Source organism: Methyloversatilis discipulorum, from assembly GCF_018780585.1.
GTDB classification, from domain to species: Bacteria; Pseudomonadota; Gammaproteobacteria; order Burkholderiales; family Rhodocyclaceae; genus Methyloversatilis; species Methyloversatilis discipulorum_B.
Window position 1 is genome coordinate 1 of sequence record NZ_JADMJL010000019.1, and the last position, 56,926, is coordinate 56,926.

The 56,926-nt window shown below is 66.1% G+C and carries 49 protein-coding genes (1 of these 49 cut by a window edge); 22 read left to right on the forward strand and 27 right to left on the reverse strand.

Annotated elements, in window-relative coordinates:
• Positions 1–81: 81 nt before the first annotated feature.
• From IV112_RS09320 to IV112_RS09340, 5 genes are all read right to left on the reverse strand, one after another.
• Positions 82–708: an SAM-dependent methyltransferase gene (locus IV112_RS09320; protein ID WP_304003142.1), complete on the reverse strand. Its 627-nt coding sequence runs from the start codon at positions 706–708 to the stop codon at positions 82–84.
• Entirely contained in the window at positions 708–1,391 is a 684-nt protein-coding gene (gene ribA, locus IV112_RS09325; RefSeq protein WP_304003144.1) for a GTP cyclohydrolase II, read from the reverse strand. Before ribA ends, IV112_RS09320 begins: the two co-directional genes overlap by 1 nt.
• 88 nt (positions 1,392–1,479) lie before the next feature.
• The gene (locus IV112_RS09330; RefSeq protein WP_304003147.1) at positions 1,480–2,199 is read right to left on the reverse strand and encodes an LrgB family protein; all 720 of its coding nucleotides are present in this window, start codon (positions 2,197–2,199) and stop codon (positions 1,480–1,482) included.
• Positions 2,196–2,534, reverse strand: coding sequence for a CidA/LrgA family protein (locus IV112_RS09335; RefSeq protein ID WP_304003148.1), 339 nt, complete (start codon positions 2,532–2,534; stop codon positions 2,196–2,198). The genes IV112_RS09330 and IV112_RS09335 overlap by 4 nt, the downstream gene beginning before the upstream one ends.
• Positions 2,535–2,643: 109 nt before the next feature.
• On the reverse strand, positions 2,644–3,672 hold the full coding sequence (locus IV112_RS09340; protein ID WP_304003150.1) for a Fe(3+) ABC transporter substrate-binding protein: 1,029 nt from the start codon (positions 3,670–3,672) through the stop codon (positions 2,644–2,646).
• Positions 3,673–3,785: 113 nt separating this feature from the next.
• On the opposite strand from IV112_RS09340, the gene IV112_RS09345 reads away from it, so the two are divergent.
• The gene (locus tag IV112_RS09345; protein WP_296812111.1) at positions 3,786–4,136 is read left to right on the forward strand and encodes a DUF2325 domain-containing protein; all 351 of its coding nucleotides are present in this window, start codon (positions 3,786–3,788) and stop codon (positions 4,134–4,136) included.
• A gap of 16 nt (positions 4,137–4,152) precedes the next feature.
• On the opposite strand, the gene IV112_RS09350 is transcribed toward IV112_RS09345, so the two are convergent.
• Complete coding sequence (locus IV112_RS09350; protein WP_304003394.1) at positions 4,153–4,707, reverse strand: C40 family peptidase; 555 nt, start codon at positions 4,705–4,707, stop codon at positions 4,153–4,155.
• A gap of 149 nt (positions 4,708–4,856) precedes the next feature.
• Between IV112_RS09350 and IV112_RS09355 the strand changes: the two genes are divergently transcribed.
• A complete protein-coding gene (locus tag IV112_RS09355) occupies positions 4,857–6,041 on the forward strand; it encodes a GGDEF domain-containing response regulator (protein ID WP_043363884.1) in 1,185 nt (394 codons plus the stop codon).
• A 71-nt stretch (positions 6,042–6,112) separates the two neighbouring features.
• Positions 6,113–8,002, forward strand: coding sequence for a propionate--CoA ligase (locus IV112_RS09360; protein WP_304003154.1), 1,890 nt, complete (start codon positions 6,113–6,115; stop codon positions 8,000–8,002).
• Positions 8,003–8,071: 69 nt separating this feature from the next.
• On the opposite strand, the gene IV112_RS09365 is transcribed toward IV112_RS09360, so the two are convergent.
• A complete protein-coding gene (locus tag IV112_RS09365; RefSeq protein WP_304003157.1) occupies positions 8,072–8,929 on the reverse strand; it encodes a D-hexose-6-phosphate mutarotase in 858 nt (285 codons plus the stop codon).
• Positions 8,930–8,979: 50 nt separating this feature from the next.
• Positions 8,980–9,411 carry a DUF1841 family protein gene (locus IV112_RS09370; protein ID WP_019917889.1) on the reverse strand — a complete coding sequence of 144 codons (432 nt, stop codon included), beginning with the start codon at positions 9,409–9,411 and terminating at the stop codon, positions 8,980–8,982.
• A gap of 245 nt (positions 9,412–9,656) precedes the next feature.
• On the opposite strand from IV112_RS09370, the gene IV112_RS09375 reads away from it, so the two are divergent.
• Complete coding sequence (locus IV112_RS09375; protein ID WP_304003395.1) at positions 9,657–10,646, forward strand: glycosyltransferase; 990 nt, start codon at positions 9,657–9,659, stop codon at positions 10,644–10,646.
• Here IV112_RS09375 and ppsR read toward each other — a convergent pair.
• Positions 10,640–11,455 carry a posphoenolpyruvate synthetase regulatory kinase/phosphorylase PpsR gene (ppsR, locus tag IV112_RS09380; RefSeq protein WP_425761789.1) on the reverse strand — a complete coding sequence of 272 codons (816 nt, stop codon included), beginning with the start codon at positions 11,453–11,455 and terminating at the stop codon, positions 10,640–10,642. The two genes, IV112_RS09375 and ppsR, sit on opposite strands and share 7 nt — an antisense overlap.
• Positions 11,456–11,625: 170 nt before the next feature.
• On the opposite strand from ppsR, the gene ppsA reads away from it, so the two are divergent.
• Positions 11,626–13,995: a phosphoenolpyruvate synthase gene (gene ppsA / locus IV112_RS09385; RefSeq protein ID WP_304003163.1), complete on the forward strand. Its 2,370-nt coding sequence runs from the start codon at positions 11,626–11,628 to the stop codon at positions 13,993–13,995.
• A 153-nt stretch (positions 13,996–14,148) separates the two neighbouring features.
• Here ppsA and IV112_RS09390 read toward each other — a convergent pair whose 3' ends face one another.
• Complete coding sequence (locus tag IV112_RS09390; RefSeq protein ID WP_019917894.1) at positions 14,149–14,352, reverse strand: cold-shock protein; 204 nt, start codon at positions 14,350–14,352, stop codon at positions 14,149–14,151.
• Between the two features lie 360 nt (positions 14,353–14,712).
• Here IV112_RS09390 and IV112_RS09395 point away from each other — a divergent pair, with 360 nt between their 5' ends.
• Together IV112_RS09395 and IV112_RS09400 are read left to right on the forward strand one after the other, a co-directional pair.
• Entirely contained in the window at positions 14,713–15,648 is a 936-nt protein-coding gene (locus IV112_RS09395; protein ID WP_304003164.1) for a phosphate/phosphite/phosphonate ABC transporter substrate-binding protein, read from the forward strand.
• Positions 15,645–19,283, forward strand: coding sequence for an EAL domain-containing protein (locus tag IV112_RS09400; protein WP_304003165.1), 3,639 nt, complete (start codon positions 15,645–15,647; stop codon positions 19,281–19,283). The genes IV112_RS09395 and IV112_RS09400 overlap by 4 nt, the downstream gene beginning before the upstream one ends.
• Before the next feature lie 18 nt (positions 19,284–19,301).
• Here IV112_RS09400 and cysN read toward each other — a convergent pair whose 3' ends face one another.
• Positions 19,302–21,212: a sulfate adenylyltransferase subunit CysN gene (gene cysN / locus IV112_RS09405; RefSeq protein ID WP_304003166.1), complete on the reverse strand. Its 1,911-nt coding sequence runs from the start codon at positions 21,210–21,212 to the stop codon at positions 19,302–19,304.
• The gene (gene cysD / locus IV112_RS09410) at positions 21,213–22,142 is read right to left on the reverse strand and encodes a sulfate adenylyltransferase subunit CysD (protein ID WP_051091718.1); all 930 of its coding nucleotides are present in this window, start codon (positions 22,140–22,142) and stop codon (positions 21,213–21,215) included.
• A gap of 969 nt (positions 22,143–23,111) precedes the next feature.
• Here cysD and cysQ point away from each other — a divergent pair.
• Positions 23,112–23,888, forward strand: a complete 777-nt coding sequence (gene cysQ / locus IV112_RS09415; protein ID WP_304003168.1) for a 3'(2'),5'-bisphosphate nucleotidase CysQ — start codon at positions 23,112–23,114, stop codon at positions 23,886–23,888.
• A 10-nt stretch (positions 23,889–23,898) separates the two neighbouring features.
• Positions 23,899–25,629, forward strand: a complete 1,731-nt coding sequence (locus IV112_RS09420) for an SLC13 family permease (protein WP_304003170.1) — start codon at positions 23,899–23,901, stop codon at positions 25,627–25,629.
• Positions 25,630–25,645: 16 nt separating this feature from the next.
• Here IV112_RS09420 and IV112_RS09425 read toward each other — a convergent pair whose 3' ends face one another.
• Positions 25,646–26,836: an NAD(P)/FAD-dependent oxidoreductase gene (locus tag IV112_RS09425; RefSeq protein WP_304003171.1), complete on the reverse strand. Its 1,191-nt coding sequence runs from the start codon at positions 26,834–26,836 to the stop codon at positions 25,646–25,648.
• 80 nt (positions 26,837–26,916) lie between these two features.
• On the opposite strand from IV112_RS09425, the gene IV112_RS09430 reads away from it, so the two are divergent.
• A complete protein-coding gene (locus IV112_RS09430) occupies positions 26,917–28,929 on the forward strand; it encodes a cache domain-containing protein (RefSeq protein ID WP_304003173.1) in 2,013 nt (670 codons plus the stop codon).
• A 212-nt stretch (positions 28,930–29,141) separates the two neighbouring features.
• On the opposite strand, the gene IV112_RS09435 is transcribed toward IV112_RS09430, so the two are convergent.
• Both IV112_RS09435 and IV112_RS09440 read right to left on the reverse strand, forming a co-directional pair.
• Positions 29,142–30,338 (reverse strand): phospholipase A, encoded by a 1,197-nt coding sequence (locus IV112_RS09435; RefSeq protein WP_304003174.1) that lies wholly within the window; start codon positions 30,336–30,338, stop codon positions 29,142–29,144.
• Between the two features lie 101 nt (positions 30,339–30,439).
• Positions 30,440–31,642 carry an ammonium transporter gene (locus tag IV112_RS09440; protein WP_304003175.1) on the reverse strand — a complete coding sequence of 401 codons (1,203 nt, stop codon included), beginning with the start codon at positions 31,640–31,642 and terminating at the stop codon, positions 30,440–30,442.
• Between the two features lie 271 nt (positions 31,643–31,913).
• Between IV112_RS09440 and gdhA the strand changes: the two genes are divergently transcribed.
• Positions 31,914–33,257, forward strand: coding sequence for an NADP-specific glutamate dehydrogenase (gdhA, locus tag IV112_RS09445; protein WP_304003176.1), 1,344 nt, complete (start codon positions 31,914–31,916; stop codon positions 33,255–33,257).
• Positions 33,258–33,402: 145 nt separating this feature from the next.
• Here the strand turns inward: gdhA and IV112_RS09450 are convergent, their stop codons facing one another.
• Positions 33,403–34,608, reverse strand: a complete 1,206-nt coding sequence (locus IV112_RS09450; protein WP_304003178.1) for an aromatic amino acid transaminase — start codon at positions 34,606–34,608, stop codon at positions 33,403–33,405.
• A 170-nt stretch (positions 34,609–34,778) separates the two neighbouring features.
• Between IV112_RS09450 and uvrB the strand changes: the two genes are divergently transcribed.
• The gene (gene uvrB / locus IV112_RS09455) at positions 34,779–36,821 is read left to right on the forward strand and encodes an excinuclease ABC subunit UvrB (protein WP_304003180.1); all 2,043 of its coding nucleotides are present in this window, start codon (positions 34,779–34,781) and stop codon (positions 36,819–36,821) included.
• 12 nt (positions 36,822–36,833) lie between these two features.
• Here uvrB and IV112_RS09460 read toward each other — a convergent pair whose 3' ends face one another.
• On the reverse strand, positions 36,834–39,485 hold the full coding sequence (locus IV112_RS09460; RefSeq protein WP_304003183.1) for a chemotaxis protein CheW: 2,652 nt from the start codon (positions 39,483–39,485) through the stop codon (positions 36,834–36,836).
• A 295-nt stretch (positions 39,486–39,780) separates the two neighbouring features.
• On the opposite strand from IV112_RS09460, the gene IV112_RS09465 reads away from it, so the two are divergent.
• On the forward strand, positions 39,781–41,877 hold the full coding sequence (locus IV112_RS09465) for a protein-disulfide reductase DsbD family protein (RefSeq protein ID WP_304003186.1): 2,097 nt from the start codon (positions 39,781–39,783) through the stop codon (positions 41,875–41,877).
• Between the two features lie 28 nt (positions 41,878–41,905).
• Complete coding sequence (locus IV112_RS09470) at positions 41,906–42,502, forward strand: redoxin domain-containing protein (RefSeq protein WP_438362233.1); 597 nt, start codon at positions 41,906–41,908, stop codon at positions 42,500–42,502.
• Positions 42,503–42,556: 54 nt separating this feature from the next.
• On the opposite strand, the gene IV112_RS09475 is transcribed toward IV112_RS09470, so the two are convergent.
• The gene (locus IV112_RS09475) at positions 42,557–43,474 is read right to left on the reverse strand and encodes a crotonase/enoyl-CoA hydratase family protein (protein WP_304003189.1); all 918 of its coding nucleotides are present in this window, start codon (positions 43,472–43,474) and stop codon (positions 42,557–42,559) included.
• Between the two features lie 537 nt (positions 43,475–44,011).
• Here IV112_RS09475 and IV112_RS09480 point away from each other — a divergent pair.
• Complete coding sequence (locus IV112_RS09480) at positions 44,012–45,802, forward strand: GspE/PulE family protein (RefSeq protein WP_304003190.1); 1,791 nt, start codon at positions 44,012–44,014, stop codon at positions 45,800–45,802.
• Between the two features lie 14 nt (positions 45,803–45,816).
• Here IV112_RS09480 and IV112_RS09485 read toward each other — a convergent pair whose 3' ends face one another.
• The 6 genes from IV112_RS09485 to IV112_RS09510 all read right to left on the reverse strand — a co-directional run bounded on the left by IV112_RS09485 (position 45,817) and on the right by IV112_RS09510 (position 50,681).
• Positions 45,817–46,479: a hypothetical protein gene (locus IV112_RS09485; RefSeq protein WP_304003191.1), complete on the reverse strand. Its 663-nt coding sequence runs from the start codon at positions 46,477–46,479 to the stop codon at positions 45,817–45,819.
• Between the two features lie 58 nt (positions 46,480–46,537).
• A complete protein-coding gene (locus IV112_RS09490) occupies positions 46,538–47,020 on the reverse strand; it encodes an MOSC domain-containing protein (protein ID WP_304003192.1) in 483 nt (160 codons plus the stop codon).
• Positions 47,021–47,064: 44 nt separating this feature from the next.
• Positions 47,065–48,519: a Y-family DNA polymerase gene (locus IV112_RS09495; protein WP_304003193.1), complete on the reverse strand. Its 1,455-nt coding sequence runs from the start codon at positions 48,517–48,519 to the stop codon at positions 47,065–47,067.
• A gap of 29 nt (positions 48,520–48,548) precedes the next feature.
• Complete coding sequence (gene imuA / locus IV112_RS09500; protein WP_304003194.1) at positions 48,549–49,235, reverse strand: translesion DNA synthesis-associated protein ImuA; 687 nt, start codon at positions 49,233–49,235, stop codon at positions 48,549–48,551.
• A 4-nt stretch (positions 49,236–49,239) separates the two neighbouring features.
• Positions 49,240–49,848, reverse strand: a complete 609-nt coding sequence (gene lexA / locus IV112_RS09505) for a transcriptional repressor LexA (protein ID WP_024300392.1) — start codon at positions 49,846–49,848, stop codon at positions 49,240–49,242.
• Positions 49,849–50,192: 344 nt separating this feature from the next.
• Positions 50,193–50,681 (reverse strand): FxDxF family PEP-CTERM protein, encoded by a 489-nt coding sequence (locus tag IV112_RS09510; RefSeq protein WP_304003195.1) that lies wholly within the window; start codon positions 50,679–50,681, stop codon positions 50,193–50,195.
• 416 nt (positions 50,682–51,097) lie between these two features.
• Here IV112_RS09510 and IV112_RS09515 point away from each other — a divergent pair, with 416 nt between their 5' ends.
• From IV112_RS09515 to IV112_RS09545, 7 genes are all read left to right on the forward strand, one after another.
• Positions 51,098–51,613, forward strand: a complete 516-nt coding sequence (locus IV112_RS09515; protein WP_019917924.1) for a peroxiredoxin — start codon at positions 51,098–51,100, stop codon at positions 51,611–51,613.
• Positions 51,579–52,058: an FKBP-type peptidyl-prolyl cis-trans isomerase gene (locus tag IV112_RS09520; protein ID WP_019917925.1), complete on the forward strand. Its 480-nt coding sequence runs from the start codon at positions 51,579–51,581 to the stop codon at positions 52,056–52,058. The genes IV112_RS09515 and IV112_RS09520 overlap by 35 nt, the downstream gene beginning before the upstream one ends.
• A gap of 87 nt (positions 52,059–52,145) precedes the next feature.
• Entirely contained in the window at positions 52,146–53,162 is a 1,017-nt protein-coding gene (galE, locus tag IV112_RS09525) for a UDP-glucose 4-epimerase GalE (protein WP_304003197.1), read from the forward strand.
• A gap of 115 nt (positions 53,163–53,277) precedes the next feature.
• On the forward strand, positions 53,278–53,520 hold the full coding sequence (locus tag IV112_RS09530; RefSeq protein WP_019917927.1) for a hypothetical protein: 243 nt from the start codon (positions 53,278–53,280) through the stop codon (positions 53,518–53,520).
• Positions 53,521–53,567: 47 nt separating this feature from the next.
• Positions 53,568–54,053, forward strand: coding sequence for a type II secretion system protein (locus IV112_RS09535; protein ID WP_304003200.1), 486 nt, complete (start codon positions 53,568–53,570; stop codon positions 54,051–54,053).
• The gene (locus IV112_RS09540; protein WP_304003202.1) at positions 54,053–54,439 is read left to right on the forward strand and encodes a type II secretion system protein; all 387 of its coding nucleotides are present in this window, start codon (positions 54,053–54,055) and stop codon (positions 54,437–54,439) included. The genes IV112_RS09535 and IV112_RS09540 overlap by 1 nt, the downstream gene beginning before the upstream one ends.
• Before the next feature lie 4 nt (positions 54,440–54,443).
• Entirely contained in the window at positions 54,444–55,175 is a 732-nt protein-coding gene (locus IV112_RS09545; RefSeq protein ID WP_304003204.1) for a hypothetical protein, read from the forward strand.
• Between the two features lie 8 nt (positions 55,176–55,183).
• Here IV112_RS09545 and IV112_RS09550 read toward each other — a convergent pair whose 3' ends face one another.
• The 3 genes in view from IV112_RS09550 to IV112_RS09560 are tightly spaced (at most 5 nt apart) and all read right to left on the reverse strand, a layout consistent with a single transcriptional unit that may run on beyond the window.
• Positions 55,184–55,663, reverse strand: a complete 480-nt coding sequence (locus IV112_RS09550) for a DUF456 domain-containing protein (protein WP_304003205.1) — start codon at positions 55,661–55,663, stop codon at positions 55,184–55,186.
• Between the two features lie 5 nt (positions 55,664–55,668).
• On the reverse strand, positions 55,669–56,787 hold the full coding sequence (locus tag IV112_RS09555; protein WP_019917933.1) for a YbdK family carboxylate-amine ligase: 1,119 nt from the start codon (positions 56,785–56,787) through the stop codon (positions 55,669–55,671).
• A protein-coding gene (locus IV112_RS09560) for a cation:proton antiporter (protein ID WP_304003209.1) crosses the window boundary here: on the reverse strand, positions 56,787–56,926 show its 3' end. Its footprint extends 1,054 nt past the window's final position; only the last 140 of its 1,194 coding nucleotides appear in the window; the start codon falls outside the window, past its right edge; it ends in the stop codon at positions 56,787–56,789. Before IV112_RS09560 ends, IV112_RS09555 begins: the two co-directional genes overlap by 1 nt.

Here is a 56,926-nt window from a genome sequence, read left to right on the forward strand (position 1 = left end):
TGGTAGACGCACTGGATTTAGGTTCCAGCGCCGCAAGGCGTGGAGGTTCGAGTCCTCTCCTGGGCACCAGCCTGCGCTTGTTCAGCCAGGCTTTCTCGCCACCATCCCCACGAGTGCCGACTGTCCGCGATGCGCGGAGCCTTCGTCGAGCACGTCCTCGTACTCGTCCAGCCGTTCGATGTCGAAGTCGCCGAAGGCTTCGCGCAGCATTGCGGCGGTGTACAGGTTCTCGATGGCCGACGGCCCGCCGGTGCGGTAATCGAGCTGCTTCGGCGTATAGCCCTGCAGCACGATGCGACCGCCCGGGCGCAGCGTGCGCTTCAGATTCTCGAACAGCCGGGCGCGTTCGTCAGGTGCCGCGAACTGGATGAAGATGGCCACCACCAGGTCGAAGGCTTCGTCCGGATAGATCCAGTTCAGCGCATCGACGAGGGCAAAGTCGATCTGTACGCCGCGCGTGGCGGCGAGCGCTTCGGCTTTTTCCAGCGCGACCGGCGACAGTTCGGTCGCCGTCACGTCCAGCCCCTGTTCGGCCAGCCAGACCGCGTTGCGGCCTTCGCCGTCGGCCACGCTGAGCGCGCGCTGTCCTACGCGGAGCAGGCCGGCCTGTGCAGCGAGGAAGCGGTTCGGCGCGGTGCCGAACAGATAGGCCTCGCCGACGGCGCGGTACTTGTCGGACCAGAAGTCCTGCGCGTCGGCGTGGCTCATCAGTCCTGGATGTGGCCCATGCGCTGGGCCTTGGTCGCCAGGTAGCGGTGATTCATCGGGTTGGCACCGGCGTGCAGCGGAATGCGCTCGACCACTTCGACGCCCTCGCTCTCCAGCGCCCGCACCTTCAGCGGATTGTTGGTGAGCAGGCGGGCCTGACGGATGCCGAGGCTGCGCACGATGTGCGCGGCGTAGCGATAGTCGCGCGCGTCGTCCTCGAAACCCAGCATGCGGTTGGCGTCCACCGTGTCGGCGCCGCTGTCCTGCAGCGCGTAGGCGCGGATCTTGTTGATCAGGCCGATGCCGCGCCCCTCCTGTCGCAGATAGACCAGGGCTCCGCGGCCTTCGGCAGCAATCGCGCGCAGCGACGCTTCGAGCTGCGGGCCGCAATCGCAGCGCAGGCTGAACAGCGTGTCGCCGGTCAGGCACTCGGAATGCAGGCGCAGCATGACCGGCGCGCCGTCGCTGAAGTCGCCCAGCGTCAGCGCAACGTGTTCGAGCCCGGTCTTCGGGTCGGCGTAGCCGTGCAGCGTGAAGTCGGCCCAACGGGTGGGCAGCCGGCAGACGATGTCCGACGGAGCGGTCGCGTGCGCGGTGGCGTCGGCCGGGTGGCGGCCGGCGTTGTCGCCTTCCGGCAGGTGGCCGATGGCGCGGTACTTCTTTTCACTGGAGTGCGTGCTCATGTGCTGCTTTGTGTTGGGGCCTGAAGCGGAGTGCGGGAGCAGGCCAAGGGGCGTAAGTATGGCCCATGTTGTGCTCGGGGCGGCACGGTCAGCTTAACCAGCGGGCGATCAGCGGCACGACAATCGCCGTGACGACACCATTCAATCCCATTGCAAGCGCGGAGAAGGCGCCGGCCGTCTCGCCGAGCTGAAAGGCGCGCGCGGTGCCGATGCCATGGGCGCTCATGCCGATGGCGAAGCCGGTTACCGCCGGGTCACGGGTGCCGGTGGCCTTGAGCAGCGCGGGGCCGATGACGGCACCGACGATGCCGGTCAGGATGACCAGAATGGCGGTCAGTGAAGGCAGGCCGCCGATCTTTTCCGAAATGCCCATGGCGATCGGCGTGGTGACCGATTTCGGCGCCAGCGACAGCAGCGTACGCGGCTCGGCGCCGAGCGCCTGCGCGATCCACCATACGGACAGCACCGACACCACCGACCCGGCCAGCAGCGCCAGCATGGACGGGCCGAACAGCTGCTTCAGCCTGGGTAGCTGCGCGTAAAGCGGAACAGCCAGGGCGACCGTGGCCGGGCCGAGCAGGAAATGGACGAACTGGGCGCCGTCGAAATAGACGGCGTAGGGCGTGCCGGTCAGCGTGAGCAGGGCGACGATGAGGGCGACCGCCAGGGCGACCGGATTGGCCAGCGGGTGCGACCCGAGCTTGAGGTAGAGCGCATGCGCCGCCTGGTAGGCCAGCAGCGTCAGCGTGAGGCCGAGCAGCGGGCTGGCCGCCAGATAGACCCAAAGCTCGCGGATTTCGCCCGTCATCGACCACGCGCTCCGAGGCGCAGCACGGCAGCGGTGAGCAGCAGCGTGATCGCGCAGCTCAGCACGACGGCGGTCAATGTTGGCAGCCATTCGCGGGCGAGCAGACTGGCGTGCACCATGATGCCGGCGCCGGCCGGTACGAACAGCAGCGACAGGTGCTGCAGCAGGGTGTTTGCCGTTTCGCGCAGCGGTGCCGGGGTGTCGCGGCGGATCATCAGGGCGGCGAACAGCAGCGCCATGCCGACCACCGGGCCCGGCACCGGCAGCCCCAGCCACTGGACCAGCACTTCCCCGATCAGCTGCAGCACCAGCAGCAGGGTGAGCGACGCGAGCATGACGACCTCCGGCCTTGATACATGACCGGATTCTACGGCGTCCGCGGATGTGAAAAGGCCCCGGTCCTTGCGGTACCGGGGCCTTCGCTGACGGGTTTCGATCGCCGGATCAGCGATAGCCGGCGCGGTCGAACACCTTCTGCGCCTGGGCCGTCGTGCGGGCCAGTTCGCCCACGTTCAGCGTGTCGGCCTTGAAGTTGCCGAGCGACTTCAGTTCCGGGTTCGCCACCACGGCCGACTTCACCACCGGCCACTCGTTGTTGCCGTTGGCGAAATAGGCCTGCGCCTCGTCCGAGGCGAGGTATTCCAGGAACTTGACTGCGGCGTCCTTGTTCGGCGCCGTCTTCAGCACGCCGCCGCCGGAAATGTTGATGTGGGTGCCGAAGCTGGACTGGTTGGGCCACACGACGCCGACCTTTTCCATCATCGAGCGGTCTTCCGCTTTGCCCGAGCGCAGCAGGCGCACCAGGTAGTAGGTGTTCGACACCGCCACGTCGCACTCGCCGGCCGCCACCGCCTTGATCTGGTCGGTGTCGCCGCCCTTCGGGGCGCGTGCGAAGTTGGCGACCACGCCGCGTGCCCACTCTTCGGTCTTCGCCTCGCCCCAGTGCTGGATCAGCGCCGCGCCGAGCGACACGTTGTATGGGTGGGCGCCGGAGCGCGAACAGAGCTTGCCCTTCAGCGCCGGCTTGGCCAGGTCTTCGTAGTTGGCGACGTCGGCCGACTTCAGCTTCATCTTGTTGTAGATGATGACGCGGGCGCGGGTCGAGAACGCGAACCAGTTGTTCTCGGGGTCACGCAGGTGGGCGGGAATGCGCTCTTCGAGCACGGCGGACTTTACCGGGGCGAACAGGCCGAGCGCGTCGGCCTGGGCCAGGCGCGAGGCGTCGACGGTGATGAACACGTCGGCCGGGCTGTTGGCGCCTTCGTTGCGGATGCGCTCGACCAGTTCGTCTTCCTTGCCTTCGATGCGGTTGATCTTGATGCCGGTCTGGCGCGTGAAGTTCGAGTACAGCGCTTCGTCCGTCTGATAGTGACGAGCTGAGTAGAGGTTCAGCACCTTTTCCTGCGCAAGCGCCGGGGTCAGCGCGAAGGCGGCGGTCAGCGCCGTTGCGAGGCGGATGAGTCGGGATTTCATGGTCGCTCCAGGAGATACGGTCGCAAGGTTCGTGCGCGAATCAGTGCGTCACGATGCGGCCGGAAATTAGCAGAAGCAATTCGCAATTGCAAAGCATTCGCAATTGCGCTACCGTGAATGCGAATCGTTCTCAAAAGGATGTTCGCATGGACGCTGTTCTGGTCGGGGCCGATCGCCTCGGCAACATTCCCGAGGTGCTGGCCGAATTCGGCCTGAAGATCCGTCATCACATCACCGGTCGCGATCCCAAGCACCAGCGGCAGGCGCAGCGCCTGCCCGGCGGGACCGACGTGGTGATCCTGTTTACCGACTTTCTCGGCCACAACGTGATGAAAGCCTATCGCGACGCGGCACGCGACAGCGGCGTGCCGGTGGTGGCCTGCCGTCGTTCGGTGTGCGCGTTGAAAACAGCGCTGGAGGGGTGCGGCGCGGTCAAGTGCGCGGCGTGTCCCCGCGCGAAGTGAAGCCGGCCGGAAGGAATCAGCGCAGCGAAATGCTGGTGCCCTGATCGACGTCGATCCGGCGCGCGCCATTGAAGCGCTTGGCCCAGTAGCGGCCGGTCATGTCGTCGACGCGCACGCCGCCGCCGCGCGAATTGGCGTGCATGAACTTGTTGTCGCCAAGGTAGATGCCGACGTGCGAGAAGGAGCGGCGCAGCGTGTTGAAGAACACCAGGTCGCCCGGCTGCAGTTCGTCCTTCGGAATCGTTTCGCCGACCCGTGCCATTTCGACCGCGGTGCGCGGCAGCAGCACGCCCAGCGCATCGGAAAACACGTGGCGCACGAAACCGCTGCAGTCGAAACCGCTCTGCGGCGTGTTGCCGCCGAAGCGGTAGCGAATGCCGAGCAGGGACAGGCCGTTGTCGATCAGGTCGGTCACCGCATCGGCTGCGGCGTTGGCGTGCTCGATCACGCGCTCGCCGGAGAACGGACCGTAGAGCGTCGTGAATACGCCGCTTTCCGGTGCCGCAGCGGGCTCGGCCCGAACGGCGGGGGAGGCGAGAAGTGCGCAGGCAGAAGCGGCGCACAACCACATCCGGAGAAGGGATATTCGGAGCATGGGGCCGGAATATACCGACGCAACCCCCATCTGCCAAGTTTTCCGACACCGCCAACATGTTGCGCGACAGCGCGCCGGCTTCCCCTACAATCGCGGGTCCGACCATCCCAGCCGACGCGCGGCCCATGAGTGATTCCCCGCCCAGCGATGATGTGATGCACGCCAAGGTGCTCGTCGTAGACGACTCGCGCATGGTGCGCGCGTCCATCATCAAACGCATCCGCGACCGCTTCGAGTGTCGCGAGGAGGCCGACGGCGAAGCCGGCTGGGCGACGTTGCTGGTCGATGATTCGATCCAGGTCGTGCTGTCCGATCTGAGCATGCCGCACCTCGATGGCTACGGCCTGCTCGAACGCATCCGCGCCTCGCACATCCAGCGCATCGCCGACATTCCGGTGATCATGATTTCCGGCGACGAGGATGACGCGGCACGCGAGCGTGCGCGGGCACTCGGCGCCACCGACTTCATCACCAAGGGCATCGGCACGGTCGAGCTGCTGTCGCGCATCGAATCCGCCAGCCGGCTCAGCAAGACCTCCCGCGAACTCGCCGACAGCCGCGAGGCGCTGGCCGCCGCCTCGCCGATCGACCCGGATTCGGGCATGGCGACGCCGCAGTACATGGAAATCCACGGCGCGCAGCTGATGTCTGCGGCGGCGCGCTACCACGGTCAGGTCAGCGTACTGATCGTCGGCATCGACAACTTCGGCGAGATCACCCGCAACTTCGGTCGCCACGTGACCGACCTGATCATGCGCAAGCTGGCCAAGGTGCTGGCCACCAAGGTGCGCAAGGAAGACACCTTCTCGCAGATCGGCGACGGCCAGTTCGCCATCATCACGCCCGACATCAGCCTGCAGAGCGCGGAACAGTTCGCCAACCGGATGCGCAGCGTGATCGGTGCGACGGCGATGCAGTATCGCGGCCAGACGCTGCGCATCAGCCTGAACATCGGCGTCGCGAACAGTCTGGCCGACCAGGCCGAATCGGTGTCGCAGATGCTGGGCCTGGCGGTGGCGCGTGCCGATCTGGCGCACCGCGAGGGCGGCAACGCGGTGCGCAGCACTGGCGGCGAGCCGCAGAAATTCGCGTGGACGGCCGGCATCGTCAGCATCGAGCGCGCGCTGCTGCTGATCAAATCGGGCGCGCAGGCCGAAATCGAGCCGCAACTGCCGGCGCTGATCTACCGGCTGCTGCCGCTGCTCGAATTGATCGGAGTCAAGTACGACTGCAACATTCCGCTCGACTGCTTGCGCGAGCACGCAGCCGAAGCCGATACTTCGCTCCTCGGCAAGCAGCAGCCTGGCTAGGTCGGCAAGCAGAAACACAATAACAAGATCAATCAGGTCAATTCACAGTGGTGCGGGGTTGGAGGAGTTGAATGTCAGCAAGCAAGGAATTCCGTGCCCGCTCTATCGCCAAACGCGATGAGTTCTGGGCCGAGCAGGCCGGTCTGATCGACTGGCAGACGCCGCCGCAGCAGATCTGCGATTTTTCCCGTCCGCCTTTTGCCAAGTGGTTCGTCGGCGGTACGACCAATCTGTGTCACAACGCGGTCGACCGTCATGCCGCGCAGCGTCCGGACGCGCCGGCGCTGATTTTCGTGTCGACCGAGACCGACACCGAGAAGACCTACACCTTCGCCGAACTGCAGCGCGAGGTCGAGCGCACGGCGGCCATCCTGCAGTCGCTCGGCGTGGGCCGCGGCGACCGCGTGCTGATCTACATGCCGATGATTGCCGAGGCCGCTTTCGCGATGCTGGCGTGTGCGCGCATCGGCGCCATCCACTCGGTGGTGTTCGGCGGCTTCGCCTCCGGTTCGCTGGCCACGCGCATCGATGACGCCCGACCCAAGGTGATCGTGTCGGCCGAGGCCGGCATGCGCGGCGGCAAGGTCGTGCCCTACAAGCATCTGCTGGACGAGGCCTGCTCGCTGGCCGAGCACCCGCCGGAGAAGGTGCTCATGGTCGATCGCGGGCTGGAGAAGGACTTCCCGCGCACCGCCGGCCGCGACGTCGATTACGCGACGCTGCGCGCGCAGCACATGGATGCCCGCGTGCCCTGCGTTTGGCTGGAGTCGAGCGAGCCCTCCTACATCCTGTACACCTCGGGCACCACCGGCAAGCCGAAGGGCGTGCAGCGCGACACCGGCGGCTACGCGGTCGCGCTGGCCGCGTCGATGAAGCACATCTACTGCGGCAACCCGGGCGAAACGATGTTCACGACCTCGGACATCGGCTGGGTCGTCGGTCACTCCTACATCATCTATGGCCCGCTGATTGCCGGCATGGCGACACTGATGTACGAAGGCACGCCGCTGCGCCCCGATCCCGGCATCTGGTGGAGCCTGGTCGAGAAGTACAAGGTGACGGTCATGTTCTCGGCACCGACCGCCGCGCGCGTGCTGAAAAAGCAGGATCCCGCCTACCTGAAGAAGCACGACCTGTCGTCGCTGCGCCATATCTTCCTGGCTGGCGAACCGCTGGACGAGCCGACGCACGAATGGCTGATGACGGCGCTCGACAAGCCGGTCATCGACAACTACTGGCAGACCGAAACCGGCTGGCCCATCCTGTGCGAACTGCCGGGCGTCGAGAAGACGCCGATCCAGCTCGGTTCGCCGGGTGCGCCGGTGTATGGCTACGACCTGCGCATCTTCCGCGAGGACGGCAGCGAATGCGGCCCGAACGAGAAGGGCATTGTCGGCATCGTGCCGCCGCTGCCGCCAGGCTGCCTGTCCACCGTCTGGGGCGACGACGACCGTTTCGTCCGCACCTATTTCTCGCTGTTCAAGTCGCCGCTGGTCTATTCGTCCTTCGACTGGGGCATCCGTGACGAGGCCGGGTATCACAAGATCCTCGGTCGCACCGACGACGTGATCAACGTGGCCGGGCACCGCCTGGGCACGCGCGAGATCGAGGAGGCCATCCAGGCGCATTCGGCGATTGCCGAGGTTGCCGTGGTCGGCGTCGCCGATGCGCTGAAGGGTCAGATGCCGCTGGCTTTTGCGGTGGTGAAGGACCCGGCCCGGACCGCAACTGCGGAAGACCGCGCCAAGCTGGAGAAGGAAGTGATGCAGACCGTGGACGGCCTGCTCGGTGCGATCGCTCGCCCGGGCCGGGTCGTGTTCGTGAATGGTCTGCCCAAGACCCGTTCCGGCAAGATGCTACGCCGTTCCATCCAGGCGATTGCGGAAGGGCGCGACCCGGGTGATCTGACCACGCTGGACGATCCGACGACGCTGGATCAGGTGCGCCAGGCGCTGGCCTGATTTCGCTTGCGCACCAGGAAAGGGCACCTGCGGGTGCCCTTTTTTTCTTCCTCTTTCCCGGTTCTCTCGTCAGGCGGCGACGATGGTGTGGCGACCGCTCCAGTGTTCGCCGGCGGCCAGCGTCTGCGGGCGCTCGGCGATCGCCGGTTCGATGCAGATCATGCGGCGGAAATCGAGGTCAGGCATGTCGCTCAGCGCCCGGCACTTGTGTTCCCACGGATTCCACACGACCAGATCAGGGAATCCTTCGCTCTGGAAACCGAAGGCCCGCCCGCCATCGTGCAGCACCACGGTATCCGGCGCCCGGCGGTAGAGGCGATCGACCTCGTCCTCGACGATGAGGGCGTCCAGTTTGTCGTCCTTCGCCTTGTCTGCGTCGGTGGCATCGAGGTAACGCGTATTGCGCAGGCCTTCGAGGCGGCAGTTCTCGACCTCGGCGACGCGCAGATAGCTGTGCAACGCAGCGGCAAAGTCGAAGGCGGTGGCGCCGGTGTTGTCGACCGAAAGCTCGAGGTCGAGCCGGTTGCCACCGATCACCACGGTCAGCTCCAGCGCAAAGGCGTGCGGCCAGACCGCGCGCGTTGTGTCGTCGTCGGTCAGGCGCAGCGTCGCGATAGCGAAGTCCTTCGATACGCGGGTCTGATCGACCTGCCACACGCGGGTGCGCGCAAAACCGTGGCGCGGGCCGCTGCCGCGCGCGGCGAACTGCGGGAAGATGACCGGAATGCCGCCGCGCAGCGCGCTCTGGCCGTCGAAGCGCGCCTGCGGCGACAGATACAGCCTCTCCTTGCCGCCGGTCGGCACCCAGGACAGCACCTGCGCACCGAACAGGCTGACCACGCAGGTGGCGCCGTCGGGTGAGCGCAGTTCGAGCGCAGGCTGACCGTGAAAGTCTATGGTGTTAACAGAAGCGTCGGTCGAGGTCATTGCGGGCGGCGACAGGAAAAGAGGGCGCACATGTTAGCGCCTACGGTGCTTCAGTCGTCCAGTCCGGCCCTTACACAGGCCACATAGGCGGCGCCGTCCGGCGGCTGGCGATCGCGCTGCGCGCGCCAGATGGTCTCGCCGAGGCAGTCCAGCACGCGGTGCAGCGCCTCGTGCTCGTCGCCCAGCCTGGCGCGCTGGGCCTCGAAGGCCGCACGTATGCCCGGCGGCTGGTCGATTGCCAGCTGTTCCTCGATCGCCAGGTGCAGCGACAGGTGCAGAAAAGGGTTGGTTTCGCCCAGTTCCGGCGGGTATTCACGGGTCAGCGCGCGTTCGCCCTGGTCGAGCAGTGCGTGGTACTCCGGATGGCGGCCCATCAGGGTCAGTGCCAGCGTTTCCATCTGCGTCAGCGGCTGGTTACCGCCGCGCTTGGCCCAGGTATCGATGAAGAACTGGCGGGCCTGGTCGCGGGAGGGGTTGAACATGGTGCGAAAAGCAGTCTGATGCGGACAGCTATTGCACCACAGCCAGGGATTTACCGCCGGATTAGTACATTTGCATTATTCTTCGGCTTCATCGTCCCGTGTAGCGTCGCTGTTTCCGGCGGCGCGTCGGCATGGGGTCGGCGCGAGGCAGACTGAAGGAGGCTGGCATGGCCCGAGTGTGCTCATCAGTATTCTTTCCCCGTGTGTCCGAGGGTTCTCCGCGGCGCGAATTCCGCTTGCTGGTCGTGCAGCGTGCGGCACGCGGGCGGTTCAGTCCGCTCATCCCGCACTGGGCGCAGCTGCCCGGCTGGCAGGTGCGGTCCGCCGCAAATCCCGGGTCGATGCGTCTGCCGACGGCGGCGATGCGTCCGCACGCGGTGCTGGTGGATACCGATCCCGGAACGGCGGCGCGCGTGCTGCGCGACTTTCCCGAGGCGCATCAGGTCCTTCATGTCGATGAGCGGACCGATCCGGCCGACGCGGCCGGCTTTGACGCCGTCGTCTGCTCGAGCTGGTGGCAGCGCGATCGTCATCCGGAGGTGCTGCGTTCGCGCATCGATGTCATCCACGAAGGCATTGCCAGCGCCCAGCCCCACGCCGTCGGCAAGGTGCTCAGCCGGGACGGACGGCCGCTGTTTCGCGGCGGGCCGGTGCTCAGCGTGCTGATGGACGATTGGGCCGACCCGGACGATGCGCAGGCGCTTGCCGGCGCGCTCGAACAGGTGCTGCGCGCCCGCACCGATTGTCGGGTGCTGGTCATCGGGCGCCCGCTTCCATCGGTCAGCGGCAGCGCGGCCGACATCGCCCGTATCGATCTCGTCGATGACCCGGGAGAGGCGCGTAGGGGTGCGCTGCTGGCCTTGTCCAGGGTGCACCTGCACCCGGGCCGGAGCTCGCAATCGGCACTCGAAGCGATGGCGAGCGGGTGCGCGGTGGTTGCGCCAGAGCACGCGCCGGCGCGCGAAGTGCTGCGTGACGGCGTGAGCGGATGCCTGGTGGAGGTGGCGAGCGCCGCAGCACTGGGCGATGCCGCGATCGGACTGCTCGACGATGCGGCAACTGCCGAGCGCTATGGGCGCGAGGCGCGCGCCGATGTCGCCCGCGACTACGATGTGGCGACCGCGGCGCGGCGCTATGCCCGCCTGCTGCACGGACCGCTGGACGAAGACGAGGATCTGCCGTGGTCAGCGCTGCCGTGTCGCGATCGCGTTGCGGCCTATTCGCTTCATCAGTAGGGGTTCTCGTCCACCTGCACCGCCTGCAGCACGATGGCGGCAATTTCCTCGATCGATTTGTGCGTCGAGTCGAGCCAGCGTATGCCTTCCATGCGCATCAGCTTCTGTGCCGCATCGACTTCGAAGCGGCAGTTGTCGATCGACGCGTAGTGGCTGCCGCGCCGGCGCTCCTCGCGGATCTGCGACAGGCGCTCCGGCGAAATGGTCAGGCCGAACAGCTTGGCGCGGTATTTCACCAGTTCGGTCGGCAGCTTGTTGCGCTCGAAATCCTCAGGAATCAATGGATAGTTCGCCACCTTCACACCGAACTGCATCGCCATGTAGAGGCTGGTCGGCGTCTTGCCGGAGCGGGACACGCCGACCAGGATCACGTCCGCCTGCGCCAGTTCCTTGTGCGACATCCCGTCGTCGTGTGCCAGCGAGAAATTGATCGCCTCGATGCGGCGCTGGTAATCGGCGCTTTCTTCCATGCCCTTCTGGCGGCCAACATTGTGGTTCGCCGCCTGGCCCAGCTCTTCCTCCAGCGGGCCGACGAAGTGCTCGAACATGTCGAGAAAGAGCGCATCGGCCTGGCGCACCGTGCGCGCCACCTCCGCATTGACGATCGACGTGACGACGATGGGTCGCTCGCCGTCGCGCATCTTGGCTTCGGTCATCCGTTCGACGCAATCGAGCGCGTTATCGACCGAATCGACAAAGGGAACGCGGGTTTGCCTGAATTTCATACCCTCGAACTGGGAAAGCAGGCTGCGCCCCAGGGTTTCTGCAGTGATGCCGGTACTGTCGGAAATGAAGAAGACGGTTCTCATGGCCATTTGCTCAGGAATCGGAACGTAAACATCACGTTGGACGGAAAAATTTCCGCAGCGCAACACCGACTTTAACTAGAATGCCGGGTTCCCGCGCACCCACCCGGTGCGACAGGAAAGTACACGGTCGCCGCAACAAGCGATCGCCCCATGTTCAAGAGAGGATACCCATGTCTCGCTACGTCATCCCGTTCGAACAGCTTCGCATGACCGACGTCGAAAGCGTCGGTGGCAAGAATGCGTCGCTGGGCGAAATGATCAGCCAGCTCCCCAAGTCCGTGCGCGTACCCGGAGGTTTTGCCACCACGGCCGAAGCCTTCCGTGAGTTTCTGGCGCAGGACGGTCTGGCCGATCGCATCCATGCCGCCCTCGAGGCGCTGGATGTCGATGACGTCAACGCGCTGGCCCGTACCGGCGCGCAGATCCGTCAGTGGATGATGGATACGCCGTTTCCGGCCCAGCTCGAAGCCGAAATCCGCAGCTTCTACGCCCAGCTCGACGCCGCCGGCAACGGCTCGTTCGCGGTGCGCAGCTCGGCCACCGCCGAGGATCTGCCGGATGCGTCCTTCGCCGGTCAGCAGGAAACCTTCCTGAACATTTCCGGCATCGACAACGTGCTGCATGCGATCCGTGAGGTGTTCGCATCGCTCTACAACGACCGCGCGATCAGCTACCGCGCGCACAAGGGCTTCATGCACGCGGGTGTCGCGCTGTCGGCCGGCGTGCAGCGCATGGTGCGCTCGGACAAGGGCGCGGCCGGCGTCATGTTCACGCTGGATACCGAATCGGGCTTCCGCGACGTCGTGTTCATCACCTCCAGCTACGGTCTAGGCGAGACGGTGGTGCAGGGCGCGGTCAATCCGGACGAGTTCTACGTGCACAAGCCCATGCTGGCCCAGGGGCGCCCGGCGGTGATCCGCCGCACCCTCGGCAGCAAGATGATCAAGATGGAGTTCGCGGCAACCGCAGCGGCCGGCCGCAGCGTGCAGACGGTGGACGTGAGCGACACCGACCGCCAGCGCTTCTCGCTGACCGACGAACAGGTGCTCGAACTGGCGCGCTACGCGATGACCATCGAAGCGCATTACGCCCGTCCGATGGACATCGAGTGGGGTCTGGACGGCGTCGACGGCCAGCTCTACATCCTGCAGGCGCGCCCGGAAACCGTGAAGTCCCACGAGTCCGGCATGTCGCAGCAGAAGTTCCGCCTGAAGCAGTACGGCAAGGTGCTGGCCAGCGGCCGTGCCATCGGCCAGAAGATCGGCGCCGGCCCGGTGCGCATCGTCGAGAGCGCAGCCGAAATGGACAAGGTGCAGGCTGGCGACGTGCTCGTCACCGACATGACCGACCCGAACTGGGAGCCGGTCATGAAGAAGGCCGCCGCCATCGTTACCAACCGCGGCGGCCGTACCTGCCACGCGGCCATCATCGCCCGCGAACTGGGCATTCCGGCCATCGTCGGCTGCGGTGACGCGACCGAAACGCTGACCGAAGGCGAGGAAGTCACCGCCAGCTGCGCCGAGGGCGATACCGGTAACATCTATCGCGGTCGCCTGGACTTCGAAGTGGTCACCTCCGACCTGTCCAATCTGCCCGATCTCGACCTCAAGGTCATGATGAACGTCGGCAACCCTGAACTGGCCTTCGATTTCTGCCAGCTGCCGAACGCCGGCGTGGGTCTGGCCCGTCTCGAATTCGTCATCAACAACACCATCGGCATCCACCCGAAGGCGATTCTCGAAATCGATCAGGCGCCCGCGCGCCTGCGCGAGGAAATCCGCCGCCGCGCCCGTGGCTACGCGAATCCGGAAGCCTTCTTCGTGGACAAGCTGGTTGAAGGCGTGGCCACCATCGCCGCCGCCTTCTGGCCGAAGCCGGTCATCGTGCGTCTGTCCGACTTCAAGTCGAACGAGTACAAGAAGCTGCTCGGCGGCGACATCTACGAGCCGGACGAAGAGAACCCGATGCTCGGTTTCCGCGGTGCGTCGCGCTACATCGCGCACAGCTTCCGCGACTGCTTCGAACTGGAATGCCGTGCAATGCGTCGCGTGCGCGACGAACTGGGCCTGACCAACGTCGAACTGATGGTGCCCTTCGTGCGCAACGTCGGCGAGGCGGCCGAAGTGGTGAAGCTGCTCGGCGAGCACGGCCTGAAGCGTGGCGAGAACGGCCTGCGTCTCATCATGATGTGCGAGATCCCGTCCAACGCGCTGCTGGCCGAACAGTTCCTCGAGCACTTCGATGGCTTCTCGATCGGTTCGAACGACCTGACCCAGCTTACGCTGGGTCTGGACCGCGACTCCGGTCTGGTTGCCGGTGCCTTCGACGAGCGCGACCCGGCGGTCAAGATGCTGCTGTCGATGGCGATCCGCACCGCCAACCGACTGGGCAAGTATGCGGGCATCTGCGGCCAGGGCCCGTCGGACCATGCGGATTTCGCGCTGTGGCTGATGGACGAGGGCATCCAGAGCGTGTCGCTGAATCCGGACACGGTGGTTGATACCTGGCTGAAGTTCGCTGCGCACGCCAAGGAAAAGTAATCGGCGCTGCAGCAGGAAGCCCCGCTTCGGCGGGGTTTTTTTTCGCCCGCATCATTTACCGGACGAGAGCGGGAGGCGAAAAAAAAGCGCACCGTGAGGTGCGCTTTCTTTCAGTGCAGATCGCCTTGCGGCGATCTCAAACCGTCTGAAGAATCAGAGCGGCTTGATTTCGGAGGCCTGCAGACCCTTCGGGCCGCGGGTCACTTCGAACGACACCTTCTGGTTTTCTTGCAGCGACTTGAAGCCGTTGCCCTGGATCGCGGAGAAGTGCGCGAACAGGTCTTCACCGCCGTCGTCCGGGGAGATGAAACCGAAACCCTTGGCGTCATTGAACCACTTGACAGTACCAGTTGCCATTTTTGAATTCCTTTGAATACGTAGTTTTGAACAAGTCTTCGCAACACGCGAGGACCGTAGCGCAGGGAAACCTCAAGGGGAATATGGCAAGCGGAGTACTGACTTGAAAATCGAGAACCGACGCACAACACGTTCATGCTTGAAATCACCTACAGACGTGCTTATACGGGAATAGCGCGCGCGACGCAAATGGTATTTTCACTGATGCATTGTTTGCAGGTGAGCAGCGATTGCCGGCAACGCTTCAGTACGGCGCACGGACTGACGTTATCCGGTACGAAGTGAATGCATGATGTGCACTGACGTGGACGCGGAACAGGAGACCACTTGATAACTGCGACGGTGCCCGAAGCCGCTCGAATGCAGCGGCGATGCGTCGATACGCTGCGCCGGGGCGTGCGCGCTGTACTGGGCGTGATGGCCGTCTCGCTGCTGTCCGGCTGTGCCGACGACGCGCCGGTGGTGCAGCGGCCGGAGTATGCACGGGCCGATGCGGTGCCGCAGTTGCGCCGCCTCAGCTTCGGTGTGCACCCTCTGCACAACCCCGGGCGTCTGATGGCGCTTTACGGCCCTATCGTCGAAGCGCTCAACGAAGCGCTGCCCGATGTGGTGATCCGTCTGGAGGCCTCGCGTGACTACGCGGATTACGAACGCAAGCTGCGCGAGCGGACGCTCGATCTGGCACTGCCCAATCCCTATCAGACGGTCTCGGTCGCGGCGCCTGCCTACCGCGTCTTCGGCAAGGTGTCTGGCGACGAGGACTTTCATGGTCTGATACTGCGGCGTCGCGACAGTCCGATCAGGCAGCCGCTCGACCTGCGCGGGGCGACTTTCAGCTGTCCGGCGCGCACCGCGGTGGCGGCCTGCATGCTGCCGCTGCTGCATCTGCGCGAGGCGGGTCTCGACGTCGCTCGCCAGCTCGACGTCAGGACAGTCGGCTCGCAGGAATCCAGTATCCTGAATGTGGCGCGTGGCCTGGTTGACGCAGGCGCAACCTGGCCGCCGCCCTGGCGTGCGTTCCAGAAGGACTACCCGGGGCTCGCTGCCCAGCTCGAGGTCGCCTGGGTTACCGACAACCTTCCGAACAACAGCCTGATGGCACGGGCGGATCTGGAGCCCGAACTGGTCGAACGTGTCGCGCAGTTCCTGTTCGGTCTGGCGGCGACCGAAGAAGGGCGGCGACTGCTGGTCAATGCCGAGATTGCCGGCTTCGAACCGGCGACCGATGCCCGCTACGCGCCGGTGCAGGCGATGCTCGCCCGCTACGCCGAATTGATAGGCCCGATCGGACCATGACGCTCGCCGCTAACTTCGCTGCCAGACTGCGCACGCTGCTCACGGCGTCGCTGACGCGTCGGCTGGTGTTGTCTATCGTCGTGCTGCATGCGGTACTGATTTCGTTCTTCGTCAGTGATCTGGTTCGCCGGGAGCGCGAGGTGCTGCTGGCGCAGTCGCGTGCGGCGCTGCTGGCCGAGGTCGAACTGCTGTCGCGCAGCGGCAGGGAATGGGTGCTGGCGAACGATCTCGCCGGCCTCGACGAGTTGCTGCAGAGCGTGCGCAGTTCGCCCGGCATCGAATACGCGATGTATCTGGATTCCGACGGCCGGGTGCTGGTGCATACCGAGGCCGAGCGCAGCGGTACGGTGCTGTCGGACGCACTCAGCCTGTCCGCTCTGTCAGCGGGCGTCGGGCAAGGTGCGCGGCTGCTGCAGCAGACGGCGGAACTGAGCGATGCACTGGCGCCCGTGCATTACGGCGACCGGCTGGTCGGCTGGGTGCGCATCGCGCGCAACCACCAGAGCGAGGCGGCGGCGCTGCAGCGCGCGGTGTTCGATGGCGCGCTCTATGCGCTGACGGCCATCGTCATCGGCACCCTGCTGGCGATGCTGCTGGCGCGCGGTCTGACCGCGGACCTGCGCCGCGCACGCGGCCTGTTCGAGCGGGTACGCGAGGGCGATCTGTCGCAGCGTCTGTCGCATCGCCGCCAGGACGAACTTGGTCATCTGCTCGACGGCATCAACGACACGCTCGATACGCTGATGCGTAACGACCGCGTGCTGCAGCAGACTCAGGAGCGGCTCGAGCTCGCCGTCAAGGGCTCGAACGACGGGGTGTGGGACTGGGACCTGGCGAGCAACGATGTCTATTACTCGCCGCGCTGGAAGCAGATGCTCGGCTATTCCGACGACGAGCTGGGCAACCGGCCCGACGCCTTTCTCGATCGCGTTCATCCGGACGATCTGCCGCGCCTGCTCGACCGCATCAACGACTATCTCGAAGGGCGCATTCCGGTCTACGAAATCATCATTCGCGTACGACATCGCGACGGCGGCTGGCGCTGGATCATGTCGCGCGGATCGGCGGTGCGCGACCCCGGCGGACACGCCCGGCGGATGAGCGGCACCCATACCGACATCACGCCGCTGAAGAACGCCGAAGCGGGCCTCGCACTCGAGCGGTCGCGCCTCTACAGCCTGCTCGCGCAGATGTATATCGGCGTCGTGATGGAGGACGCCGACGGGCGGATCGCACTGTGCAACCACGCGTTCTGCGACCTGCTGTCGGTGTCGGGAGATCCGGCCGACTTCATCGGTCGGCGGCGTGAGGACCTGCTGATCGACGCGCAGGCGCTTTTCGCCGACGGTGCGGCCGCTGTGCAGCGCGCACTCGACATCGCGCAGCGCGGCGAGGCGGTGATCGGCGAGCGCGTGCACCTGAAGGACGGCCGCGTGATCGAGCGCGATTTCCTGCCCATCCGCGTCGGCGACGCGCAGCAGGGGGCACTGTGGACGTTGCGTGACATTTCGGCCCGCATTCGGCTGGAGCGGAATCTGTCGGCGGAGAAGGAGCGGCTGCGCGTCACCCTGCTGTCGATCGGCGATGCGGTGATCTCGACCGGCGAGGACGGCCGTATCGATTTTCTGAACCCGGTTGCCGAGCACCTGACCGGCTGGTCCAACGAAGAGGCGGCGGGCCGACCGCTGGCCGAGGTGCTGCGCCTGGTCGACGGCGTGACCCGCCAGCCCCGTCCCGATCCGGCGATCGAGGTGCTGCGCCAGCAGGTCGTGACGCCGCTGGAAGGCGAGACGCTGCTGGTGTCGCGCAGTGGCGAGGAGCGTGTGGTCGAGGACTCGGCCGCGCCGATACGCGATGCGCAGGGCGGCGTCTGTGGCGCGGTCGTCGTGTTCCGTGACGCCACCGACCGCCATCGCATGCAGGAGCGCCTGCGCTGGCAGGCGACGCACGATCCGCTGACCGGTCTGGCCAACCGGCTGCTGCTGGAGGATCGCCTGACCCAGGCCATGGCGCGCGCTCGCCGCCAGGACAAGCTGCTCGCGGTTTGCGTGCTCGACCTCGACGAATTCAAGGCGGTCAATGACCGGCTCGGCCACGAAGCCGGCGACGAACTGCTGCAGGCCATCGCACACCGCCTCAGCGTGTCGGTGCGCATGGACGACACGGTGGCGCGGCTGGGCGGCGACGAATTCGTCGTGCTGCTCGGTTCGCTCGGCGATGTCGGCGAGATGGAAGCCTGTCTCGAACGCATGCTGGCCGCGCTGGCCGAGCCGCTGCATCTCGCCGGCGAGGAGGTGAGCACGCCGGCAAGCATCGGCGTCACGCTCTACCCGCTCAACGACAGCGAGGCCGACGCGCTGCTGCGCCACGCGGACCAGGCCATGTACGCAGCCAAGCAGGCCGGCGGGCGCTGCTACCGGCTGTTCGATTTCGAGCACAGCCAGGAATCGGTCGAACGCCTGCGCCGCAAGGAGCGCATCGGCGAGGCGATCACGCATGGCGAAATGAGGCTGTACTTCCAGCCGCGCGTCGACATGCGCGAAGGGCGCATGGTCAGCGCCGAGGCTCTGGTGCGCTGGCAGCACCCGGAGGAAGGCCTGCTGCCGCCAGACAGCTTTCTGCCACTGATCGACAACGATCTGGAAATCCATCGCCTCGGCGAGTGGGTCATCCGCGATGCGCTGCGCCACCTCGCCACATGGTGGGCGGCCGGCGCGCATTTCAGTGTGTCGGTCAATATTTCAGCCCCGCACCTGCTTGCACCGGGCTTCGTCATGCGGCTGGCCGAACTGCTGGCCGAGCAGCCGCAACTGCCGCGTCGCGTGCTCGAAATCGAGGTGGTCGAATCGGTGGCGCTGAACGACATCGAGCGCGCCGCCACGGTGGTCAGCGACATCCGCCGGCTGGGCGTGCGCGTGGCGATCGACGACTTCGGCGTCGGCTACGCCTCGCTTGGCTATCTGCGCCGGCTGCCGGTCGATGTCGTCAAGATCGACAAGTCCTTCGTGCTCGACATGCTGGACGACGAGGACGATTTCGAGGTCGTGCAGGCGGTCATCGCGCTGGCGCGCGCGCTGCGCCGGGAATCGGTAGCCGAAGGTGTCGAGACGGCCGAGCACGGGCTGCTGCTGATGCGTCTGGGCTGTCACCAGGTACAGGGCTACGGCATCGCGCGACCGATGCCGGCGGACGATCTGCTGCCCTGGCTGGCGAGCTGGGTGCCGGATCCACGGTGGACGGAGTGGCGGGATTTCAGCTGGGATATCGACGATCGCCCACTGTTTACCGCGATACGCGACTTCAACCGCTGGGCCGACGACGTACTGGCGATCGCCGCCGGCAACACGACGCGCCTGAGCGACGTCGAGGTGCGTGACCCGACGCAATGCCGCTTCGGTCTCTGGTTCCACGCCGAGGGCGAACAGCGCTACGGCAGCCTCGACGAATATCGGCGCCTCGATGTGGCGCACCGCGAGCTGCACGAACTGGGTGCCGACATCATCGATTGTCTGCGGCGCGGCGACGCGGCCGCGGCGCAGGCCGCTGCGCTCAGGCTGAGTGCAGCGCGCGAGCGCGTGACGGCCTGCATCGACGCGCTGCAGCGCGCTGCACGGCGCCGAGCGGTCACCGGCTGAAACCGGCGACCGCGCCTGTCACGCGTCGATCAGGATGCCCAGATCGCGCAGGCGCTGCATCATTTCATCGACCGTCTGTTCGATGTCGCGGCCGCTGGTGTCGATGCGGATCTCCGCGTTCTCCGGTGCTTCGTAGGGCGAGTCGATACCGGTGAAGTTCTTGATCTCGCCGCGTCGCGCCTTCTTGTACAGCCCCTTCGGGTCGCGCTCCTCGGCCACCGCGATCGGCGTGTCGACAAAGATTTCGATGAATTCGCCGTCCTCCAGCAGACCGCGCGCCATGCGGCGTTCGGAGCGGAAGGGCGAGATGAAGGCGGTAAGCACGATGAGACCGGCGTCCACCATCAGCTTGGCCACTTCGGCGACGCGACGGATGTTCTCGACGCGGTCCGCTTCGGTGAAGCCCAGATCCTTGTTCAGGCCGTGCCGCACGTTGTCGCCGTCGAGCAGATAAGTGTGACGGCCGAGCGCGTTCAATCGCTTTTCGAGCTGGTTGGCGAGCGTCGATTTGCCCGCGCCGGACAGGCCGGTGAACCACAGCACGCAGGGTTTCTGGCCCTTCATCGCGCCGCGGGTTGCCTTGTCCACATCGACGTGCTGCATGTGGATGTTGTGCGAGCGGCGCAGCGCGAAGCGCAGCATGCCGGCGCCTATGGTGGCGTTGCTGATGCGGTCGATCAGGATGAAGCCACCGGTTTCGCGTACCGATTCGTAGGGGTCGAAGGCGATCGGCCGGTCGATGCTGAGCTTCACCTGCGCGATCTCGTTCAGCGCGAGCTGTTTGGCCGCCAGATGCTCCAGCGTGTTCACGTTCACCTTGTGCTTGATGTCGGTGACCGTGGCAGTGACCGTGCGCGTACCGATCTTCATCAGGTAGGCGCGGCCGGGCATCATCGGCTCGTCCTGCATCCACACCAGCGTGGCTTCGAACTGGTCGGCCACTTCTGCTGGCGTGTCCTTGTGCGAAATCACGTCGCCGCGGGAAATGTCGACCTCGTCCTCCAGCACCAGCGTGACCGACTGACCGGCGATGGCACGGGGCAGGTCGCCGTCGGCGGTGACGATGCGCTTGATCGTGCTGGTGCGGCCCGACGGCTGCACGCGGATGGCTGCGCCCGGTTCGATCACGCCGCTGGCGATGGTGCCGGCGAAGCCGCGGAAATCGAGATTGGGGCGGTTCACCCACTGCACCGGCAGGCGGAAGGGACCCTTCAGCCGGCGCTTCTGGTCGACCTCGACGGTTTCCAGATAGCCCATCAACGTCGGGCCGTGGTACCAGCCCATCTGTTCGCTCTGTGACGTGATGTTGTCGCCCTTCAGCGCGGACATCGGTATCGCGACGATGTCCTCCAGGCCCAGCTGGGCGGCGAAGGCGCGGTAGTCGTCGAGGATGCGGCGGAAGGTGGCCTCGGAATAGCCGACCAGGTCCATCTTGTTGATGGCGACGACGACGCGCTTGATGCCGATCAGCGACACCAGGAAGCTGTGGCGGCGGGTCTGCGTCTGCACGCCGTGACGGGCGTCGACCAGGATGATGGCCAGATCGGCGGTCGAGGCGCCGGTGACCATGTTACGCGTGTACTGCTCGTGGCCCGGCGTGTCGGCGACGATGAACTTGCGCCGGTCGGTCGAGAAGAAGCGGTAGGCGACGTCGATCGTGATGCCCTGTTCGCGCTCCGCGGCCAGGCCGTCGACCAGCAGCGCGAAGTCGAGGTCGCCGCCCTGTGTGCCCACCTTCTTCGAGTCGGCTTCGAGCGCGGCCAGCTGGTCCTCGAACAGCATTTTCGATTCGTACAGCAGGCGGCCGATCAGCGTGCTCTTGCCGTCATCGACGCTGCCGCAGGTGATGAAGCGCAGCAGGCTCTTGTGCTCGTGCTGCTTCAGGTAGGCGCCGATGTCCTGCGCGATGAGGTCGGATACGTGTGCCATTTAGAAATAACCCTCTTGCTTCTTCTTTTCCATCGAACCGGCCGAATCGTGGTCGATCACGCGGCCCTGGCGCTCCGAAGTCTTCGTGAGCAGCATTTCCTGGATGATTTCGGTCAGCGACGATGCATTCGACTCGACCGCGCCGGTCAGCGGATAGCAGCCCAGGGTGCGGAAACGCACGCTCTTCATCTGCGGCACTTCGCCAGCGCGCAGCGGCATGCGCTCGTCGTCCACCATGATCAGCGTGCCGTCGCGCTCGACGACCGGGCGCGGCGCCGAGAAGTAGAGCGGCACGATGGGAATGTTCTGCAGATAGATGTACTGCCAGATGTCGAGCTCGGTCCAGTTCGAGATCGGGAAGGCGCGGATCGATTCGCCCTTGTGCTTGCGCGCGTTATAGAGGTTCCACAGTTCTGGCCGCTGGTTCTTCGGGTCCCAGCGGTGCTGCGCTGTGCGGAAGGAGAACACGCGTTCCTTGGCGCGCGATTTTTCCTCGTCGCGGCGGGCGCCGCCGAAAGCGACGTCGAAACCGTACTTGTCCAGCGCCTGTTTCAGCGCCTCGGTCTTCATGATGTCGGTGTGGATGGCGGAGCCGTGCGTGAACGGGTTGATGCCCTTGGCGACGCCTTCCTGGTTGATGTGCACGATGAGGTCCATGCCCAGCTTCTTCGCCATCTCGTCGCGGAACTGGTACATCGCCTTGAACTTCCAGGTGGTGTCCACGTGCAGCAGCGGAAAGGGCGGCACGGCCGGGTAGAAGGCCTTCATCGCAAGGTGCAGCATGACCGCGCTGTCCTTGCCGATCGAGTAGAGCATGACCGGGTTTTCGGCTTCGGCCACCACCTCGCGCATGATGTGGATGCTCTCGGCTTCCAGCCGCTGCAGGTGGGTCAGGGTGTCGGGATCGATCGCTTCGGGTGTGGTCTGCATGGGCGCTCTCGGTTTGATCGCGGAATGATGGGGTGCCGCCGCGACGTGCGCGTTCGAGCGCGTCACGGCGGGCGGCGGATTCGAGGACTGGGCTGCGGCGGGCGTCACGGTCGGCGACATCGGCAGCGCGGTCCAGCTTAACGGCGGCGTCTGCGCCGACATCCAGCGATCCAGTTCACCGCCCGGCGTCAGCGTCAGGCCGCTCAGCAACAGATGCACCGGCCGCTTCCGTTCGGCGGCGAGACGCTGCCAGAAGCGCGTCCAGTCGTCGGTATCCGGTGGGTTCTGGCATGCCGACCAGTGCAACTGGCCGCGGCTGCCACGTGCGAACAGGAGCCAGTGACGGTGCTCGGCGGCGGTACCGGGCAGGGAGCCGCACCAGAAGGGGTCGTGGTCGTGCGCGACCGATTTCATCAGCGCGTGCAGCTGCCGGTCGTCGTCGTCGGACAACGCGGGCTGCAGGCCCCAGCCGGCGCGGTAGCGACCCAGGCTGCGCCGCGGCGGCACCGGCAGACCTTGCTGCACGAACCACGCCGCAATCGCCTCGTCGCTCCACAGACGCTGCGGCAGGCCGAGCGCATCCGGGGTGTGTCCGACCATGGCGGTCAGCAGTCTGCGCTCGACCGAGGCGTCGAGCTTGCGGCCGCTGCCGGCACTGCGGCCGCGACGGCGCAGCAGCACCGCATCCCATCCGCCAGCCAGATAGGCCTTGTGGGCAGCGATGACCGTTGGCGCGCTCAGGCGCACCGCGGCCGATACCGCGGCCACGGTCATGCCGGCCAGGCGCAGCCTGACGGCTTCGCGGCGGCGTTCGTTCAACTCTTCGGCAGGCAGGTTTCTAGCGTCCATTCTTCACGGACAGGGTTGTCATCCGTCATGTAGAGTACAAGCATTCAGTGCGCAGATAATGTGCATTAATTATTTAGTGGCCGTTAAACCGACGGACACCGTGGCTTGTCAGGAGAAAACATGAAGGACGTCGCCGAACTGAAGACCTTGCACGCGGCGCTGCTGGACATCGTCCGGGATGCGGGCAAGTGCGTGATGGATGTCTATGCGACGGATTTCGAAGTGACTGATAAGTCGGACAATTCGCCCGTGACGCAAGCCGACAAGAAGGCTGACGAGGTCATCGTTGCGCGCTTGAAGGCGCTGACGCCGGACATTTTCATCGTGTCCGAAGAGTCCACCGAAGCCGGTCAGCGGCCGGCGGACGGCGCACCGTTCTGGCTGGTCGATCCACTGGATGGCACGAAAGAGTTTATCAACCGCAACGGCGAGTTCACAGTCAACGTCGCCCTGATCGAGAACGGCCAGCCGGTGCTGGGCGTCGTGCTGGCGCCGGCGCTGGGCCGCCTGTTCTCTGGCATCGCCGGTGTCGGCGCCTGGCTGGAGGACGCCGACGGCGCGCGCGAAATCCGCTGCCGCGTGCCGCCAGGCGAAGGGCTCACGGTGGTGGCCAGCCGTTCGCACGGCGACGCGGCCGCGCTCGAGGCCTACCTCGCAGGGCGCACGGTGGCAGACCTGCGCAACGCCGGCTCATCGCTGAAGATCTGTCTGGTCGCGGCCGGCGAAGCCGACGTCTATCCGCGCCTCGGTCGCACGATGGAATGGGACATTGCCGCCGGTCACGCGGTGCTGGTGGCCGCGGGTGGCCGCATCGAGCAGGTCGACGGTTCGCCGTTCAGCTACGGCAAACCGGATTTCGCCAACCCGCACTTCGCCGCCTGGGGGCTGGGCGCCTGAGTCTCCGCTCATGACTGCCTGGCTGGTTCTCGCCTCCATCGGGCTGTTGTTGGCGCTACTGGTGCATGGCCGCATCGCGCCGGCACCGCTGTTCGCCGGCCTGGCCACCTGTTACTACCTGGCCGGTCTGCTCGACCAGAAGGCCTGGCTGGCCAGTTACACCAATCCGGCGCTGGCCATGCTGGTGATGCTGCTGCTGGTGTCGCTGGTGATCGAGCGCTCGCCAATACTGGAGCGCGTGTCCGACCGGCTGCTGCGCGGCTCGCCCGGCTGGGCGGTGGTGCGCTTCACCTCGGTCACCACGCTGTTTTCCGCCTTTCTGAACAACACGGCGGTGGTGGGGGCGCTGCTCGGCGTGGTGACCAAGCAGCGTCATCACCCGGCCTCGCTGCTGCTCATCCCGCTGTCCTTCGCCGCCATTGTCGGTGGCGTCACCACGCTGGTCGGTACCTCGACCAATCTGGTGGTCAGTTCGTTGATGGTGAATGCCGGCATGAAGCCGCTGGGCATGTTCGACCCGAGCTGGGTCGGCGTGCCGGTGGCGCTGGTCTGTGTGGCTGTGCTGGCGCTGAGCGTGCGTCTGCTGCCCCGGCATGCCGCGAACGACCGCGAACTGCAGCAGGCCTATTTCCTCGAGGCGCGGGTCGAGCCGGCGTCGTCGCTGATCGGCCGCAGCATCGAACAGAACAGGCTGCGCAATCTCGAAGGCCTGTTCCTGCTTGAAATCATGCGCGAGGGCAGGCTCATCTCCCCGGTCGCACCGACCGAGGTAATCGAATCCGGCGATGTGCTCATCTTCACCGGCGAAGTGGACAAGATGGCCGCGCTGCAGCGCTTCGACGGCCTGCAGGTGTTCGGCGTCGAGGCGGATTCGCTGCTGCGCTCCAACCTTCTCGAAGTGGTCGTGTCCAGCCAGTCCGAACTGGCGAACAAGACGCTGCGGGAAGTCGATTTTCGCACCATGTTCGACGCCGGCGTGGTCGGCATACGCCGCGGCGACAAGCGCCTGACCGGCCAGCTCGGGCGCGTGCCGCTGCACGTCGGCGACAGCCTGCTGCTGGCGGTCGGCCCCGATTTCGCGAACCACCGCAACATCGACCGCAACTTCCACCTGGTTGGCGGCACGGTGCGGCCGCGCCTGACGCCGCTGCAGAGCCGGCTCACGCTGGGCGCCTTCGCGGCGGTGATTGCGCTGTCGGGGCTGGAGATCGTGCCGCTGTTCACCGGCCTGCTTCTGCTGCTCGGAGGGCTGGTCGTCAGCGGCCTGCTGACCTTGGGCGAAATGCGGCGCCGCTTCCCGTTCGACCTGGTACTGACCATAGGCTCGTCGCTGGCCATCGCCCAGGTACTGGAAAACAGCGGCGCCGCGGAACTGATGACCGGCGCGTTGCGCGCGCTGTACGACGGCCACGGCGTGGTCGGCGCCTTCATCGGCATCTACCTGCTGACGGTCATCCTGACCGAACTGGTGACCAATAACGCCGCTGCGGCGTTGGCCTTTCCGATCGCGCTGTCGACCGCGCGTGCCTTCGACGCCGATCCGATGCCCTTCGTGATGGCGGTGCTGTATGGCGCCAGCGCCGGCTTCCTGATCCCTTTCGGCTACCAGACCCATCTGATGGTGTATTCGCCCGGGCGCTACCGCATGCTGGATTTCGTCCGCATGGGCCTGCCGATCACCCTTGCCTATGGCGCGACCGTGCTGCTGCTGGTGCCGGTGTTCTTCCCGTTCGTCCGCTGAAGCGCAGCGGGCGCGCTCAGGCGGCCTGACCGGCACACCAGCCGGACGACCAGGCCCACTGGAAGTTGTAGCCGCCCAGCCAGCCGGTCACGTCGACCACCTCGCCGACGAAGTGCAGGCCAGGTACGCGCCGGGCAGCCATCGTCTTCTGGTCGAGCTCGCGCGTGTCCACGCCGCCCAGCGTCACTTCCGCCTTGTTGTAGCCCAGCGTGCCCGACGGATGCAGCGCCCAGCCTTTGAGCTTGGCCGCGACGTCGGCCAGCGCGGCGCGCGGCAACTCGACCAGCGCGCTGTCCCATCGGCCGCCGCCTTCGAAATCCACCCACTGCTGGGCGAAGCGCTTCGGCAGGTGTTCCGCCAGCAGCCCAGCCAGTGTCTGCCGGCCAGCACGTGCCGATTGCAACCAGCTCTCCACGTCGTCCACGTCCGGCAGCAGGTCGATGCGCACCGGCTCGCGGCCACCCGCCTGCTGCCAATAGCTCGAAGCCTGCAGGATGGCCGGGCCGGACAGGCCGCGGTGGGTGAGCAGGGTCTGTTCGCGGAATTCCGGGCCGTCGCAGGAGGCGATCGAATCGAAGGAGGCGCCGGACAGTTCGCCGAAGCGCGCCAGCCACTCCGGGTCCAGCGCCAGCGGCACCAGTGCCGGCTTGGGCGGGACCACCTTGAGGCCGAACTGCTCGGCCACCTTGTAACCGAAGGGGGTGGCGCCGATCTTGGGCACGGTGAGCCCACCGGTGGCGATCACCAGCGAGGCGGCGAAGCGCGCCCCTTGGTCGGTGTCGACGCGGAACAGATCACCTTCGCGCGTGACGCCCGCTACCGCTGAAGGCTGTTGCCAGCGCACGCCGCCAGCGTCGCACTCGTCCTTCAGCAGATCGATGATCTGCTGCGAACTGTCGTCGCAGAACAGCTGGCCCAGCGTCTTCTCGTGATAGCTGACGCCGTGCCGTTCGACCAGCGCGACGAAATCGCGCGGCGTGTAGCGCGACAGCGCCGAGCGGCAGAAATGCGGGTTCTGCGACAGGAAACAGTCCGGCCGCAGATCGCGATTGGTGAAATTGCAGCGGCCGCCGCCGGAAATGCGGATCTTCTCGGCCAGCTTCGGGTAGTGGTCGATCAGCAGCACGCTCCGGCCGCGGCTTCCCGCGGTAGCGGCACACATCAGGCCGGCCGCGCCGGCGCCGATCACGATCACGTCGACATGCATGGACGGGGAGGGCGGAAGGACGAAAGGCGCGAGTGTAGCGGGCGGCAGCGCAAACCCGGGGCCTGAAGTAGCATCGCCGGATGCGATTCATTCATTCCTTGCGCCGCGGTTCGGTGCGCACCCGGCTGGTCATGCTGGTGCTGGCGCCGCCGCTGCTGATGCTGCCGCTGCTGATCGGGCTGGTCGTGCACTGGGGCAATTCGGCCTACGACCAGTTGCTCATCTACAAGGTGAATGCCGAACTGACCATCGCCCGCCAGTATTTCGACCGCGTGCTCGACGGCCAGAAGCAGGCGATCGCCGGGCTGGCCGCATCGGGCCGGCTGCGCAGCGTGCTCGACAACCCGGTCAGGCTCGGTACGCTGCTGGCCGCACAGGCCGGTTCGCAGCACTTCGACTACCTCTATGTGCTCGATCGCCAGGGGCAAGTGCGTGCAGCATCGAACGGCGCGAAGCCCGGTGAGGCGCGCGCTGACTGGCCGGTGGTGCGCGGCGCGCTCGAAGGCGAGGCCCGGGTTGCGCTGTCGGTGTTTGACGCTGCCCGGCTCGACGCGATCGGCCCGCCGCTGCTCGAACGTGCCCGTCTTGCCATCGTGCCGACCACCAACGCCCGGCCCGACCCGCGCAGCGAGGAAGACCGCGGCATGGTCATCCACATCGCCGTGCCGATACTCGACGCGCGGGGCGAACAGATCGGCGTGCTCGAAGGCGGTCAGCTGCTGAACCGCAACCTCGACTTCGTCGACACCATCAACGACCTCGTCTACAACGACGGCGCATTGCCGCTGGGCTCGCGCGGCACCGCCACGCTCTTTCTCGACGACGTGCGCATTGCCACCAATGTGCGCATGTTCGGCGGCGACCGCGCGCTCGGCACGCGCGTGTCGTCGGCGGTGCGCCATCGCGTGCTCGACAACGGCGAACGCTGGCTGGACCGCGCCTTCGTCGTGAACGACTGGTATGTGTCGGGCTACGAACCGGTGGTCGATGGCGACGACCGCCGCATCGGCATGCTCTACGTCGGCTTTCTCGAAGCACCCTTCCGCGAAGTGAAGCAGAACATCCTGGCGGCGCTGATCGGCCTGTTCGCGCTCATCATGGCCACCGGCGTCGTGCTGTCGCTGCGCGGCGCGCGCAGCATCTTCCGGCCGATCGAGCGGATGGACGCCACCATCGGTGCGGTTGAGAAGGGCGACGCGTCGGCGCGCACCGGTGCCGTCGAAGGGGGTGAAGAAATCGCCCGTCTGGCCAGTCACCTCGATACGCTGCTCGATACGGTGGCCGCGCGCGAAGCCGAACTGAAGCAGCTCAACGCCGAACTGGACCAGAAGGTGGTCGAACGCACCGCCGAACTGCGCGAGGCGCAGCGCCAGCTGGTGCGCTCGGAAAAGCTGGCGGCGATCGGCCAGCTCACTGCCGGTGTGGCGCACGAGATCAACAATCCGATCGCCGTGATGCAGGGCAATCTCGACCTGATGCGCGCCTTGCTCGGCCCGGCCGGCAATACGGTGAAAACCGAAGTCCGCCTGCTCGACGAACAGATCAACCGCATCCGCGTCATCGTGACCAAGCTGCTGCAGTACGCGCGGCCGGGCGAGTTCGCAGGCTATGTGGACGAGCTGGACACCGCCACGCTGCTGCACGACACGCTGCCGCTGGTGCAGCACCAGGCGCGCAAGTCCGGCGTCGACATCGTGTTCGATACCGCGGCGACGACACGCGTGCGCATCAATCGCGACGAATTGCAGCAGGTGCTGGTGAATCTCATCGTCAATGCGCTGCACGCGATGCCCGACGGCGGCACGCTGACGCTGGCGACGCGCGACAGCGCAGATCCGGCGGGCGCACGGATAGACGTGCGCGACACCGGCCACGGCATCGCGCCCGAGCACATCGGTCGCGTGTTTGACCCCTTCTTCACCACGAAGCGCTCTGAAGGCACAGGCCTCGGGCTGTCGGTGTCGCTCGGACTGATCGAGCGCTATGGCGGCACCATCACGGTCACCAGCACGCCGGGCGAGGGCACCTGCTTCAGCGTGCACCTGCTGGCGGAACCGCAGTTCCGCGGCGCCGAGGGGCCGGCGCACGCGTAGGGGCGGCGTCGCGATGCAGCGGGCTTCGATGCAGGCCGCAATCGCGAGCAAGCGCGCTCCCACTGAACCTTCGCTCGGGCGGCTGCTCTGGCGTGGTTCTGTGGGAGCGGTCTTCCGACCGCGACTGGGCTGTTGATCCAGCGCCGACCCCTGTCCCCGCCGCCGTCGGCCGACAACAGAAGGACGCCAGCGATCCGCCCCGTGCCGACGCGTCAGCGCACGATGGAAAATCCGACCCGGAACTGCGCCGGACCGCTGCGGTTGTAGTCGATCAGGCCCTCCCCGTAGCCATTGAAGTACTGGAAGTGCAGGAAGCCGCCAGCGCCGGCGTCCGCCAGCAGGCGGCGCTTCAGGCGGTAGGACAGGTCGAGCTGCAGTGAGCCCTGGTCGCCCGGATAGCTTTCGGCCTTCAGCAGCCAGCCGTCGTCATTGCCGACTTCCAGGCCGACCAGCGCGTAGCCGCGGTACTTCGAAATGTCGCGGTTGGTCGGGTCGCGGTCGGTGTAGTCGAACAGCTTCACCGAGGCGCCGATGTGCGTGTTGTGGTCTATGTCCCAGCGCCAGGACGGTTTCACGAACAGGGTGTCGATCGAGCGCGATTCGCTGCCGTCGCGGCCGTTCGACTGGTGTTCGTAACCCGCCTGGGCGCTCACAGTGTGACGCGAGCCGATCTGCCGGTAAGGGCCGAACTCGTAGAAGAAGCTGGGTTTGTAGGTGGTGTCGCGGAAGGGTTTGGAGTCGCCGCTCCAGTCCCAGGTCGAGGTCTGGGTGTAGCCGAAGTGCAGGCCGGTCAGCAGTTCGCCCAGCGGCAGTTCGGTCGCCCAGCCTTCCGGGTCGAAGATGCGGTACTTGAACGACAGCTGGAAGCGCGCCGTGGTGTCGCCGCGCGAGCCGGCGACGAAGTAGACCGGTTCGTGCGTCCCCAGACCGATGCGATTGCGGCCCAAGTTGACCACGCCCGCCGGTTCGGCGTCCTGGTCTTCGGGCGCGGCGGGACGTGTGGCGCCGGGTGTCGTGATCGCGACGGCGCCGGCGGCCAGTGGTGCCGGTCTGAGCTGCACCAGCAGCACGCTCGACGCGGCCGACGTCAGTTCCAGGCGACCGGTGCCTTCGAGATCGGTCGGGAATACTGCCGAGTAATCACGGCGACCGCCCTGTGCCGGCGCGGTCGCCCGCAGCGTCACGTCGGCGGCGCGGGCGCCGACGATGATGCGCGCCTTCAGTTCGTCGGGCAGCGCTTCGCTGGCGGTTGATACGACGGTGAGCGTGAGCGGCAGACCGGGGTCGATCACGGTCTGCCGCGTGGCGAGCAACAGGTCGGCCTGTGCGGGCGCTGCGAGCAGCGCGCCGAGCAGCGCAAGCAGTGGTGCGGATCGACGGGAAGACGCGGCGTGGCGCGGGCGGATCATGGCGAAGCTCCAGGGTGGACTGCCCGCGATTCTGCCTTGCCGCCGCCCGCTTGCGCTGTCGGCATGGACCGACCACGCGCAGGCGCCGTCCTACCGGGTGCTCACCACAGCGTTTCCCGTTCCGGCGACGCGCTGATGCGATGGATCGCGAGGTCGGCGCCTTCGAATTCCTGTTCCGCGTCGAGCCGGAGGCCGACGAAGACGCGGATCGTGCCGTAGATGACGAAGCCGCCTGCCAGCGCAATGGCAACGCCGGCGACGGTACCGACCAGTTGCGTCATGAAGGTGACCGAGCCGAGACCGCCGAGCGCTTCCAGCCCGAACAGACCGGCTGCGATGCCGCCCCAGGCACCGCACAGACCGTGCAGCGGCCACACGCCGAGCACGTCGTCGATCTTCCAGCGGTTCTGCGTCAGCGTGAACATCAGTACGAACAGGCCGCCGGCGACCGCACCGGTGGCCAGCGCACCGAGCGGGTGCATCAGGTCCGAGCCGGCGCAGACCGCGACCAGTCCTGCAAGCGGGCCGTTATGCACGAAGCCCGGGTCGTTGCGGCCGGCCACCAGCGCCACCAGCGTGCCGCCGACCATGGCCATCAGCGAATTGACGGCGACCAGGCCATTCACCGCTTCCAGCTTCTGTGCGCTCATGACGTTGAAGCCGAACCAGCCGACGGTCAGGATCCATGCGCCCAGCGCGAGAAAGGGAATGCTCGACGGCGGGTGGGCAGAGATGCCGCCGTCGCCTGAGTAGCGGCCGCGCCGTGCGCCGAGCAGCAGCACGGCGGCGAGCGCGACCCAGCCGCCGAACGCATGCACCACCACCGAGCCGGCGAAGTCATGGAAAGGGGCGCCGAACTGCGTTTCAAGCCAGTTCTGGAAACCGAAGTTGGCGTTCCACACCATGCCTTCGAACAGCGGATAGAGCAGGCCGACGATCAGCGCGGTCGCCATCACCTGCGGCCAGAAGCGCGCGCGTTCGGCGATGCCACCGGACACGATGGCGGGTATCGCGGCGGCGAAGGTGAGCAGGAAGAAGAACTTCACCAGGTCGTAACCACTCGACTGGGTGAGCGACGCTGCACTGCCGAAGAAATGCACGCCGTAGGCAATGCCGTAGCCGATGAAGAAATACACCAGCGTCGATACGCAGAAATCGACCAGAATCTTCACCAGGGCGTTCACCTGGTTCTTGCGTCGCACCGTACCGACTTCGAGGAAGGCGAAGCCGGCGTGCATCGCCAGCACCATGATGGCGCCGAGCAGGATGAACAACACGTCGGCCGAGGTCTTGAAACTGTCCATGAGGGCTCCGGAAATCACAATCGCGGTGCGTTTAGCAAGGAGCGCACCAGAATGTGTCGGTCCGATGACAGTCGATGCACGATGATTGAGCGTGATCCGGAAAGTCGCACCAGGCCGTGCTGCCGGCAATGCTCATCGGTCGGTCGTGGAGCGCACTGTGTCGGGGCGTGGCGTGTTTTCGGGCACTAAAAGTGTGCTTGCTGAAACAAATTCGATCAAAATGCCCTGCTGTGGTGCAAGACAGCCTTAGTGCGTGATTCAGGAGACAGCGTTGAAGTACAGCAATTTCAAGTCGTTCGTGAGCGTCGTCGAGGCGCGCAATCCGGGTCAACCGGAATTCATGCAAGCCGTCACCGAAGTGATGGAAAGCCTGTGGCCCTTCATCGAGGCGCATCCGCGTTACGCCGAACAGGCTTTGCTCGAGCGGCTGGTTGAACCCGAGCGGGTGATCATGTTCCGTGTCAGCTGGGTGGACGACAAGGGCGAGGTGCAGGTGAATCGCGGCTATCGCATCCAGCACAGCTCGGCCATCGGCCCCTACAAGGGCGGCATCCGTTTCCACCCGTCGGTGAACCTGTCCATCCTGAAGTTCCTGGCCTTCGAGCAAACCTTCAAGAACGCGCTTACCACGCTGCCGATGGGCGGCGGCAAGGGCGGCTCGGACTTCGATCCGAAGGGGCGCAGCCAGGGCGAAGTCATGCGTTTCTGCCAGGCTTTCGTGTCCGAACTGTTCCGCCATATCGGCTCGGATACCGACGTGCCGGCCGGCGACATCGGTGTCGGCGGTCGTGAGGTCGGCTACATGGCGGGCATGATGAAGAAGCTGTCCAATCGTGCGGACTGCGTGTTCACCGGCAAGGGCCTGAGCTTCGGCGGTTCGCTGATCCGCCCGGAAGCGACCGGCTACGGCACCGTCTACTTCGCCGAGGAAATGCTGTGCCACGCCGGCCATTCGATGGCCGGCCTGCGCGTCGCCGTGTCCGGCTCGGGCAATGTGGCGCAGTACGCCGTGGAAAAGGCGATGGCGCTCGGCGCCAAGGTGGTGACGGTATCCGACTCCGGCGGCACGGTGATCGACGAGGACGGCTTCACGCCGGAGAAGCTGGCCATCCTGATGGACGTGAAGAACGTGCAGTACGGCCGCGTCAGCGACTACGCGAAGAGGGTGGGCGTGGCTTTCGAGGCGAACATGCGGCCGTGGCGGGTGCCGGTCGATGTCGCGCTGCCGTGCGCGACGCAGAACGAACTGGACGAGAGCGACGCGCGCACACTGATCGCCAACGGTGTCCGTTGCGTGGCCGAGGGCGCCAACATGCCGTCGACCATCGAAGCGGCCAAGGCATTCGAGGCGGCGGGCGTGCTGTACGCGCCGGGCAAGGCGTCGAATGCCGGCGGCGTCGCGACCTCGGGTCTGGAAATGAGCCAGAACGCGGTCCGCATGAGCTGGACCCGCGACGAGGTCGATACCCGTCTGCTGCACATCATGCAGGGCATCCACGGTGCCTGCCTGCAGTACGGCAAGCGCAAGGACGGGCGCGTCAGCTACCTCGACGGCGCCAACGTCGCCGGCTTCGTCAAGGTGGCCGAGGCCATGCTGGGGCAGGGCGTGGTCTGACGGATCTCTCCCGCTCGGCGCCGCCGTGCGGGAGAGCGGTGCTCGCGACATCGGCCGGGGTGCTGCAACGACGCGTTGCCGTGCATCCTGGCCAACAAAAAGCCCACTCCGAGGAGTGGGCTTTTTGTCTGCGGCGGCGTCCCGATTACTTCAGGATGATCGCCAGCGAATCGGCCACGTAATCGATGTTCTTCGAGTTCAGCGCGGCCAGGCAGATGCGGCCGGTGCTGACCGCGTAGATGCCGAATTCGTCGCGCAGGCGATCGACCTGGGCCACGGTCAGGCCGGTGTAGCTGAACATGCCGCGCTGGCGCACGACGAAGGAGAAGTCGCGGGCGACACCGCGGGCCGACAGCTTGTCGACCAGGCCGGTGCGCATGGCACGGATGCGCTCACGCATTTCGCCGAGTTCCTCTTCCCACATGGTGCGCAGTTCCGGCGTGGCGAGAACAGAGGCGACGACGGCGCCGCCGTGGGTCGGCGGGTTCGAGTAGTTGGTGCGGATGGTGCGCTTGAGCTGGCTCAGAACGCGCGCCGACTCGTCCTTCGACGCGGTCACGATGGACAGCGCGCCGACGCGCTCGCCGTAAAGCGAGAAGGACTTCGAGAACGAGCTGGAAATGACGAAGCTCAGGCCGGACTGCACGAACTGGCGCACCGCCACGGCGTCCTGGTCGATGCCGTCGGCGAAGCCCTGGTAGGCCATGTCGAGGAAGGGCACCAGGTTGCGCGACTTGCACACCTCGACCACTTCGCCCCACTGGGCGTCGGTCAGATCGGCACCGGTCGGGTTGTGGCAGCAGGCGTGCAGCAGCACGATCTGGTTGGCCGGCAGCGCCTTCAGGTGGGCCATCATCGCGTCGAAGCGCACGCCGCGGGTGTCGGCGTCGAAGTACGGATAGACATCGACTTCGAAGCCGGCGGCTTCGAACAGCGCACGGTGGTTTTCCCAGCTCGGGTCGCTGATGTACACCTTGGCCTGCGGCAGCAGACGCTTCAGGAAGTCGGCACCGATCTTCAGCGCGCCGGTGCCGCCCAGGGCCTGGGCGGTGACCACGCGGCCGTCGGCGGTCAGGGCGGCGCCCTGCCCGAACAGCAGGTCCTGCACCGCCTTGTTGTACGCCGGCGCACCTTCGATCGGCTGGTAGCCGCGCGGCGGCGCATTCTTCATGCGCGCCTCTTCGGCGGTACGCACCGCGCGCAGCAGCGGCAGCTTGCCCGCGTCGTCGTAGTACACGCCCACGCCCAGATTCACCTTGGTGGTGCGGGTATCAGCGTTGAAGGCTTCGGTCAGGCCCAGGATGGGGTCGCGCGGGGCCATCTCGACGGACGAGAAAACGGACGGGTTCATGCGTGCTCCGGTGTGCAGGGTTGGTTTGCCCGGTACGGGCGGTGCGTCGTGCTATTAAAGATAGGTCGAAAAACGGACAACAATCGCGCTAATGTCTGCCTTTGCCCGAACGCCGCCGAAGTCGCGCGGTCATCAGGCTGCAAACGATTTGTGCAACGCAAAATTCTACCATGTCGGAAACTGTCGCCGCACCCGCCTTGTTAACCTTTGACAACAGCCCCTACCGGCTGCACCAGCCCTTCCCGCCGGCCGGCGATCAGCCGGGCGCCATCGCCAAACTGGTCGAGGGCATCGACGACGGGCTCATGTTCCAGACCCTGCTCGGCGTGACCGGTTCGGGCAAGACCTTCACGATGGCCAACGTGATCGCGCGCACCGGTCGCCCGGCCATCGTGATGGCGCCGAACAAGACGCTGGCCGCCCAGCTGTATTCCGAATTCCGCGAGTTCTTCCCGGAAAACGCGGTCGAGTACTTCGTCAGTTACTACGACTACTACCAGCCTGAAGCCTACGTGCCGTCGAAGGACCTGTTCATCGAGAAGGACAGCGCGATCAACGAGCACATCGAACAGATGCGGCTGTCGGCGACCAAGAGCCTGATGGAGCGGCGCGACGTGGTCATCGTCGCCAGCGTGTCGTCGATCTACGGTATCGGCGACCCGGTGGATTACCACGCGATGATCCTGCACCTGCGCGAAGGCGGCACGCTGCATCAGCGCGACATCATCGCCCGGCTGGTGCAGATGCAGTACCAGCGCAACGACACCGACTTCAAGCGCGGCACCTTCCGCGTGCGCGGCGACGTGATCGACATCTTCCCGGCCGAACACGCCGAGAACGCGCTGCGCGTGTCGCTGTTCGACGACCAGATCGAGGAACTGTCGCTGTTCGACCCGCTGACCGGCCAGGTGCGCAGCCGCATCGGCCGCTTCACCGTCTATCCGTCCAGCCACTACGTGACGCCGCGCGCCACCGTGCTGCGCGCGATCGACGCGATCAAGACCGAGCTGGAAATGCGCTCGAAGGAATTCGTCAGCCAGCACAAGCTGGTCGAGGCGCAGCGCATCGAACAGCGCACCCGTTTCGATCTCGAAATGCTGAACGAACTGGGCTTCTGCAAGGGCATCGAGAACTACTCGCGCCACCTGTCGGGCCGCCAGCCGGGCGAGCCGCCGCCGACGCTGATCGACTACCTGCCGCCGGACGCTCTGATGTTCATCGACGAGTCGCACGTGACCATTCCGCAGATCGGCGGCATGTACAAAGGCGACATGGCGCGCAAGACGAATCTGGTCGACTTCGGCTTCCGCCTGCCGTCGGCGCTGGACAACCGGCCGCTCAAATTCGACGAATTCGAGAAGCTGATGCCGCAGACCGTGTTCGTGTCCGCCACGCCGTCCGCCTACGAGGCGGCCAACCAGGGTCAGGTGGTGGAGCAGGTGGTGCGGCCGACCGGCCTGGTCGACCCGGTGGTCGATATCCGCCCGGCGTCAACGCAGGTGGACGACCTGCTGGGCGAGATCCGCAAGCGGGTCGAGGCGTCCGAGCGGGTGCTGGTGACCGTGCTCACCAAGCGACTGGCCGAGGACCTGACCGACTACTTCAGCGAAAACGGCGTGCGCGTGCGCTATCTGCACTCGGACATCGACACGGTCGAGCGCGTCGAAATCATCCGCGACCTGCGGCTGGGCGAATTCGACGTGCTGGTGGGCATCAACCTGCTGCGCGAAGGCCTGGACATCCCCGAGGTGTCGCTGGTCGCCATCCTCGACGCCGACAAGGAGGGCTTCCTGCGTTCGGAGCGCAGCCTGATCCAGACCATAGGCAGGGCGGCACGACATCTGCACGGCACGGCCATCCTGTACGCCGACAACATGACCGAATCGATGAAGCGCGCCATCGCCGAAACCGAGCGGCGGCGCGCCAAGCAGATCGCGCACAACGCGGCGCACGGCATCACGCCGAAGGGCGTGGTCAAGCGGATCAAGGACATCATCGACGGCGTTTACGACCAGGAAGAGGTCGCGCGCGAACTGATGGTGGCCGAGGAACACGCACGTTTCGAGGCGATGAGCGAGAAGGATCTGGCGCGGGAAATCAAGAAGCTCGAAAAGGAAATGGTCGAGCACGCGAAGAACCTGGAGTTCGAAAAGGCGGCCGAGGCGCGCGACCGGCTGTTCAAGCTGCGCAGCGGCGCTTTCGGCGTCGCCTGAGCGGGCACGGTCTCAGCGACCGGCCGCCGCTTCGCGTCGCGGCAGCGGAATGGCCGGGGCCGGCGGAGTGCTCCCACCGGCGAGGCGATTGACGATGCGTTCGACGCCGAGCACCAGCAGCAGCGCTTCGTCGCCGTCGCCGCTGCCGCCCAGCACCGATTCACCCAGCACATTGCCGCCGGCCAGCATCGCCGGTATGGGGCGCAGGCGGGCGGTCGAAACTTCCGGAATGTCGCCCAGCGCGTCGGCCAGTATGCCGATGCGGGTATCGTCGTCGCGGCGCAGCACCAGTACCTGCCGCGTCGAGTCGTCGGGTGCCGACGGGAGCGCTTCGTCGTCGTGCAGCATGCTGGCGATATCGAACACGGCGATCGGCACGCCGTCGTGCATCAGATAGCCGGCCATCGTTTCACCGGCACCGGGCACGCCGGTCAGACCGGCCGCATCGACCGCCTCGATGACTTTTTCGGTGCGCAGCCCGAACCAGTTCCGGCCGACGCGGAAGGTGGCGATTTCCACCGTGTCGTCGCTGCTCGCGTCGCCGCGGATCGACGGCGCCGTGCAGCTCGCCGTAGCGGACTGCACGGCGACCGCGCACAGGGGCATGAACACCAGTGCGCTGACGCGTGTGCGGGCGGCGTTCGCGCCGCTGCCGTACTCACGGTAGCCGTGCGAGTTCGCCACGCCGACCGCGAAGTACTGATCGTCGATGCGCAGCACGCCGCTGCCGTCGTCGGCCAGCGCCAGTGCCTCGACGGCCTCCGGCGGGCGGTGACCGGGGCGCCAGCGCTCGTCGGTGCAGGCGATCACCTGTGCGTCGGCGTCGATGAAGGCCGCGAAGCAGCCGTTGCGGACCGCGCCGTCGGCGCCGCGCGGCAGGCAGTCGCGCAGCATGGCGAGCAGTTGCGGCGCGCTGTCGAACACGATACCGACGCCGCCGATGACTGCCGCCTTCTCGTCGCCGGCCGACGGCGCGCGCAGCGCTGCACCATATATATAGGTGGGCGCGTTGCCGTACAGCGCGCTCGGCGCGAAGGCGGACACTGCCCAGGCCTGGGAGTCGTCCAGCGCAAGCGTCCGGCGTACCCAGTCTTCGGCCGGCGCGCGCCCGCTCCATGATGCGCCGCCGACGGTCGAACCCGATTCGGCGACAACCACGCCTTGCGTGTCGAACACCAGCAGATTGGCGTAGACGGTGTAGAGCGAGTGGATGTAGCGCAGCACCTCGGTGACGCGCTGTCGGCCCGCCTCGTCGACCGGCGCCGCAAGCACCTCGCGGAACACCGAGGTGAGCGCCCACCAGCGGCAGTCATTGGCGCGCTCGTACAGATTGCGGTCGAGGATGTCGATGGCCAGCGACGCGGCGAAGCGGCTGTCGTGCAGGATGGCCGACACCACGGTTTCGTGCAGGTTGGCGATGGAGCGCTCGAACACGTCGCGTGTGCGGTCGCCGGTATTGCTGATCTCCCACAGCAGGATTTTCGAGAAGGCCGGGTTCAGCGCACGCTGCGAACTGCTCTGCCGGACGTTGCCGTTCCATACCGAGCGATTCAGCGTGCGCTGGATGCGATCGGCCTGTTCCGGGATGCGCCGCAGTTGTTCGGAGAACAGTGTCGGGCTGGACATGATGGCGCTGCGTACCTCGTCGCCCAGCGCGCGCAGCGGCGCGGCCGCTTCGCGTGCGAACGCGTGCTCGACCGGCAGCATCACCAGCCCGCACCAGCCGGGGCCGGCATAGCCCTGATAACCGCGGCTCGGGCAGCGCATGGCGAGGTATTCGCGCGCGGCGAAGCGCAGCCGCTGGACCTCCGGACCATCGGAGCAGGGCAGACGGGCACCGAGCGGAACGTGGAAGCGGTCCGAACTGGCGATCACCCGGTGGTCGGCGTCGACGACCAGGATGACCGCCCAGTCGGCGGCCGTCAGCAGGCCGTCGAAGATGCGCTGCATCTCGTCGTCGAAGCGGAATACCAGGCTCAGTACGCCGATTGCCCCGCCCGCGTCGTCGCAGACGCGGCAGGAATAGACCAGCGACTGTGTCTGCGTCGGAAGGAAGTCGATGGCGCGGAAGGTTTCCACGTAGCCGGCGTCGGTCGCCAGGGCGTCGGCGATCAGCGCGTCGTGCGACTGTGCCGGTGCCGTCGCGTCGTCAAGCCGCAGCAGGATGTGGCCTTCGGTGTCGGTCAGCACGATGTCTGAATACACCGTGTACTTCGCCGCGTATTCGGCGAAGCGCGCGCGCAGTTGCGTCCGCGCGGCGGCCAGGTCGCGCGCCAGCAGCACGTTTCCGGCGCATTCACGCACCTTGCCGATGAACTGCCGGATGTCGGCGTCGCAGGCGAGGAAACCGATGTCGGCGGTGCGCTCGAACAGGTTGCGCACCAGGATGTCGATCGCGACCTGCGCCTTGGCCGACATGTCCTGCCGGCAGGTGCGCAGTTCCTCGTGGCCGAGCTGGTTCAGCAGCGTGCCGGTCAGTTCGGCGAAAGCGTGCCGGGTGCCGCTCATGTCGGTGCCGGTGCCGGACAGCTGGCCCAGCATGGTCAGGTTGTCCCAGACCGACTGCAGGTTACGCAACAGTTCGCGGTACTCCTCGACGTTGTCCATATGGCGGATGACACCCGCCAGCTCGGCATCGACTTCGATGTTCTTGTACTGGGCCATGGCTCGGCTCTCCTCATGTGCGACGTGTGCTGACGCACCCGTAGGGCGCCGCTTCTTGTTTTCGCTCTGCAACCCAAGTCATAACGATCGCCGGGCGCGGATTCATGAGCATCGTTAGTGCCGTAACTCCCGTTCTTCCGTGACGCAGTGCCTTATTGCCGGACGCAGCGCGCCGGCCTTGTCGCCGCTGCCGTAGGCGAGGCGATGGAAGCGAACCGGCATCGTCTATCGTGGTCGACTGAGCGACGAGCAAACGGGCGCCCGGCGCTCGCACGATATTCATACCTTCCGCACGATGTCCTTCATTCGTCATCTCTGTTGTGTACTTGCGCTGACCAGCGCCGCGCCGGCGTTGCACGCCGCGCGCAGCGAGGCACAGGTCAGCCCGCGCGCAACCGTCGCGCTGCTGTCGGCGACCGACGTCGCCGCGCCCGGGCAGACGCTCGGCCTCGGTCTGCACTTCCGCTTCCAGCCCGGCTGGCACATCTACTGGATGAATCCGGGCGATGCCGGCCAGGCACCGCGCATCGAGGTGTTCGCGCCTGCGGGCTCCGTGCTCGGCGAAGTGAGCTGGCCGGCACCGGAACGCCACGTCGATGGACCGATCACCACCTTCGTCCATCAGGGCGAGGTGCTGCTGCCCTTCACCGTGACGCTGCCGCCGGCTTTCGCCGGCGCAGCCGCTTTGTCGGTGAAGGCGAACTGGCTGGTGTGCAAGGACATCTGCATTCCGGAAGAAGGGGTGTTCAGACTCGAACTGCCGGCTGGCACCGCGCAGGACAGCCCCGATGCGACCCTGTTCGACGCGGCGCGCGCGGCGATGCCGACGCGCAGCGAGTGGCGCGCGACGGTCGATGCACAGGGCGTACTGACGCTGGAGGGGACGGGCGCCGGCAGCCTGCAGTCGGCCGACTTCTTCCCGGCCGACTGGGGGCGCGTCGAGCACGGCGCTGCCCAGACCCTGAGCACGGCAGGCGATGCGGCGCGCATCGCATTGAAGCCCGGCCCTGACTTCGATCCGGCCAAGGCGCTCGAGGGCGTGCTGCGTGTCCGCGGCGCCGACGGCGTCGAGCGGGCGCTGTGGGTGGCGACGCCGGGCGAGTCGCCGGTACGTACGCCGGTGCTCAGCCTGGCGGCCGCCGATGCCCTGCCGCCTGCGGCACCGGCGCGCCCGGTCGCGGCGCCCGCCGACGAGGGGCTGCTGTGGCCGCTGCTGTTCGCCTTCGCCGGCGGCCTGCTGCTGAACCTGATGCCCTGCGTGTTCCCGGTGCTGGCGATCAAGGCCTTGTCGTTCGCGAGGATGGGGGGTGACCGCGCTGCGGCGGTGCGCCTGCAGTCGCTCGCCTATTGCGCTGGCGTGGTCGCCAGCTTCCTGCTGCTGGCCGCACTGCTGCTTGCCTTGCGCGCCGCCGGCAGCCAGGCCGGGTGGGGCTTCCAGTTCCAGTCGCCGGTGTTCGTCGCTGCCATGGCCACGCTGCTGTTCGGCATCGGGCTGAATCTGTCCGGCGTGTTCGACATCGGTGCCCGGCTGGCATCGGCTGGCGAATCGCTGGCTTCGCGCGGTGGGCTGGCGGGCAGCTTCTTCACCGGCGTGCTGGCGGTGGTGGTCGCGACGCCCTGCACCGCGCCCTTCATGGGCGGGGCGATCGCGGCTGCGCTGGGCGCACCGGCGCCGGTGACCGTGGGCATCTTCGTCGCGCTCGGACTGGGCATGGCGCTGCCCTATCTGCTGTTCGCCTTCTTTCCGGCGGCGGCTGCACACATGCCCAGACCGGGCGCCTGGATGGACCGACTGAAGCAGGCGCTGGCCTTCCCGATGTACGGCGCGGCCGCCTGGCTGGTCTGGGTGCTCAGCCAGCAGAGCGGGGCCGATGGCGTGCTGCACGTGCTGGCCGCGCTGCTGCTGGTGGCGCTGGCGGCCTGGCTGTTCGGTGTGGCGCAGCGCGGTGCAGCGCGCCCCTTGGGCTGGCACAGCGCGGCGGCACTGGTGCTGCTGGCCGGCCTGCTGGCGCTCGGGCGCACACCGGAGCCGGTGGCGCCGGCGGCCGTCGCGCAGCAGGCCGAAAGCGCCTACTCGGCGCAGCGCCTGGCCGATCTGCGCGCCGCCGGCCGACCGGTGTTCGTGAACATGACGGCCGCCTGGTGCGTCACCTGTCTGATGAACGAAAAGGTGGCGCTGTCGACCGATGTCGTGCAGCGTGCCTTCGCCGACCGCGGCGTCGTCTACCTGAAAGGCGACTGGACGCGCGCCGACCCGGACATCACCCGTTTCCTGCAGTCGCACGGTCGCGACGGCGTGCCGCTCTACGTGTATTACGCGCCCGGCCGGGAGGGCGTCGTGCTGCCGCAGATACTGACGCCGCAGATCGTGCTCGATCACATCGCTTCATGAGGAGACCTTGTCGATGACCATCAAAGCCATGCTTTGCTCAGGCCTGCTGGCCAGCACGCTGCTTGCCGCCGCCGTCCATGCCGCGCCGCGTATCGGCGAGCCGGCGCCGGCCTTCACCGCCGTCGATTCCAATGGCCGTAACGTGAAGCTGTCCGATTTCGCCGGCAGGACGGTGGTGATGGAATGGACCAATCACGGTTGCCCCTACGTGCAGAAGTGGTATCGCGGCGGCATGCAGACGCTGCAGAAGGACGCGACCGGGAAGGGGGCGGTGTGGCTCACCGTGCTCAGCTCGGCACCCGGCACCCAGGGCCACGTCGACGGCCCGACGGCGAACCGCATGATGAAAGAGCAGGGGGCAGTGCCAACCCATTACCTGCTCGATTACGAAGGCAAGGTCGGTCGTGCCTATGCTGCACAGGTAACGCCGCACATGTACGTCATCGCGCCCGACGGCCGGCTGGCCTATATGGGTGGTATCGACAGCATCGCCTCGCCGGATGTGAACGACATTCCGAAGGCCGAGCCGCTGGCACGGCTGGCCATCGATGCGGTACTGGCGGGGAAACCGGTGGCCAAGGCGCAGACGCGCCCCTATGGCTGCTCGGTGAAGTACGCGAACTGAGGCGTAAGGTGATCCGGCCGGTGCGTGCATCGCACCGGCCGGCGGTCGGAACACTCAGGCGCTGACGCTGCCGGTGCCCGGGTGATTCGCTGCGTGCATGCGGTTCTGCGCCTTGACCAGGCGTTCCATCGTGCGCAGGTCCTTGCGGTCGAGTTTCATCGCGCCGCGTACCCATTCGCGCGTCACGTCTTCCAGTTCCTGGTAGGTCAGACGCACGTAGGCGTGCATCTTGGCGCGCTGGAAGGCGCGGAAACCCTTGAGCTGGGACGACATCGAGCGCATCACGTCACGCGCAACCCATTCGCCGCGGCCCGGCTCGGCGAGGTGATCGACCAGCCCCAGTTCGTACATCTTCTCGGCCGGCAGTACCTTCGCGTTCAGGATCAGGTCTTCCGCCACGCGCGGGCCGGCCTTGCGCGCGACCAGGCTGTAGGCACCCATGCCCGGAAACAGGTTGAACATCATTTCCGGGAAGCCCAGCTTGGCGCCGCGTTCGGCGATCACCACGTGGCAGGACAGCGCCGCCTCGAAACCGCCACCCAGCGCGTCGCCCTGGACCACGGCCATCGACACCGCGTCGGCATGCAGGCCGGCGACGTTGTTGTTGATGGCGCGGATGCAGGCTTCGGCGTAGCGCATCAGTCCGGCCTCGTCGCCTGCCTCGACCAGCTTCTGGAACAGGTCGAGATCGCCGCCGAGGTTATAGACGCCGGGTACGCCCGAGCAGTTGAGGAAGAAATCCACCGTGCCCGGCGCCAGTTCCACCTCCTGCTGCTGCGCCACGACGTCGGCCAGCAACTCCGGCGTGAAGCAGGGGCGTCCGGTCGGGTGGGCATACATCCACAAGGCGCGCGTTTCCGCCTCGTAGCGCGAAGTGAGGATAGGTGTGGACAGCAGGCGTGGCGCATTGGCGGCCATGCCGGGCAGCGGCACCGTGTGCAGATGAGCACGGGTGCGATCAATGATCTGCATTGCACGCCTCCATACGAAATACATCGTGGGCAGGCGCGGCAGCGTCGATACTCTTTCCGGAGCGATACGGCAGGTGCCGTCCTGCTCCATGGCGCGGGGTCAACAGATCCATTTCAGCCTCCGTCGGCATGTCCGACTTTAAGCATGCTGAAAACAATCGCCTCTTGAGGCGAATTGGAGAGGCAGTTTTCCTGCCTTTTTTTCCTGCTGTCTGGTGCACGAATCCAGACAGAGTCTGACCCTGTAAGTGCATGTTACGACAAGGCGGAACAGTTTTGCTTGAAAATTTGATTGCACCCTGCGCCGGGTTCGTGGATGGCCCGTGCAGGGTGTCGTACGCCTCGCCGGAACGGCCCTGGCTGCGGCTGCTGCTTGCCTTGCCTGATGAGGGCTCCCGGGTGATGCGGTGCACGATCCGTAGCAGCCAGCCCGCCGTCGGTCAGCGCCCGCTCGGCTATAGTCGGGAGCACAGGATGGGGTGTCCGCCCCCGGCGCGTGCCGGGCGCAGAGCATGCGGACCCGATCCACGGAGACATTATGAAACAGGCCTCGTCCGGCAAGGACACGCGGGAACACAAGGTCACGCTGCAGGAACTGGTGGAGGGCATGGTGGCCGACGGCCTGCTTGGCGAGTCGGTGGCCCGCGTATTCCTGCACGACCGTCGCTACTGGCGGGGCGGTGACCATCCGCTGGTGGTGCTGGCCGGCCAGAAGTGGAAATCGCTGCATCCACCGCACCGGGTGCTCAATCTCGATGCGCTGACCGAGTGGATGGCCGGCTGGAGCGGTCACGACTACTACCACATCGATCCGCTGAAGGTCGATTTCGCGGCAGTGACCGAAGTGGTGTCGAGCGCCTACGCGAACCGCTTCCGCATCCTGCCGGTGCAGGCGTCGACGCGCGAGGTGGTGATCGCCACCGCCGAGCCCTTCATGACCGAGTGGGAGAAGGAACTGGCGCCGATACTGCGCCGGCCCATCCGTCGCGTCATCGCCAATCCGGACGACATCGCCCGCTATGTGGTCGAGTTCTACAGCCTGGCCAAGTCGGTCAAGGGCGCGGCCAAGCGGGGCGACGTCAGCGGTGCGGGCGCCTCCAACTTCGAGCAGCTGGTCGAACTGGGGCGCAGCAACCGGCCGCTCGATGCCAACGACCAGCACATCGTCACCATCGTCGACTGGCTGTGGCAGTACGCTTTCGAGCAGCGCGCCAGCGACATCCACATCGAGCCGCGGCGCGATTTCGGCGTCGTGCGCTTCCGTATCGATGGCGTGCTGCATCAGGTCTACCAGATCCCGATGCCGGTGCTGGGCGCGATGACCTCGCGCATCAAGATACTGGGCCGTATGGACGTGGTGGAGAAGCGCCGTCCGCAGGATGGGCGGATCAAGACGCGCGCGCCGGACGGCCAGGAGATCGAACTGCGGCTGTCCACGCTGCCCACCGCCTTCGGCGAAAAGCTGGTGATGCGGGTGTTCGACCCCGAAGTGCTGGTGCGCGACTTCCGCGACCTCGGTTTTTCCGACGAGGACGCGCGGCGCTGGAAGCAGATGACCACGCAGCCGAACGGCATCGTGCTGGTGACCGGCCCGACCGGCTCCGGCAAGACCACCACGCTTTATTCGACGCTGAAGAACCTCGCCACGCCCGAGGTGAACGTCTGCACGCTGGAAGACCCGATCGAAATGATCGAGCCTGCCTTCAACCAGGTGCAGGTGTCGGCCGACATCGGCGTCACCTTCTCGGCCGGCATCCGCTCGCTGATGCGGCAGGACCCGGACATCATCATGGTGGGCGAGATACGCGATCTCGAAACCGCCGAAATGGCGATCCAGGCGGCGCTGACCGGCCACCTCGTGCTGTCCACGCTGCACACGAACGATGCGCCATCAGCCATCACCCGTCTGCTCGATCTGGGTGTGCCCAGCTATCTGCTGAACGCGACCGTGCTCGGCGTGATGGCACAGCGGCTGGTGCGCACGCTGTGTCCGCATTGCCGCAAGCCCGCGTCCCCGCAGGACACCGATCCGCAGGCGTGGAAGGATCTGGTGGCACCGTGGAAGGCCACCCGGCCGGAACGCTTCACGCAGGCCGTCGGCTGTCTGGACTGCCGCATGACCGGCTATTCGGGGCGTATCGGCATCTACGAAATCCTGCTGATGTCACCGGAAATCAAGTCGCTGGTGTCGACCGGTGCGGACATCGGCGCGCTGCGCGATCAGGCCTATCGCGAAGGCATGTACCCGCTGCGCGTGTCCGGTGCACTGAAGATCGCGCAGGGCGTCACCACGATGGAAGAGGTGATGAAGGTGGCGCCGCCGGCCTGAGCCGGCAGAGTGGATCAATAGCCGGTGGACGGCGGCCAGCCGATGCCGGCGAAGGGCGGCTTGCGGCCAACCAGACCTTCGAGCAGCGTCAGTTCGGCGTCGGTGTGATTGATGACACCGGCGGCCGACATCATGTCGACGCCGGGTTTGTCGCTGAGCCACATCGGCTTGTCGTGGTGTCGCGTGCGCACGGTTTCGCGCTGGGACGGATCGCTGTTGCGCGCCAGTTCCGCCTCGCCGTAGCACAGACAGAAATAGGTCCGTTCCTCGGCCGCTTCGATGTAGCAACCGGTGCCGCGTATGCCTATCGTCGCGGCCGGTGTGGCGATGCGCTTCTGGCCGCGGTCGAACACGGACAACAGCTTGCCGGTGATCACCCGCATCAGGTCGGCGGCAGCGCCGCTGCCGAAGGCGACATGCGATTCGCCACGCTGCAGGAAGGCGTCGCGACCGAGCACATAGATCGCCTCGGCGCCCGGGCCGGTACGTATCGTGTCGCCCGGACGGATTTCCATGTGGAAGTTCGCTGGCGCGCCATTGACACTGACGTCGCCCCGGAAGCCGCGCAAGCCGGTACGGCTGTCACGGGCGAGGGCTTCGCGCACCAGTGCGTCGAAGGCCAGCGGGGCAGCGGCACCGCCGGCCAGCAGGGTGGTCAGTACGCGTCTTCGATCCATGTCGTTTTCTCCTTCTTCTGATGCAGCGATTATTGCGCGGGCAGGAGACCAGACCCGTTCATTCGTTCTCGGGCGTCACCGAATCGCCCTGACGGATCAGGCCGCTGCGCAGCACGCGTGCAGTGATGCCGCCATGACCGCGCATTACGTTGTAGCCCCCCTTGCCCAGATTGGTTTCCATGCGCGAGCACGGGTCGCAGGGGCCGGTGTATTCCAGCAGGGCATCGCCGACGCGGAAGCGCTTGCCCTTGAGTGCCAGCAGATTCAGACCGCTGACCACGATATTGCGCCGTACCAGGCCGGGGTCGACCTCGCCCAGACCGAGCAGGTCGGCCACCGTCTGCAGGTGTTCGGCCTGGATCAGCGTGACCTGCCGCTTGCCGTCCGGGCTGGCGTAGCGGTCACCTTCGAGCCCGAGCGATTCGATGGCCTGCACTGTGTCGACGACGCGCAGCGGCTGCATCCGCGCCGGGCGTACGCCTATCCAGGTGACCTGTCCGGCGTGTGCGAAGGTGGAAGTGAGTGTCTGCAGGGTGTCCATGATCGTCGTTTCATCGTACGCAATGTGTCGGGACGGATGCTACTTCAGGCGAACAGCCCCTGCAGATACCAGCGATGCGGCGCCGTGTGTTCGCGATAGATCCACAACCGTTCCTGGCGTGGTCCGACGGCGATGTAGTAATCGCGCAGCGCTTCGGCCGGATGGTCGTTACCGCCAGCGTCGTCCCACCAGCCGGCCTCGATTCGCTCGGCGCGGCCGAGGCAATGCAGCGGCCCATTGCGCCAGGGCTGACCGTCGCGTTCGGCCAGCAGTTCGGGTTCCGGCAGTAGCCACAGGGGACGCTGAGGCTTGCCGGCAGCCGGCTGCGCACGACCCGGTTCATCCCGATGCTGCGCCCGTTCCGGACGGTGGTCGCCGCTGGCCGACAGACTGTAGACCGCATCGGGACCGAGGCGAGCACGCAGCCGTTCGACCAGTACGTCGCGGGCTTCCTGACGGTCCTGCGGCGAGGGTGCCTGGGTGCCGAACAGGTCGCGGCTGCGGCCGGGCTGTTCGATCCAGTCGGGTGCCCGCAGTCTCAGCGCGGTGACCGCTTCGGGCAGGGCGATGCGCGCCAGATGCTCGCGCGTCAGCGATGCAAGCAGGCGGGCGTCGTGGGTGGGGGTACCGGTGCGCAGTTCCAGCCGGGTGGGGGCTTCGTGCTCGTGCTGCAGTTCGAGCAGGCACTCGGCGATGCCAGCGTGTGCCGCAGCCAGCTGGGAGCACGCACTGTTGAACAGCCGGCTGGCGGCGAACAGCAGTACATCGGCATCGTGACGCGGTACCGGCAATTCGATCCGGCTGTCGATTTCCGGAGGCGGCGAGAAGAACGTGCGCGGATCGGCTGTCTGACCGAGCGCCTGATCGATCAGGCGACGCAGGGCCTGTGCATCGCGCAGCGCCAGTGCGTCGCGCGGCAGCTTCATCGCGTCTCCCACGCTGCGCAGACCGGCTTCGCGCAAGGTGGCCAGTCGTGCCTCACCTGCTTCGGTCACGTCGAGCGGCAATGCGGCCAGCGCTGCCGACAAGGCTCCAGGCCCGCGTATCGTACGACCAGGTGTGCCGAGGGCGAGCCAGCGCGCGGCGCGCGGTGTCGGGGCGCAGGCGCTGAGGGCATGAAAACCGGCGGCGGCCAGCGCGCTGCGCAAGGCGCGCAGCAGACCGTCGAGGCCGCCGAACAGACGGATGCTGCCGGCGATTTCCAGCAGCAGTCCGTCGGTTGCGAGGGCGACATGAGGGGTGAAATGCAGTGCGCAGCCGGCGGCGTCCTTCAGTGCCGCATCTTCCACCCGGCTGTCGCGCGGGCTGATCAGCAGGTCGGGCGCTAGTGCCAGTGCGTCGGCCACCCGCTGGCCGGGGCGCACGCCCTGAGCCAGCGCTGTCGCATCCAGCGCGACCACACGCTGCTTCGCCGCCACCGCCAGCGGCTGTGTGTGAGCCTGAGCGCGGAAGCGCGCCTGCAGCGGCCACTCGGGAAAGACCAGTGCCAGCCAGAGCATGTCGTACGCAGATCCATGTCGCAGGCCTGTCAGCCGACCAGCGCCAGGGCAGGGCGCCGGCGCAGGATGTCTGCACGCCGCACCGGGATGCCCGGACGTGTTCCGAGATGAACCGGCCGGTTGGCTGGGCGACCGCGTCGCTTCAGGATGTCGATGCGCACCTCGCCTTCCGCAGCGATGGATACTTGCAGGCGCAAGGCGGCTGGCGAGGCCATATGCGCGTCGGAGGCGGGGCGGAACAGCACCAGCGGCAGCGCGGCCTCACGCACCGCCAGCTGCAGCCGGCGCAGCAGGGCTGTGTCTACCCGGTCGAGCCAGCCGGTGACTGCACTGCACGCCCCCGAGTTGAGTGCGTGACGCAGCGCCCAGACACGCTCGCCGGCACTCCCCGCCTGGATCACCAGCATGCGAGGCGTGCACAGACCCGCGGCGGCGAGCGCCGAAACATTCGGATACCAAGGCGGCGCTACCCAGGCCACCCAGCCATCGGCCTGACTGGCTTGGGCCAGCATGGGCAGCAGCAGGGAGACTTCACCGTGCCCGCAGCAGTCGGTCAGCACTTCGCTCATGTCGCCGATCGGCCAGCCTCCGCCGGGCAGTTCGGCGTCGAGCGCCGGATGACCGGTGGACACGGTGGGGCACGCGTCCGCCGCCGTGTCGTTGGCACGCCAGACATCCGGACGGTGCAACAGGGTATGCAGGCTGGAGGCGCTCATCACGTCAGACCGCGCTGCCGTTGCGGATCAGCCCCACCATGACGCCCTCGATCACCAGCGGGTCGCGCCGGGTGTCGACGACGATGGGACTGAATTCGGGATTTTCCGGCAGCAGCTCGACCTGTGCACCACTGCGACGCAGACGCTTCACGGTCACTTCGTCGTGCAGCCGGGCGACGATGATCTGGCCGTTGTGTGCTTCGGAGGTGGCATGAACGGCGATCAGGTCGCCGTCGAGGATGCCGGCGTCGCGCATGCTCAAGCCCCGCACACGCAACAGATAGTCGGCACGTGGCGAGAACATCGACGGGTCAACCTGATAGCGTCCCTGCACGTGGGCGTCGGCAAGAATGGGATTGCCGGCCGCGACCCGGCCTATCAGTGGAATGCCTGCGGGCTCGGACAGCCGGATGCCGCGTGCGCGACCTTCGTCGAGACTGATGACGCCCTTGCGTGCCAGTGCGCGCAGATGGCTTTCGGCGGCGTTCGGCGAACGGAAGCCGAAAGCCTGCGCGATTTCGGCGCGTGTGGGCGGGCTGCCGCGTTCGCTGACTGCGTCACGGATCAGTTGCAGGATTTCTTGCTGGCGGGACGTCAGGCTGTCGTTCGACATGGGGTGGGCGCTTGCTGTACGAGAACTGTATTTTTATACAGTTATTCATGGTGGCGCAAGCAGGCCGAGTGTCGATTGTCGACAATTGTTACAGAGCGGGATGTGTTCGCCTGCACCCTGCCCGTCCAGGCAGGTCAAGGTGGTTTGTGCAGTGCGATGAAAAGAAAAGGGTTTTTGCCGAGGCGCCCGGATGGCAGGATGTTCGGGCGGGGCATCTAATACCGAAGTACTAGGTTCCAGCTGTCGATATTCTTGACAGTGTTGCGGCGCAGCAGGTCCGGATGCTTCGATCAGGCAACAAAAAAGCACCCGAAGGTGCTTTTTTGTTTTCAGGCAGGTGAAGCTCAGCCCATGCGACGCTTTGCCATCAGGCCGATCATGCCCAGGCCAGCCAGCATCATCGCGTAGGTGTCTGCTTCCGGCACCACGGCAATCGGAGCGGTCGTCGAGCTCAGAGTGAAGGAACCACCACGAGGACCTGTAACCAGGCCGGTCACCTTGTAGTAGTAATCACCGGCTTCCAGATTGAAGGCCGAGAAAAGGCCACCGGTACCGGCATAGGCCGACAAGAAGGTATCGGTTGCGCCATTTTCCTTGTAGAGCCACACCATCCCATCGTCGATTTTGAACGCATCATTGCTCGACACGTCAAGAGACGTCGACAGGCTTGTGGTTGAGAGCAGCGAGAAGGTGAAAATTTCAGAGATGGAGCCGGAGAGCAGCCCCGAGAAAGCGATTTCGTCGGTGTCGTGAACTCCCCAGTCGGTCGCGGCTTGAGCTCCGCTTACCGCGCAAAAGGCACTGACTGCGACTGCCAGCAAGGTTTTCTTCATATCCTGTCCTTTCACAAAAAGTGACAAAGTGGAACCCAGATTCTTGCAAGAACATCAGCCCCCCACAATCCGCGATGACGCCCTCATTTGCAACGACAAGTAAGGAGGTCATTCCGCACACTGCAAGCAGCTCAGCGTTCCTGGTGAAACAGGTATGCAAGACTCAGGCCACTTTCTGTTTGTCATTGCTCTTTCTGAAGACAAATTTTCAACTATTTGAATATATTTAATAAAGTTGATTGTTGACGGACGTTCGACTCAGTCGGGGTGTGATGCTCTTTGGTGCGTCAGGACCACATTTGTGCAATGCGGCGACGGCTTTTTTTACAACGGCGCGGAAGGCTCGCCTGATAGAATCCGCCGGACTCCAGAGCGTGCGATGTTTCGTGGTCGCGTCGTGTGGATGGGAGGTGCGCATGTTGAATGCAGGACAACCCGCTCCGCTGTTCGAACTGCCGGATGCCGATCTGGAGTTGTTCAATCTGGGCGACCAGCTGGGGCAGCACCTGATGGTGCTCTACTTCTACGCCAAGGACGACACCCCGGGCTGTACGGCCCAGGCCATCGAGTTCAGCGATCTGGACGACGATTTCCGGCGTTGTGACTGCACCGTGCTCGGTGTCAGCCGCGACGAATGTTTCACACACGCAGATTTTCGCGACAAGCACGGCCTGACGGTCAGGCTGCTGTCGGACATCGACGGCGAGGTCAGCCGGCGCTACGGCGTCTGGCGTGAGCGCGAGGTCGACGGAAAGCTGCGGTTCTGCATGACCCGCTCGACATTCATCATCGATCGGAAGGGTGTCATACGTTACGCGCAATATGGCGTGAATCCGCGCGGGCACGCCGGGGAAGTCCTCGAACGCGTGCGCGCACTGCACATGAAAGGAATCAGGAATGCTCATCAGCAAGAACTCGGTCGTCACCCTTAAGTACAGCGTGACGGATCCGGACGGCAATATGGTCGATCCGGGCGAAGCCCCGCTGGCCTATCTGCACGGCGGTTACGGCGGTATTTTCCAGCCGATCGAGGAAGCACTTGAAGGCAAGACCGTCGGCGACGAAGTGGTCGTGAAGCTGCAGCCGGAAGATGCCTTCGGCGAGTACGACGAAGAACTGGTCGAGATCGAATCGCGTGCGAACTTCCCGGACAACATCGAAGTCGGCATGCAGTTCGAGCGCGTCAGCGAAGATGGCGAGGAAGAAGGCCTGTACACCGTGACCGACATTGCCGACGACCGCGTCGTGATCGACGGCAATCACCCGCTGGCCGGCACCGCACTGGTGTTCTCGTGCTCGGTGTCAGCAGTGCGCCAGGCGTCGGCGGAAGAGCTGTCGCACGGCCACGTGCACGGCGACCACGGCCACCACCACTGAGATCGTCCCCCGCCGGGCGCCGACGAGGGCCCCGGCGTTCTCCGCCCACTGTCGGGCGCTGCGTCGAAATCCTGTCAGGGAGCATCCATGTCGCGTGTGCTGGTCACCGGTGGCGCGGGCTATATCGGCTCGCACACCTGCATCGAACTGATGGCTGCGGGCCACCAGGTGGTGGTTGTAGATAACCTGTGCAACAGCAAGCGCGAATCCCTGACGCGCGTCGAACGCATCGCCGGGCAGGCGCTGCGGGCCTTCGTGCAGGCCGATGTCCGCGATCGCGCCGCGATGCGCGCGGTATTTGCGGCGCACGACATCGACGCAGTGATCCACTTCGCCGGCCTGAAGGCGGTCGGCGAGTCGGTCGCGAAGCCGCTCGAGTACTACGACAACAACGTCAGCGGCACGGTGGCGCTGTGCGAGGTGATGGCCGAAGCCGGCGTGAAGACGCTGGCCTTCTCGTCGTCGGCCACGGTTTACGGTGATCCGGCGTCGGTGCCCATCCGCGAGGATTTCCCGACCGGGCCGACCAATCCTTACGGCCGTTCGAAATGGATGGTCGAGTACCTGCTGCAAGACCTCGTTGTGGCCGATCCGTCCTGGCGCATCGCACTGCTGCGCTACTTCAATCCGGTCGGCGCGCATGAGTCCGGCCTGATCGGCGAAGACCCGAACGGCCTGCCGAACAATCTGATGCCTTTTGTCAGCCAGGTGGCGGTGGGCAAGCTGGCCGAGTTGCGCGTGTTCGGCGGTGACTGGCCGACGCCGGACGGCACCGGCGTGCGCGACTACATCCACGTGCTTGACCTCGCTCAAGGCCACGTGCGCGCCATCGACTACCTTGCGGAACACACCGGTCTGCTGACGGTGAATCTGGGTACCGGTCGTGGCTACAGCGTGCTTGAAGTCGTGCGCGCCTTCGAGCAGGCGAGCGGACGCGCGGTGCCCTACCGCATCGTCGATCGACGGCCGGGGGACATCGCCCAGTGCTACGCCGACCCGGCGCACGCAAACCGGCTCCTGGGCTGGGTTGCGCAGCGCGACCTCGCGCAGATGTGCGCCGATGCGTGGAACTGGCAGCGCAGCAACCCGCAGGGCTATGCCTGACGCGCGTCGCGCGCGGAGGGCAGAAAATCTCGGCGCGCCGCGATAGATGACGACCGCCGCTTCGTGCTAAATCAGTAGCTCGCCGTCGGTCGGAACCAGCCCGGGAGGATTGCTCATGCACCTGCAAGTCGTGTTCGAAAAGGCGCACGCCGCGGACAGCGGAAACAGCGCATCCATCTTCCGGCAGTTGCTCGACGCGCTCGAGCACGATGCGCCATTCGACCTGCAGCTGCTGTATCAGTTGCCCTATGCCGACTTCGACACCGCGCTCAACGCGCTGCGCGAGTGGCGTTCGCAACGCTACGTATGGTTGCGCGAACACGACGGCCCTCAGCCCTGGCGCAGTCATCTGAGCTAGGGTCTGCTGTCACGGTGCCGTGATGGTGCTGTGTTAACCTGCGGCGCATGCTGCGTCATACACGTATTTCCCGCGGTTTCACGCTGATCGAGCTGATGGTGGTGATCGCCATCGTCGGCGTGCTCGCGACCATGGCCATGCCCATGATGGAACTGGCGCGCGTGCGTGCGAACGAGGCCGAACTGCGTACCTCGCTGCGGCAGATACGTACCGCGCTCGACGATTACAAGAAGGCCTGGGACGAAGGGCGCATCGAGAAGAAGGTCGGTGCCAGCGGCTATCCGCCCAGCCTCGACGTGCTGGTCAATGGCGTGCGCGACGTCAAGCAGCCGAACGACGTGAAGATCTACTTCCTGCGCCGCGTGCCGCGCGACCCCTTCCATACGGATACATCGACGCCGCCCGAGCAGACCTGGGGCCTGCGCAGCTACGCCAGCCCGCCGGACGAACCCGTGCCCGGCGCCGATGTGTTCGATGTCTATTCGCTGTCCGGCCGCACCGGCCTGAACGGCATTCCGTACCGGAACTGGTGATGTTCACTTTCGCCCGCAAGCGCGGTTTCACGCTGATTGAATTGCTGGTGGTCATGGCCATCATCGCGGTGCTGCTGACCATTGCCGCACCGCGCTACTTCGAACATCTCGATCGCTCGAAGGAGGCGACGCTGAAGCAGACGCTGGCGGTCACCCGCGATGCGATCGACAAGTTCCGCGGTGACCGCGGTGCCTGGCCGCAAAGCCTGCAGGACCTCGTCGACAAGCAGTATCTGCGCAAGCTGCCCTTCGACCCGGTCACCGACAGCAGCGAAACCTGGATCGTCGTGCCGCCGCGCGATTCGGCGACCGAGAGTGGCGTGGCCGACCTGAAGAGCGGTGCCGAAGGCACGTCACGCGACGGCGTCGCCTATTCCGACCTCTGACGCGATGCGGGCGGATCAGCGCGGCTTTTCCTATCTGCTGCTGCTGTTCGCAGTCGCTGCGCTGGGCATTGCTGCTGCCGGCAGCGCGCTGATGTGGACCACGCTGTCGCAGACCGAGCGCGAACGCGAACTGCTGTTCATCGGCGGCGAGTTCTCGCGTGCGCTGCAGCGCTACTACGACGCCTCGCCGGCGGAGCCGAAAGCCTATCCGGCACGGCTGGAGGATCTGCTTGAAGACAAGCGGCATCAGGTGCCGATGCGCCATCTGCGCAAGATCTATGTCGATCCGATGACCCACAACCGTGACTGGGGGCTGGTCATGTCGCAGGGGCAGATCCGCGCGATACACAGCCGATCGGAAAAGGTGGCGCGCATCCACGTGCTGCCGCGCTGGGTCGATGCGACCGGCGACAAGGTGGCGACCAGCCTCAAGACGCCACTGACGCAGCCGTCCGCGACCGTCCCGGGTCAACCGCAGGCCGTGCCCGGACCGGTCAGTCCGACGGCGCGCACAGCTGCCCGTCCGGCGGGCGATCTGCGTCATGCCGACTGGCTGTTCGTGCCGGTGGCCGACACGCCTGCGCAGCAGGACACGCCGGGTTCGTCGCCGTCCGCCCCCGGATCTGCGGCGGGCAGCACTCCGGTAGTGGTCGGAGAGGGCGGCGATGGCAGCGGTGCTTCGCAACCCGACGGTTCAGCAGGATCGCTGCAGGAGCAATACACCGGCAAGCGCTGAAGCGGTCGTCAGATCAGCCAGGCGGCCAGCGCGATGCCCAGCATCATGAAGGCGATGGCCACCTTGGCGACCGCGGCGATCAGCATGCCCAGCCAGGTGGCCACGCCAACGCGCGCGGCCTGCAGCGCGTCGCGTCGCGCAATGTATTCGCCGATCGCCGCGCCCGCCAGCGGCGCGAACAGCAGGCCGATCAGGCCGGCGAACAGCCCGAGCACGGTACCGATCGCAGCGCCGACCAGCGCCAGCGTGCTGGCACCCACCCGCTGTGCGCCGATCACGCCCGACGCGAAATCGATCAGCCAGGCGAGTACTGTCAGCCCGCCCAGCACGGTGAGCGTGATCGTGCCGATGTGGGTGAAGTCGTCCAGCCAGGCCATCATCAGGAAGCCGCCGAACATCAGCGGAATGCCGGGCAGGGCCGGCAATACGACGCCGGCAAGTCCGATCAGCACCAGCAGTGCCGCGATCGACCACAGCAGGATGTCCATGCCGCTCATTGGGCGAAGGCGGCGACCGCGTCGTCGACCACCGCCAGCAGGTTGCGCGTGCGGGCGTGCACCGCGCGCAGTCGCGTGGCGTCGTTGCCGCCGCCGCGGACCATGCGGTGCAGCGCGTCCAGTGCGTCCGACGAACGCAGTGCGTCGGCGTGCGGCGCCAGCCGTTCGAGCGTGGCGGCGATGTCGTCGCGCAGCGGCAGCGCGGCGTGGCTGCGCGGATGCACGATCAGTCCGTCGAGACCGAAGCGGCAGGCCTGGAAGCGGTTGTAGGTGTACACGAGGTAGTCGTCCTCCACCGGTTCAGGGTCCTCGCCGGACAGGATGAGTCGGCACAGCGCCTGCAGGTAAACCGCGATCTGCGCTGCCCGATCGACGCCCAGCGGCGTGTCGCAGACACGCAACTCTATCGTGCCGTACTCGGGCTTGGGCCGGATGTCCCAGTAGAAATCCTTCATGCTGCGCACGATGCCGGTGTCCTCCATCCGCGCGAAGTAGTCGCGCTCGAAGCGCGACCATTCGAGCACGAAGGGCGCGCGGCCGCTGAGCGGAAAGGCAAATACGGAATTCAGCCGCGCCGAATCGAACAGCGTGTCGCTGCCCTGCGAGAACGGCGAGGAGGCGGACAGGGCGATGAAGTGCGGCACATAGCGCCCGAGCGCGTGCAGCACGCGCAGCGCGCTGTCCGGATCGGGCATGCCGATGTGCACGTGCTGACCGAACACCGTGAACTGCTTGGCCAGATAACCGTAGAGACCGGACAGTTGCTGGAAGCGAGGTGCCGAGAAGATGCGCCGTTCCGACCATTGCTGAAAAGGGTGGGTGCCACCGCCGCACAGCGATACATTGAGCCGCGTCGCATCCTTCACCAGCGCATCGCGCATCAGGCGCAATTGTGCGAGCAGCGTGGCGTGGCTGTCGTGGATGCCGGTGGCCACCTCTATCATGCTGTCGGTCATTTCCGGCTTGATGTCGCCGGGAAAGGTCTGGCGCTGCGCCAGTTCCAGCAGGTCGGCCGCGGCCGACGCGAGGTCGCGGTCGTGTTCGCCGACCAGCTGCAGTTCGAGTTCGACGCCCATGCTGAGCGCCGACGAGGCGTGAAAGGTTTCGAGCGGCATCAGGCGTCCTCCGTCCTCTGTGCTTCTCCGGCCAGCACCAGCGCCCACTGGGCGAACACCGGCCCGACGAACTCCATCACGATCACCATGCCAGCGATGGCCGACAGCGCGCTGTCGGCGAGTCCGAAGCCGGCGGTGC

Coding starts and splice junctions, on each gene's coding strand:
- IV112_RS09330 (WP_304003147.1), bottom strand. CDS start 2,199: ATGACGGGCGAAATCCGCGAGCTTTGGGTCTATCTGGCGGCCAGCCCG.
- IV112_RS09530 (WP_019917927.1), top strand. CDS start 53,278: ATGCACCTGCAAGTCGTGTTCGAAAAGGCGCACGCCGCGGACAGCGGA.
- IV112_RS09540 (WP_304003202.1), top strand. CDS start 54,053: ATGTTCACTTTCGCCCGCAAGCGCGGTTTCACGCTGATTGAATTGCTG.
- uvrB (WP_304003180.1), top strand. CDS start 34,779: ATGTCGGAAACTGTCGCCGCACCCGCCTTGTTAACCTTTGACAACAGC.
- IV112_RS09485 (WP_304003191.1), bottom strand. CDS start 46,479: ATGGATCGAAGACGCGTACTGACCACCCTGCTGGCCGGCGGTGCCGCT.
- cysQ (WP_304003168.1), top strand. CDS start 23,112: ATGAAGGACGTCGCCGAACTGAAGACCTTGCACGCGGCGCTGCTGGAC.
- ppsA (WP_304003163.1), top strand. CDS start 11,626: ATGTCTCGCTACGTCATCCCGTTCGAACAGCTTCGCATGACCGACGTC.
- IV112_RS09350 (WP_304003394.1), bottom strand. CDS start 4,707: ATGTGGTTGTGCGCCGCTTCTGCCTGCGCACTTCTCGCCTCCCCCGCC.
- IV112_RS09480 (WP_304003190.1), top strand. CDS start 44,012: ATGAAACAGGCCTCGTCCGGCAAGGACACGCGGGAACACAAGGTCACG.
- IV112_RS09535 (WP_304003200.1), top strand. CDS start 53,568: ATGCTGCGTCATACACGTATTTCCCGCGGTTTCACGCTGATCGAGCTG.
- IV112_RS09425 (WP_304003171.1), bottom strand. CDS start 26,836: ATGCATGTCGACGTGATCGTGATCGGCGCCGGCGCGGCCGGCCTGATG.
- IV112_RS09390 (WP_019917894.1), bottom strand. CDS start 14,352: ATGGCAACTGGTACTGTCAAGTGGTTCAATGACGCCAAGGGTTTCGGT.
- IV112_RS09320 (WP_304003142.1), bottom strand. CDS start 708: ATGAGCCACGCCGACGCGCAGGACTTCTGGTCCGACAAGTACCGCGCC.
- IV112_RS09545 (WP_304003204.1), top strand. CDS start 54,444: ATGCGGGCGGATCAGCGCGGCTTTTCCTATCTGCTGCTGCTGTTCGCA.
- IV112_RS09335 (WP_304003148.1), bottom strand. CDS start 2,534: ATGCTCGCGTCGCTCACCCTGCTGCTGGTGCTGCAGCTGATCGGGGAA.
- IV112_RS09555 (WP_019917933.1), bottom strand. CDS start 56,787: ATGCCGCTCGAAACCTTTCACGCCTCGTCGGCGCTCAGCATGGGCGTC.
- IV112_RS09520 (WP_019917925.1), top strand. CDS start 51,579: ATGCTCATCAGCAAGAACTCGGTCGTCACCCTTAAGTACAGCGTGACG.
- IV112_RS09475 (WP_304003189.1), bottom strand. CDS start 43,474: ATGCAGATCATTGATCGCACCCGTGCTCATCTGCACACGGTGCCGCTG.
- IV112_RS09420 (WP_304003170.1), top strand. CDS start 23,899: ATGACTGCCTGGCTGGTTCTCGCCTCCATCGGGCTGTTGTTGGCGCTA.
- IV112_RS09495 (WP_304003193.1), bottom strand. CDS start 48,519: ATGCTCTGGCTGGCACTGGTCTTTCCCGAGTGGCCGCTGCAGGCGCGC.
- lexA (WP_024300392.1), bottom strand. CDS start 49,848: ATGTCGAACGACAGCCTGACGTCCCGCCAGCAAGAAATCCTGCAACTG.
- cysN (WP_304003166.1), bottom strand. CDS start 21,212: ATGGCACACGTATCCGACCTCATCGCGCAGGACATCGGCGCCTACCTG.
- IV112_RS09515 (WP_019917924.1), top strand. CDS start 51,098: ATGTTGAATGCAGGACAACCCGCTCCGCTGTTCGAACTGCCGGATGCC.
- ribA (WP_304003144.1), bottom strand. CDS start 1,391: ATGAGCACGCACTCCAGTGAAAAGAAGTACCGCGCCATCGGCCACCTG.
- IV112_RS09430 (WP_304003173.1), top strand. CDS start 26,917: ATGCGATTCATTCATTCCTTGCGCCGCGGTTCGGTGCGCACCCGGCTG.
- galE (WP_304003197.1), top strand. CDS start 52,146: ATGTCGCGTGTGCTGGTCACCGGTGGCGCGGGCTATATCGGCTCGCAC.
- IV112_RS09360 (WP_304003154.1), top strand. CDS start 6,113: ATGTCAGCAAGCAAGGAATTCCGTGCCCGCTCTATCGCCAAACGCGAT.
- IV112_RS09370 (WP_019917889.1), bottom strand. CDS start 9,411: ATGTTCAACCCCTCCCGCGACCAGGCCCGCCAGTTCTTCATCGATACC.
- IV112_RS09435 (WP_304003174.1), bottom strand. CDS start 30,338: ATGATCCGCCCGCGCCACGCCGCGTCTTCCCGTCGATCCGCACCACTG.
- IV112_RS09440 (WP_304003175.1), bottom strand. CDS start 31,642: ATGGACAGTTTCAAGACCTCGGCCGACGTGTTGTTCATCCTGCTCGGC.
- IV112_RS09460 (WP_304003183.1), bottom strand. CDS start 39,485: ATGGCCCAGTACAAGAACATCGAAGTCGATGCCGAGCTGGCGGGTGTC.
- IV112_RS09340 (WP_304003150.1), bottom strand. CDS start 3,672: ATGAAATCCCGACTCATCCGCCTCGCAACGGCGCTGACCGCCGCCTTC.
- IV112_RS09395 (WP_304003164.1), top strand. CDS start 14,713: ATGCAGCGGCGATGCGTCGATACGCTGCGCCGGGGCGTGCGCGCTGTA.
- IV112_RS09355 (WP_043363884.1), top strand. CDS start 4,857: ATGAGTGATTCCCCGCCCAGCGATGATGTGATGCACGCCAAGGTGCTC.
- IV112_RS09400 (WP_304003165.1), top strand. CDS start 15,645: ATGACGCTCGCCGCTAACTTCGCTGCCAGACTGCGCACGCTGCTCACG.
- ppsR (WP_425761789.1), bottom strand. CDS start 11,455: ATGAGAACCGTCTTCTTCATTTCCGACAGTACCGGCATCACTGCAGAA.
- IV112_RS09450 (WP_304003178.1), bottom strand. CDS start 34,608: ATGAACCCGTCCGTTTTCTCGTCCGTCGAGATGGCCCCGCGCGACCCC.
- IV112_RS09510 (WP_304003195.1), bottom strand. CDS start 50,681: ATGAAGAAAACCTTGCTGGCAGTCGCAGTCAGTGCCTTTTGCGCGGTA.
- cysD (WP_051091718.1), bottom strand. CDS start 22,142: ATGCAGACCACACCCGAAGCGATCGATCCCGACACCCTGACCCACCTG.
- imuA (WP_304003194.1), bottom strand. CDS start 49,235: ATGAGCGCCTCCAGCCTGCATACCCTGTTGCACCGTCCGGATGTCTGG.
- IV112_RS09465 (WP_304003186.1), top strand. CDS start 39,781: ATGTCCTTCATTCGTCATCTCTGTTGTGTACTTGCGCTGACCAGCGCC.
- IV112_RS09550 (WP_304003205.1), bottom strand. CDS start 55,663: ATGGACATCCTGCTGTGGTCGATCGCGGCACTGCTGGTGCTGATCGGA.
- IV112_RS09365 (WP_304003157.1), bottom strand. CDS start 8,929: ATGACCTCGACCGACGCTTCTGTTAACACCATAGACTTTCACGGTCAG.
- IV112_RS09470 (WP_438362233.1), top strand. CDS start 41,906: ATGCTTTGCTCAGGCCTGCTGGCCAGCACGCTGCTTGCCGCCGCCGTC.
- IV112_RS09490 (WP_304003192.1), bottom strand. CDS start 47,020: ATGGACACCCTGCAGACACTCACTTCCACCTTCGCACACGCCGGACAG.